This window comes from Salmonella sp. SSDFZ54 (assembly GCF_004010735.1).
Classification (GTDB): domain Bacteria; phylum Pseudomonadota; class Gammaproteobacteria; order Enterobacterales; family Enterobacteriaceae; genus Salmonella; species Salmonella enterica.
Genome location: NZ_CP034819.1, coordinates 3,109,118 through 3,166,788, shown reverse-complemented (window position 1 = coordinate 3,166,788; position 57,671 = coordinate 3,109,118). Strand labels below are relative to the sequence as shown.

Below are 57,671 nucleotides of genomic sequence, written 5' to 3'. Positions count from 1 at the left end.
GTGTCCGCTTTGCGGCTCGACGACGCACCCCGCCATCGCCGCCTATCAGGCGCTGGAACTGAGCGCGAATCAAACCCGCCGCGACGCGCTGGAAAAAGAGGTCAAAACGCTGGCGGAAGAAGGCGCGGCGCTGCGAGGACAGTTAGATGCCTTAACGCAACAATTACAGCGGGATGAAAGCGAGGCGCAGTCGTTGTTGCAGGAGGAGCAAGCGCTTACTGAGGAATGGCAAACGCTGTGCGCTACGCTGGGCGTTCAGCTCCAGCCGCAAGAAGACCTCGCGGGCTGGCTGACCGCCGCGGAAGAGCATGAGCAACAGTTGGATCAGCTCAGCCATCGTCATGCTCTACAAACGCAAATCGCGGCGCATACTGAACAGGTAGCACGCTTTACCGCGCAGATTGCGCAGCGTCAGGCGTCGCTGACGGCTGATTTGGCGCAGTATACGCTTTCCCTTCCAGCGCCAGAAGACGAGGCTTCGTGGCTGAATGAGCGCGCCGACGAAGCGAAAATATGGCAACAGCGTCAGACCGAGTTCGCGGATTTGCAAACGCAGATCGACAGGCTTGCCCCGTTGCTGGAAACGCTACCGCAAACGGATACCGCGGATTCCGACGACGACGTGCCGCTGGATAACTGGCGGCAGGCGCATGATGAGTGCGTGTCATTACAAAGCCAGTTGCAAACCCTGCAGGAACAGACGACGCAGGAGCAGCAGCGCGCCGCCGAGGCGATAGCGCACTTTGATGCGGCGTTAAAAAATAGCCCGTTTGACAGCCAGGCAACGTTCCTGGCGGCGTTGCTGGATGAAGAGACGGTGACCCGTCTGGAAAAACAACAACAAACGCTGGAAAGTCAGCTACAACAAGCGAAGGCGTTAAGCGCGCAGTCCGCGCAGGCGCTGGCTGACCATCAGCAACAGCCGCCCGCCGGTCTGGACCCAACGTGTACGGCGGAGCAGCTCGCGCAGCGGCTGGCGCAGTTGGCGCAACAACTGCGTGAAAACACGACACGCCAGGGGGAAATCCGCCAGCAAATTAAACAGGATGCAGATAATCGGCAGCGCCAACGCGCGCTGATGGCGGAAATGAAGCAAGCCTCTCAGCAAGTGGAAGACTGGGGCTATCTCAATGCGCTGATCGGCTCTAAAGAAGGTGATAAGTTCCGCAAATTCGCCCAGGGACTGACGCTGGATAATCTGGTCTGGCTGGCGAATCATCAGCTCACCCGCCTGCATGGCCGTTATTTATTGCAGCGCAAAGCCAGCGACGCGCTGGAACTGGAGGTTGTCGATACCTGGCAGGCCGACGCCGTGCGCGATACGCGAACGTTATCAGGCGGCGAAAGTTTCCTGGTCAGCCTGGCGCTGGCGCTGGCGTTATCAGATTTGGTCAGCCATAAAACGCGCATTGATTCTTTGTTCCTCGACGAAGGCTTCGGCACGCTTGATAGCGAAACGCTGGACGCCGCGCTGGATGCGCTCGACGCGCTGAATGCCAGCGGGAAGACCATCGGTGTGATTAGCCATGTGGAAGCCATGAAAGAACGTATCCCCGTACAGATAAAAGTGAAAAAAATCAATGGGCTTGGTTATAGCAAACTGGACAAAGCGTTTGCTGTGGAGTAACGCGAGTGTCATCCTGCGCACAGCATACTGTCATGACATAGCATAATAATGAATACACAAAGACGGATAAGGAATGGTATTACCTCGCGCTTATCCGCAAGCTATACGTTGATTGGCTGTGACAATTCACAGCCACAGCGCGCAACATGCGCCTTTATTTTCGGCAGGTGGTATGAAAAAAGTTATTTTTTCTTTGGCGCTGGGTACGTTCGGACTGGGGATGGCCGAGTTTGGCATTATGGGCGTGCTGACGGAGCTGGCACGCGATGTCGGGATAACGATTCCCGCCGCCGGGCATATGATCTCGTTTTACGCCTTCGGCGTCGTGCTGGGCGCGCCTGTTATGGCGCTCTTTTCCAGCCGCTTTTCGCTTAAACATATACTGCTGTTTCTGGTCACGCTGTGCGTGATGGGCAATGCCATATTTACCTTTTCCTCGTCATATCTGATGCTCGCCGTCGGCAGACTGGTTTCCGGCTTTCCGCACGGCGCCTTTTTTGGCGTCGGCGCCATTGTCCTGTCAAAGATTATCCGCCCCGGGAAAGTCACCGCCGCCGTCGCGGGTATGGTTTCAGGGATGACGGTGGCGAATCTGCTGGGCATTCCGGTCGGCACTTACCTGAGCCAGGAATTTAGCTGGCGCTACACCTTTTTATTGATCGCGGTTTTCAACATCGCCGTGCTCACCGCGATTTTCTTCTGGGTGCCGGATATTCGCGACAAAGCCCAAGGCAGCCTGCGCGAGCAGTTCCACTTCTTGCGTAGCCCCGCGCCGTGGCTCATTTTCGCCGCCACGATGTTCGGCAATGCGGGCGTTTTTGCCTGGTTCAGCTATATCAAGCCATTTATGATGTACATCTCCGGTTTTTCGGAGACGAGCATGACGTTTATTATGATGCTGGTCGGGCTGGGGATGGTGTTAGGCAATCTGTTAAGCGGCAAACTCTCCGGCAGATATACTCCGCTGCGCATCGCGGTAGTGACTGACCTCGTTATCGTGCTCTCTCTCATGGCGCTCTTTTTCTTCAGCGGATACAAAACAGCATCGCTGACTTTCGCGTTTATCTGCTGCGCTGGTCTGTTTGCGCTCTCTGCGCCGCTGCAAATCCTGCTGCTGCAAAACGCCAAAGGCGGCGAACTGCTGGGCGCGGCGGGAGGGCAAATCGCCTTTAATCTCGGTAGCGCGATTGGCGCCTGGTGCGGCGGGCTGATGCTGACGCTAGGTTTTACCTACCACTACGTGGCGCTTCCCGCCGCCCTGCTCTCGTTTTCCGCCATGTCGTCGTTGCTGGTATACGGACGTCTAAAACACAAGCAGCCATCGGTCACGCCGGTTGCCGGATGACGCGCCATCCGGCTAACAACGTTACGCCAGCGGCCACAGCCAGGCCGCGCCGCGCACGCCGCTTGAATCGCCATGCCGCGCCTTACGTACCGGCGTCTCGCACTCGCCGCCAAAAACAAACGATTTCATCAGCGACGGAACCGTCTTGTACAGGCGCTCAACATTGCTCATACCGCCGCCCAGCACAATGACATCCGGATCCAGAATATTCACGACATGAGATAATGCTTTCGCCAGCCGTAGCTCATAACGGCTTAACGCCAGTTCCGCCACGGCGTCCTGCGCGTCGACCAGACGAATAATCTCATCGCCTTTTAGCGCTTTACCGCTCAAACGCTGGTAATCCGTGGCAAATCCCGTACCGGAAATAAAGGTTTCGATACAGCCTTGTTTACCGCAATAACAGGGAATTTCTTCGCGGTAACGCAACTCATCGTCATCCATCCACGGCAACGGATTGTGACCCCATTCACCTGCCGTACCGTTGCCGCCGATGTGCGCCCGGCCATTTAGCGCTACGCCCGCGCCGCACCCGGTACCGATAATCACCGCAAATACCGTTTGCGCCCCCGCCGCCGCGCCATCTACCGCCTCTGATACCGCCAGGCAATTGGCATCGTTGGCTAACCGCACTTCACGCTTCAGACGACGGCTCACATCGCTATCGAACGGCTGGCCGTTAAGCCACGTAGAATTAGCGTTTTTTACCACGCCGGTGTAAGGCGAGAGAGAACCGGGAATGCCAATGCCAACGCTACCGGTCTGGCCGGTCGCCTGTTCCGCCATGTCGACCAGCGTAGCGATGGTTTCTATCGTTTGCTGATAATCCTCCCGCGGCGTAGGCAGACGATGGCGAAACCGCTGCTCTCCTGCATCATCAAGCGCAATGACTTCCGTTTTTGTGCCGCCTAAATCGATACCAATACGCACATACCGCTCCTCATTTTTTGGGAATATCAACAGGGTAGAATTCACCGTTCTGATTGGCAATGCAAGCCTGCCGACAATTCGTTACTATACCGCCTGGATTTAACGACAAGGCCGTGGAAATTATCATGCTGTGGTTCAAAAATTTAATGGTTTACCGTCTTAGCCGCGATATTACATTACGCGCCGAAGAGATGGAGAAACAGCTCGCCTCAATGACGTTTACCCCATGCGGTAGCCAGGATATGGCCAAAATGGGCTGGGTTCCGCCGATGGGCTCTCACAGCGATGCGTTAACGCACACCGCCAATGGCCAAATTATTATTTGCGCGCGCAAAGAAGAGAAAATCCTGCCATCGCCAGTGATCAAACAGGCTCTGGAGGCGAAAATCCAGAAACTGGAAGCCGATCAGGGACGCAAGCTGAAGAAGACGGAAAAAGATTCCCTGAAGGATGAAGTGTTGCATTCGTTGCTGCCGCGCGCGTTTAGCCGCTTCAGTCAGACAATGATGTGGATTGATACCGTTAACGGCCTGATTATGGTTGACTGCGCCAGCGCGAAAAAAGCGGAGGATATTTTAGCGCTACTGCGTAAAAGTCTTGGCTCGCTGCCGGTCGTCCCGCTGGCGCTGGAAAATCCGATTGAGCTGACGCTCACAGAGTGGGTGCGCTCCGGTACGGTCGCTCAGGGTTTCCAGTTGCTGGACGAAGCCGAATTGAAAGCGATGCTGGAAGATGGCGGCGTGATCCGCGCGAAAAAGCAGGATCTGGTCAGCGACGAGATCGCCGTTCATATTGAAGCGGGTAAAGTGGTCACGAAGCTGGCGCTCGACTGGCAGCAGCGTATTCAATTCGTCATGTGCGACGACGGCTCCATTAAGCGTCTGAAATTCTGCGATGAGCTGCGCGATCAGAACGAAGATATCGACCGGGAAGATTTTGCCCAACGTTTTGACGCGGACTTTATCCTGATGACCGGCGAACTGGCGGCGCTGATTCAAAGCCTGGTGGAAGGATTAGGCGGCGAAGCGCAGCGCTAACCAGAGGGTCCCTCTCCGCCGGAGAGGGGACTCACCGTTCCGTTACAAATAGCGGCACAGATACGAGGTGGGCTCAGCAACCTGGAGATGAAACTCGCTGTGGCCAGGCACGTTAAACACCTCACCGGCTGTATACACTTTCCATTCGACAGTTCCCGGCAACAGTACCTTCAACGCGCCGCTCACAACCGTCATCTCTTCGGGTTCGGCGGTGCCAAAGGTATACTCCCCTTCCGCCATCACACCAACGCTGGCCCGGCCGGTGCTACTGCTGGTAAATCCAATAGACTTCACTTTCCCGGAAAAGTATTCATTGCTTTGTAGCATAATCAGGCCCCGTCTCATTATTAAATTAACACCCAATATAGAGTCCTGACGTTCGGCCTGTCACGTAAAATTAGACAAGCAGTTCTGAAGCTAACCGCGCAATCAAAACGTTAGAGAGTAAAACCGGCACATCCAGCGCCTGCTGTAAAATATCCCGATGACGCTGATGAAAACCCAGACAATCCAGCATAATGACGTCCGCGCCTTGATCCAGTAGCGCCTGCCCGGCATCAATTAACTGTTGCTCAGAACCGTGAACCGGATTCGCCAGCGAATACACCGGCGGCATTTGCAATACCTGCCATTTTTTCTCCTGGGCCGCCAGAAGTTCTGCAACAGGCACAATCACGCCAACCTGATGTCCATCCACAATAGAGGCGACAAGCGGTGGAATAATACGCAGCGGTTCAAGCAAAATAGAATTACGGGCTGCCATACTTTTAATCGCCGCGGTGCTCATCAGTATAATGACATCATAACCCTGGTTATCCAGCACCTCGACAACGCTCTGTAAATCTCGCTCCACTTTCTGACGGGAAACATGGGCTATCTGGTTATCATTCAGCAACGTCAAAAGCGGATCGTCGCCAGGCTCTACAGCGTAATCCGCCATAACATCTTCCCGGCTCATTTTTCCCAGCAGGCTATGATGGGTGATGTGTTGTTCGTCGATGTATTCCGTCAGAAGCGGTAACACTTCGCTCATTGGCACAACGCCGATTGTGAGGATTGCCAACGACGCACTCATTTTTATTCCACCTTATTACTTCGTCGTAATTCCCGGGCAAATATTCACACGCTCACCGCGCTACCTGCCCTACAAATCTCAGAAAGCGTAGCAGCAGATGAGCAACGTATTGTGTAAAGATTCCAAATAACTCCAATATTGTATTGTTATCGCTTAATTTACGGTTTTAGTTGCCAGTATAAATGTTTCAAGAATGTGATGGAGATACAATTTAGGGGTACTCAGAATCCCTTCCGAGTGGTTCATGCGTCTATGATTTATCCGGATCTTCGTAACGTTTTTTCGCATCCATCGCTTCTTCTGCGGTCGGATGCTCGCTGATGAGCGAATCAGGTTTCGGATGGTCAGCCCGTAGCTGATACCACGTCACCGTCTGGCCCGGCGTGCCTTTTTCAATGGTGACGATATAAGCTTCCCGCGGATAAGGTGGTCTGGTTGGCATAGCGTTTCCTTTATTCTGGGTGAGCGTTAAGTATAGACATCTCCCTGTAACCGTTGCGTCGACGGCGGCAGCGCCGCAATAATTTCAGAAACGACCTGGGCCGGCGCTTTCGTCGCGTCAATAATGTAATGCGCCGTTTCGCGATACAACGCGTCACGCTGCTCAAGCACTTCCCGAACCTCTTCGCTCAACGGCTTGCCGGTGAGGGTCGGGCGCAGATCCGCTTCAGGTTCAGCCTCAAGCCGGTTAACCAGCGTGGATACCGGCGCGCACAGATAAATCACTACGCCAACACGGTGCATATAACGTCGGTTATACTCCGTGAGAATAATACCGCCCCCCGTCGCCACGACAGTCGAAGGCGCGCTTACCGCCTCCAGGGCCGCGGTTTCCCGGGCGCGGAACCCTCCCCAGCCTTCTTTTTCAACGATATCAGCGACGCTCATCTGCACGTGCGATTGCAGCCAGCGGTCGGTATCTGCAAACCGAAAACCGGTTGCCTGCGCCAGCGCCATACCGATGGTGGTTTTCCCACAGCCCCGCGGGCCAACAAGATAAAGAGGTTGCATCATAGCAGGCGTTCCCCCAGGAACTGCGCATACGCAGGATTTGATATCAGCAATGTTATAATCATATCATCTAACTAGTACAACGCATAAATGTAAATAATAATTTACACAAAGATACTAAAGTCACAATATTAGTACTATAGCAAGAATCAGAAATGAATAAACTGTAAATTTTTCATTACAGGATTTATTTTTTACGCTGGCTTTCCAGCCACCACTTATCCAGCTCGGCGGCAAAATGCTGACGATCGCGCGGCGAGAGAGTGTTTGGTCCCCCCGTTTGTACGCCGCTGGCGCGTAGCGTGTCCATAAAGTCACGCATCGTCAGACGTTCGCGAATCGTGGCGTCGCTATAGCGTTCTCCCCGGGGATTAAGAGCCGCAGCGCCTTTTTCCAGCACTTCAGCCGCCAGCGGAATATCCGCGGTAATCACCAGATCGCCCGCTTCGCATTGACGCACGATTTCGTTATCCGCCACGTCAAACCCGGCGGCCACGCGGAGCGTGCGGATAAAACGCGAAGGCGGCACGCGCAAGGCCTGATTGGCAACCAGAATAAGCGGCAACTGCATCCGCTCGGCGGCGCGGTACAAAATTTCTTTAATGACATTCGGACACGCATCCGCATCCACCCAGATGGTCATAATGTCTCCCGTACGGTATACAATCTTTTATTGTCTCGCGCTTTTGCCTTTCATCAAAGTGCTGTTTCTCCTTCTGCCCGTTTTCAATCCGCGTTAAGCTAACCATTCCCCATAACACACAAACATAGGGAGTGACGAGATGGAGAAGAAAATCGGTTTTATTGGCTGCGGTAATATGGGCAAGGCTATTCTCGGCGGACTGATTGCCAGCGGTCAGGTACTTCCCGGTCAGATCTGGGTCTACACCCCCTCCCCCGATAAAGTTGCCGCCCTGCATGACCAGTACGGCATTAATGCGGCGCAAAGCGCGCAGGAGGTCGCTCAGGTCGCGGATATCGTTTTCGGCGCGGTAAAACCGGGCATTATGGTGAAAGTGCTCAGTGAAATCTCCTCCAGCCTGAACAAAGACTCGCTGGTGGTCTCTATCGCCGCAGGCGTAACGCTTGATCAGCTTGCGCGCGCGCTGGGACACGACCGTAAAATCATTCGCGCTATGCCGAATACGCCGTCGCTGGTCAACGCAGGAATGACCTCCGTCACGCCCAACGCGCTGGTCACACCGGAAGATACGGCTGATGTGCTGAATATTTTCCGCTGCTTTGGCGAGGCGGAAGTGATTGCTGAGCCGATGATCCATCCGGTGGTTGGCGTGAGCGGATCTTCGCCGGCCTATGTCTTTATGTTTATCGAGGCGATGGCGGACGCAGCCGTTCTTGGCGGTATGCCTCGCGCTCAGGCTTATAAATTCGCCGCGCAGGCCGTCATGGGGTCGGCGAAAATGGTACTCGAAACCGGAAAGCATCCCGGCGAACTGAAAGATATGGTGTGCTCGCCTGGCGGAACGACAATTGAAGCCGTACGCGTTCTGGAAGAACGTGGCTTCCGCGCTGCGGTAATAGAGGCGATGACGAAGTGTATGGAAAAATCAGAGGCGCTCAGTAAATCCTGAAGCCCGGCTGGACGTCATGCCGCCACTTCGGTGCGGTTACGTCCGGCATTCTTTGCTTTATAAAGCGCCATATCCGCAGACTTTAGCCATTCCCGATAATGACCGATTTGTGGCGTTAACGGCGCCACGCCCACGCTGATACGTAACATGACCTGCGGCGCGCCCGGCAAGCGTAAGGTATTTAGCCGTTCATGCACTCGCGACATGGCGGTAATCGCGCTGTCTGCCGGCGTTCCGCACATAATCACCGCAAATTCGTCGCCGCCAAAGCGCCCGATAATATCACTCCCGCGTAGCGTTATCTGTAATTGACGCGTCAGGGCGATAATAGCCTCATCCCCGACATCATGCCCCCAGGTGTCGTTAATGCTCTTAAAATGATCGATGTCGATAATCAACAATGTCGCCTCCCGATGGTGGCGTCGGCTGTGATCGAATTCATTACGTAATAAAATTTCCCAGTGGCGTCGGTTATAGACGCCGGTCATGCCATCCCGCGAGCTCATCGCCTGCAAGCGTCGCTTATGTTCCGCTAATTTAATGGCCGTTTGATAACTTACCCAGGCGAACAGAAGCGGATACAACATAATGACGGGCAAAGAGAGCGTGACTTCCAGCGACGAGCTTCGCATAGCGACGGGTAGCCCGGTAAGCTGCAACGTCACCAGACATGACGCCAGCAAAAGGCCCATTCCGGCAGTGAATAGCCGCCGCCCGCCAGCGCCCATCAGATTCATGCTCATCATCATAAACAGCGCGGCGGCAGGCAACATATTGACGCCCATCAGCGCAATCCACATACCGGAGAGGATCGCATCCACTTTCAGGTTGTAAATTTCCTGGCGTAGCGGATCAAGGGCTTTCGCCGCCCACTGCCACGCCAGATGCGGCCAGACAAAAGACCAGCCGACCAGCAATAGCCACCAGCCGCCAAAGACAGGTTGCGACACTAACACGGCGGCCACCGGTAAAAACATCCCCCCTAATCCCACCGCGCGCGGTAGCCTGATGCGCCGGGCGAAGCGCAACCCGGAGCGCTGACGATCATCAGGAGGGTCAGGCGGCGCTACCGCCTGTTCAACCGCTTTTCGGTAAAAATTTTCATCATTCATTATTTTTGGGAACATTTAGAAACAATTTTCCCAAATTATAGAAACAGAGCGCATGGAGGAAGTATGAAATTTCGGGTGAGTGTTTTTCAGGGCTCACCCGATAGCACTACGCCGCTTTTTTCAGGCAGGCGCTCATAAACTTGCTACGGTCATCGCCTTTCAGTGATTGTTCCGTCGCCTGAACATTGCATTCACGCATTTTCTGCTGTTGCGGCGTCAGGCTTTTCTCGCCAGGGGCTGACTGGCTGTTTTTCAGGCAGTCGCTAAGGTAGGTTTTACGCGCATCGCCTTTCAACGCTTGCGCTGTCGCCTGCTGATTACAGGTCGTCATGCGCTGCTGTTGCGGCGTTAACGGTTTCTCGGTTGCGCCGACGGCGGTTAAAAAGACCAGGCCAAAAAGTAAAGTCACCAGTAATGTTATTTTCATAGCACCATCCTTTTGTCAGTGTACGCATTACACGTTGTCCCTTTGGGAAATATCCCAGGGACTTTATATAAGTCTGGCTGTTACTGGCAAAAATACCACCCGGCTGTAAAAGTATTACTTACCGTTAGCAATAGATGTTTTATTGATTGACAAACCGTAGGCTAATGTGCAATTCGATTATCCACAGTCACACTGGCAGGATGCAGAAGAACAGCGCATAACGTTACACTGTTATTACCATAGCCGCTTCGTTTTTATTTTGCTCTGTATTACCCAGAAGAAAATAAAAACGAAGCGGCTATGGTATTTCATAATAAGTAACGTTATAACAACTGTGTTGTTTTAAAATACGATTAGTGCCGGGGGTGTCTCAGCAACTTTTTTACATATTGGCGCAGCAATTCCGTATCGTGATCAGGAACGCTGGCATCCGGCTTTACGCCTTCAAGTGCCCCCTCTACCTGACGTATCAACATCTCCTGCTCGTTTTGCGCCATGTTACGTAACATTGCTGTGACGATAATCTCTAACGCTTCTACCTGAGCAACCAGTTCTTTCGACTCTTCTTCTTTTTGGGCTAGCTTAAGCAACAACTCTGCTATGAGATTTTTCATGACCATATTTCCTTATTAGTTCCAGGGTGACGTTATCACTATGAAGAACCACTGCCTAGAGGCTGAAAGTACTATTTTTATGATACAGGAAGAACTTTACACAAATAATTATCACTGTCGCCGCAGCGAAACGTTTCTCAGACCGAAAACGAGACGATAATAAACCATCAAAAAACAATAATCACGCTATATCATAATTTAAGGTTATGCCATCTATAGAAAAACTTCACGGATAAAGAATATATCTTTTAATTTAAACCATATCGTAACGGCAGAAGCGCCGTTACGATGCACCGCTATTGGCCTTTCGCTTTTTGCGCGTTACGCCGACGACGTAACGCCAGGGTCAGTTGCCCAATATTGATCAACACGATCGCCGCCGTAGCGATAAAAACCCAGCGGAAACCGGCCATCGCCGATACCGTCGCGCCCATCAACGGCCCAACCACGTTGCCCAGATACATAAATGACTGGTTGTAGCCAAAAATACGTCCGGTAATTTGGTCGCTGGAGTATTTCACCAATAACGTTTGTACGGCGGGTAACATCGCGCCATCGGCAAAGCCCAACAAGAAACGCAACAGCCCCAACTGGAACGGCGTGGTGACCCAGGACATCGCGAAGAAAAGCAGCACTGCGCAGATAAGCGTGGCCATCAGAATTCTTTCCGTGCCGATTCTGTCGCCAAGTTTTCCCAGGCGAGGCGCGGAGATAAGCGCAGAGATACCGGGCACCGAGGCAATTAACCCGCTAAGAAAGGCGATGTTATTACTGTCCGGCATCATTGATTTGATAAACAGCGCCAGGATTGGACTGATGGAACCATTACAGAGTTGAATGACCATCGTGGTAAAAAACAAACTGATCACCAGCGCAGGATAAGGTAACGACGCAAAAACGGCTTTACCGCTCAGGCGTTCGCTTTTCCTGATGACCGGACGCACGCCTTCTTTAATTAAAAATAGCGTGACCAGAAAGCTCACCACCAACAGCATGGCGGTAATCAGAAATACCGCCCGCAGCCCGATATGATCCGCGACAAAGCCGCCCATTAACGGCCCGCCGATAACGCCGCTGATCTGCGCGGTAGAAAGCGTACTGAGCGCCCAGCCGCTACGTTCGCGCGGTACCTGAGAGGCTACCAGCGCCATGGCATTGGGGATATAGCCTGACGTTAACCCCATGATTCCGCGCAACAGGAAAAGTTGCCAGACATGGGTCGCAAATGCCTGCAGTAGAATAGCTATCGCCATCCCGAGCGACGCGCGCAATAGCATCAGTTTACGCCCTTTACGATCGGCGAGACTGCCCCACATCGGCGACACAATGGCGGAAATAAGAAACGTGATGCTAAACGTTAACCCGGACCACATTGATAACGCTTCATGGGAAGAGACGCCAAGCTGGGAAATATAAAGGGGTAAGAATGGCAGGATTTGGCTGATTGCCAGCCCGGTAAAAAAACATCCAAACCAAACGGAAATTAGATTAACTTTCCAGGATTCCATAAGACTCGTAACGGTAAGTAGCTGAAAATACGCGTTAGCTTAGCAAGTTCTCTTTTTCCTGATGGTTCCAGAGGTGCGATACGTCACACTTTGCTATTTTGTCTCCCCGTTCATCATTTTTGTGAAACATGTCACATTATATAGCCGCGCAAGGCAGACGTTTATGCTTTAACGACACACGCCGTAGCCCCGCATTCCAAGATGAAAATGGTTAGCATGCGCAGCGTTATAGTCAGGCCCGAGCCCATTGCCATAATAATGGCAACTGGCATTTAACATAGCGCGTAACCAGGGCCCCGTCTCCTCACGCCCCCAGCCGCGCAGAACAGTGATTTTTCGGCCATCTGATAGCTGAAACCCGCTGACATCCAGCGCTTCTGCGCTGGCATGTTCACTGCGACGCGCATCCGGGCGGTGATAAATATTACGGCAGGCGTAGCTGCCCAGATGTTCGATGCGGGTCAGGCGGCGCTTCATCCACGTTTCTGTTAAAGGTTTTGCCTGCTGTTCGACAAACAGCGCGGAGCGCAGCGCCAACGGGCAGGAGGCTAAAAAACTGCTGCTCAGTTTGACCTGGCCAAAATCTCTGACGCGCACAACATGGGACAAGGGACATTCACCAGCGCTATCCGCAACAGGTTGTGATGAAATTAATCCCTGTTGATTGGCCGCCGTCAACAGCTCCCGGCACTGCGACGGCGTAAGGCGCTGTAGTTTGAAGGTAGTGATCCAGCCTGGCGGATCGGCAAGTTGTAGCGGAGCAAAAGGATTATAATAAGAGGGAAGATAACGATATCCCAGTCCGCCAATGCCGCCCAACAGCACAATAATCAGAAAACCCTTACCTCTCACGCGGCCTCCGTTCTCACATCCCATAAACATTATGGCAGAAGCCCGCGAAACCCGCGTTTTGTCGTGGTAATGTATACGCTTTGCATTCGATGGAATGGGTTTTTAAGATGGCGAAATTGCGGGTAGGAATAGTATTTGGCGGTAAGTCGGCGGAACATGAAGTGTCTTTGCAATCAGCGAAAAATATCGTTGATGCGATCGATAAAACCCGCTTCGACGTGGTGCTGTTAGGGATAGATAAGGCAGGACAATGGCATGTTAACGATGCGGAAAATTATTTGCAGAATGCAGACGATCCGGCACATATCGCGCTACGTCCTTCGGCAATCAGTCTGGCCCAGGTGCCTGGCAAACACCAACACCAATTGATTAACGCCCAAAACGGGCAGCCGCTACCGACGGTAGATGTTATTTTTCCTATCGTCCACGGTACGCTGGGCGAAGACGGCTCATTGCAGGGGATGCTGCGCGTCGCAAACTTACCGTTTGTCGGTTCAGACGTGCTGAGCTCCGCAGCCTGCATGGATAAAGACGTCGCCAAACGACTGCTACGCGATGCAGGACTGAATATCGCCCCGTTTATTACACTCACCCGAACGAATCGTCACGCGTTTAGTTTTGCCGAGGTTGAATCCCGTCTGGGACTGCCGCTGTTCGTTAAGCCCGCCAATCAGGGCTCTTCGGTCGGCGTTAGTAAAGTCACTAACGAAGCGCAATATCAGCAGGCGGTCGCGCTGGCTTTCGAATTCGATCATAAAGTGGTGGTGGAGCAAGGGATCAAAGGGCGCGAGATCGAATGCGCCGTATTAGGTAACGATAACCCACAGGCCAGTACCTGCGGCGAAATCGTACTGAATAGCGAATTTTACGCCTACGATACTAAGTATATTGATGATAACGGCGCACAAGTTGTCGTGCCTGCGCAGATCCCTTCCGAGGTGAATGACAAGATCCGCGCGATCGCGATCCAGGCTTATCAGACGCTGGGGTGCGCGGGTATGGCGCGTGTCGATGTCTTCTTAACGGCAGACAATGAGGTCGTGATTAACGAGATCAATACGCTGCCAGGTTTTACCAATATCAGTATGTATCCAAAACTCTGGCAGGCGAGCGGATTGGGCTATACCGATTTGATCAGCCGCCTGATTGAGCTGGCGCAGGAACGCCATACGGCGAATAACGCCTTAAAAACCACGATGTAATAGCGCACGCCCGATAGCGCAACGTTTATCGGGCGTCTTTTACCTCATCCTCTTCGCGCCGGCGAATGATGAACCCCGCCAGCCAGAAGCTGATAATCCACGTTACCAGCCCAACGCCATAGGTTTGCCATCCTTTCGCCTCAAAACCCAGCAATCCTACGACGCCATTCAAAATAAAGATAAGGCCAATAGAGAAGGCATAATAGTGCCAGTCACGACGAATTTTTACAGGCAAACGCATAACGACTCCGACGTATTAACAGCAACAAAAACGTATTTTTGCATACTTCTGGCGAGCGAGTCTGTGGGGGATACGGAATTTCTTAAATGTTAATTGATTTTGATAAAAGTGATCGTTTTGTGACAACTAACAAAAATTTACGCGATGGATACATTCCGTATGTGAAATTACCATGATTCTGATATTGACAAACACAATGACCTGTCAGACTTCACAGTAAGCCGATGGCATAACGCCAGATCGTAGCCGATCATCCTGGAGGTCTTTATGGCTGATTTCACTCTCTCAAAATCGCTGTTCAGCGGGAAGCATCGAGAAACCTCCTCTACGCCCGGAAATATTGCTTACGCCATATTTGTACTGTTTTGCTTCTGGGCCGGAGCGCAACTCTTAAACCTGCTGGTTCATGCGCCGGGCATCTATGAGCATCTGATGCAGGTACAGGATACAGGTCGACCGCGGGTAGAGATTGGGCTGGGCGTCGGGACGATTTTTGGCCTGGTGCCCTTCCTCACGGGCTGCCTCATTTTCGCCGTTATCGCCGCGTTTTTACGCTGGCGTCACCGTCACCAATAAACCTTAGCGCGCTGGAGAAAATATCCCAGCGCGAAATTTATCGCCCCATACACCGCGCCCGCCGCTCATCAACTCGTTTAGCAAACCAGGCGGTCGTCAGCTTACGCGTGATCTTCGGACTTTCCAGTTGAATACCGGGCAACATTTCCCGCGCAAGCGTCTTACCCGTTTTGGCCTCGGCCAGTTTATAGACTTTCTTGTAGAGCGCCGTTTTTTCAAACGCCAGGCTATCGCCTTTCTCCAGTTGGCTGCGAATTTCACGCTCACTCATTCCCAACTGCCCTGCCAGTTTGCGCACCGCTAACTCTGTTTTGCCCGCTTCCTTGCTGTTATAACGAATCAGATCGCCATCCAGCGCCAGTTTTACCCCACTGGCTTTACTGACGGCATTCTGGAACGCAGCGTTACGGCTGGCGTACCATCCCGCGTTGAAGTCGGCGAAGCGGAAAACAGGCGCGCTGTAGTTCGCCGGGTAATTCAGCAAATGGTAGGTTCCAAACCACAATCCGCCACGGCGCGTAAAGACCTCCTGACGTACCGTACCCGCCATCTTCCACGGATAGCCTTTCGCGTGCTGTTCGGCAAAGGCAATGCTGACCTGCATCGGGCCGCCCGTATGCACCGGGTTATATGAGCCAAATAGCGTCTGCCCCATAGGAACCATATTGATAAAATCGTCAAAAATAGCGCTAAGCTGTTTTTCGGTTTTTACCGTGTCCAGGCGTTCGCTATAGCTCTTGCCGTTGGGGGAGTTAATTTTCAGCGCGGTGTGCACCAGAAACAGCGGAATGTGTAGTCGTTCAGCGCGGCGATCAATCTCCTGCCAGGCGATTTTACTTAGCCCCGGCACGACAGGATCCGCCTGATAACCGGACTCCTGCTGGGCGACAGCCAGCACCGAACAGATATTTTCTACCGTCGGCGCCAGCCCCTGGCTCTTAAACGTTGTCGCGATATCTTTCGCCCAGGCCTCTCTGTCTTTGACAGTGGCTGGCATTTTCTGACGTACTACGCTTGCCACGTCGACAGGCTTCTCGCCCTTGCTCACCGGCTGCCCGGATTGACTACTACAGCCAGCCAATATGGCGACCGCCAGAAAAGGCAGAGGATAAAGACGGGACGCCGCCGACATAACGTTTCCTTCTGTTAGCTAAAAGAGTGGGTCACTTCCTGAACTGGCTGACCATCCAACTGGCGTTCAAAGCTACGTAAACGTTTATAAATAGACATCAGCTCCACCAGAGTCGTCCAGGAGTTAATCAAATACTGGAACGAACCGCGCACCTGGCCAAACACGTTGGTGATTTGCGTCATCAGCCCCAGCGTAATCGTACCGGCAACAATGGAAGGAAACAGCAGGAACAAACCGAAAACGTTATCGACCTGCAAATAGAGAATGCGCGCGATGTTGAAATACATATAGTGAAAGTAGAGACGGAAGTAGTTATGGCGCACCGCGCTAAACAGTTCACGGACGGTGGGCGGCGTGGCGCGGCTGGCGTCATCTTCACCGTAGACCAGCTCCTTACGATAAGCTGCTTCCACTCGCTGATTTTTAAATTCCAACCCCGGCAATTTGATCCCGACGACCGCCAGCAGGCCAGTCCCCATTAATGACCAGACTATAGCGGCAATGACCAGGCCGTAAGGGATATGTCCTACGATGGGTAAATTCGGCACATGTGCTGACAGGGTGACTAACACCGGCAGAAAGGCGATAAGCGTCATGATGGCATTGATAAAACTCACGCCCATATTCTCCAGTGTAGAGGCAAAACGCATGGTGTCTTCCTGCACACGCTGGGCGGCCCCTTCGATATGGCGCAGGTACTGCCAGTGCGCCATATAGTGCTCATTCATTGCGGTACGCCAGCGAAATACATAGTGGCTGACAAAGAAGTTGTTCAGCACGCCGATCACCACGGCGATAAGCGCAATACCGAGAAACACCCCCACTTCATGATAAAATTGACCAAGAGTGACCTTGTGCGGCGAGCTGAGCGCCGTTTGAATCAAATCATAGAACGGCGCGTACCAGGCGTTAACCGCAACGCCAACCTCCACCAAAAACCAGGTGACAAAAATAATGAGCGAGGTGCCAAGTATCGACCAGTACTGCCAGCGGTGCGGGCTATAGATGAACCAGAACGTTGCAAATAATCCCACGCAAATCAGGTAATAAGCATAAAAAATCAGATAGTCCAGCGACCAGAAGCGCGCTGCGCTGATAGGCACTTCATCGGATGCCCCTACAAGTCGCGCCACCCAATCTCCTCCTCCTGCCTGCCAGAAAATGACGGCGATCAGCGCCCAAACAAACGCCGACATGAAAAACGGCCCTGGCTTTGGGAAAAAAGATTTAAACATCATGCTCTCCTGCTAACTTCTTCTCTTTATTACGGCTGCTGTGATGACGGCAATATCACGCCATGCCCACGCAAATGAAAGGGCTAAACCAGGCATTGTGACCTACGTTGTGACGCTTAGTTCGCACTTCTGCTCAACAGAATTGTTTCGACGAGTTTCATCCTAAGCAGGCAGGCTGACGCTATCAGGTTATCACAAGCGCTCTATCACAAAAGTAAACATTCTCCATCACGAAAACCCGCCGTTACGTTTTTTCACCCACTTTTTTCTCTTTAACGTTTTGCAATGTGCCGCCGGGTAGTATAAATACGCATAACCACCGTTATTTCACTTATGGACATCACCGTTGAAACGTAGTCTGCTTTTTACTGCCATGCTGTTTGCGGCATCACTTACTTCTGTCCAGGCGGCTCAGCCGATTGCCGATCCGGTTTTTGCCTCTGATATCGTTGATCGTTATGCCGAGCATATCTTTTATGGTAGCGGCGCCACGGGCATGGCGCTGGTGGTGATCGACGGCAATCAACGCGTGTTTCGTAGTTTCGGTGACACCAGACCGGGCAATAATGTTCGTCCACAGCTTGATTCGGTCATTCGTATCGCTTCTCTCACCAAGCTCATGACCAGTGAAATGTTGGTAAAATTGCTCGATCAGGGAACGGTAAAATTAAACGATCCTCTCAGCAAATATGCGCCTCCCGGCGCGCATGTCCCGACGTATCAAGGCACGCCGATTACGTTGGTCAACTTAGCGACCCATACCAGCGCGCTTCCGCGAGAACAGCCCGGCGGCGCGGCGCATCGTCCGGTATTTGTCTGGCCAACCCGCGAACAACGCTGGAACTGGCTCTCCACAGCAACGTTAAAAGTCGCGCCAGGCTCGCAGGCGGCCTATTCCAATCTGGCGTTCGACCTGTTAGCCGACGCGCTGGCGACCGCCTCCGGCAAACCTTATACGCAACTGTTTGAAGAAAAGATTACTCGCCCGCTGGGAATGAAAGACACCACGTTTACCCCTTCTCCCGATCAGTGTAAGCGTCTGATGGTGGCAGAAAAAGGCGCAAGCCCCTGTAATAATACGCTGGCTGCCATTGGCAGCGGTGGGGTCTATTCTACGCCAGGAGATATGATGCGCTGGATGCAACAGTATCTGTCGTCAGATTTCTATCACCGTAGCCAACAGGCCGATCGTATGCAAACGTTGATTTATCAGCGCACACAGTTAAAGAAAATCATCGGGATGGACGTACCGGGTAAAGCCGACGCGCTCGGTCTGGGCTGGGTCTATATGGCGCCAAAAGACGGACGTCCTGGCATTATCCAGAAAACAGGAGGCGGCGGCGGTTTTATTACCTATATGGCGATGATCCCACAATATAATATTGGCGCTTTTGTGGTCGTAACCCGTTCCCCCCTCACGCGTTTTACCAATATGAGCGACGGGATTAACGATTTGGTTACTGAGCTAAGCGGCAATAAACCGATTGCTATTCCCGCATCCTGAGTCGTCGCGCCTCGCGCTATATCAGACGAGGCGCAACCTTTTTGTTAATATTCGGAGGGCAAACGGTTAATACTGATCAGTTTGCCTTTATTCATTTCAATGTAATTACCCTTACGCAGGGCCGCGAGAACTTCCGCCACCACCGATCGCGATACGCGCGTTCGTTGATGAATATAATTCATAACACCAATACGTGAGCGAAGTTCTTCATCCCACTCAATCATTGTCATTAACGTCGCACGAATTTGGTCGTAAGAATTATTACCAATGAGCTGCTTGTCACGAAGTTCCAGTACCTGACTTTTCCATACTATCCAACAGAAGGCTTCACGCCACAGTTGGTTCTGCTCAATGATGGCGAGAGTTTGTGATGATGAGAGGCGATAACCGATGCAACCGCTCTCCGCAATTAATTTATATTGTGCCTCTTTTTTCGCCACACCATCGGCTAAGCCGAAAATAAAGGGGGCCTGCACAATACCAATAAGAACTTTATCACCCCGAACTAACGAAACAACCCCCTCTAAAATAACAAAGGTATGGGTATTACTTTCATCAGGTGAACAGATAATCTCTTTATCATTAACAAACTCGAAACGCGTACCATGCTTAGAAAGGCATTTATCGAGTCTGTAGAATTCCTGTAGTGGCTTGCTTAAAGATAACATATGCATTCCTTGCAATAATGCCCGTCAAGTCCTTGACGGGCATTTTTCAGTTTAAATTACCTTTATTTCTCCTGAGAGAAAATGATTACCAGGTATATTTAACACCAACGTTTGCAGACCAGTCTTGATCAACATCACCGCCGCCGAGGTAGTTAGCATCGGTGTAGGCGCTGAAGTTCTTCGTGAAGCTGAACTGAGTACCCAGACCAACACGTACCGCAGAACCTTCTACGCCGTTGTCGATAGAGTCGCCGTTTACGTCAGCATCGTTGTTGGAGTCGTCGTAAACGTAAGCCAGTTTGAAGTACGGGGTCAACGCCTGATCTTCGCTGTAAGTGAAGGTATAACCTGCATCTACACCGAGTTCATAACGCATGCTGTCGTAAGACTGACCGTCAACTTTCATGTCGTTGCTCAGCTGGTAGTCGTCGCCAGACTGGAACAGACCGGATACGCTGCCGTAAGGCGTTACGTAGCCTGCATCACCCAGCTTCAGATCATAACCCAGTTTCAAGCCGAAGCCCCAGGCGTCAGAAGAGGTGTTGCCGTCAACGTAAGTACCGTCACTCATGTTAGCAGACAAATCGTTGTTGAAGTGAGAGTAGCTCAAGTTACCGTCAACAAAGATGTTGTTTGCGAAACGAGCGGAAGAGTAGATGTAGGCAGACTGGCTGTCCTGATCCACCTGACCGGTACGATCGCTCAGATCGCCTTTCGCGAAGCCTGCTGCCGCACCAACGATCCACTTAGCGTTGTTACCATCAACTTTGGTATCAACACCGACCATGATGCCATTAACATCCTGATCGTAGTTAATGGTGCCGTTGTCGCCGTTGAAGTTACCGCCGAAGTAGCTTACCCATGCGCCGCCGTTATCCGCCAGGCCATGACGAGCGTTGGTCAGACGAGTACCAACGGTGTCTTGTTCCAGGTTCCAGATATTGGTGTTCGCAGAAGGAATGCTCAGCGCCATGTTAGCGTAGTCGGTCAGTTCCATCTGTTCCAGCACGACAGTGTTGCCTTCCTGCTTAGCCTGATAGGTGTAAGCACCCAGGTCAGCTTTGTTTGCTGCAGAGAAGGTAGCGTCGGTGTTTATGTCATTGACATAAATCAGCTCGTTACCTTTGTAATCCGCAACAGAACCGGCACCAGTAGCGTTGTCGATGCGCACTTTATAGTTACCAGTGGCCGCTACAACGTTGTCAGTGGTGCTACTTGCATCAGCCTCGTCACCATTGTTGATATCGCCGTTACCATTGATAGTCAGGTGACCGTCAGAGTTCATCGCAACAACGCCGTAACCGTAGTTAGCCTGAGTAGTATCCCAGGTACGGTCGTTCACCAAATCGGCATTTAGGGTATAGTCATTGCTATGAATGTTGAGCACACCAGCATAAACATTGCCATTATTATCCGCAACGTTACTGCTAGTCAGTTCTAACGTATCAGTATCAATGACGCTATCTGCGTTTGTATTGCTGGTTTGAATATCTAACATACCACCGTGAGTTACGGTAATAGTATTAGCATACAGTGCATCATCACTCCATGCACTGCTGACATCATCAGCCAAAGTAACTGTACTGAAAGTATCAACGGTCAGGTGATCAGTATCAACGTAGCCACCTTCCCCGATGTTCATAGCTGAACCACCGTTTAGAGTAATGGTATCAGCGGTTAACTTGGAGCCATTAGCAACATCAACCTGAGAGCCGCTATTTACTGCTAAGGTATCTATTACAGATGTTTTTGTGGTATCCCACTCAGATCCATTATTCAAGCTGACGTCAAAGATACCGCTCTGGAAGGAAGCAGCACTATTAACACGTCCCCAGGCATCATAATTAGTCGAGTCTGGATCTAAGCTATTGGCATCAACATCATAGAATTGCACTGGATCCATTGACTGTGAATCATTAAACGCCGCACCAACCCATTTAGTGTTATTCAGGGTCAATGTCAGGTGATCAACGTTTTGATCATCATCTGCCCAACCACCATTCGTATAGACGGTAGTGGAATCATCGACTAAACGGCCGTCAGAATAGAAATTATAATTCCAGGAGCTCTGAAGGACGACATCCCCCAGTAACTGCGAGTCGGTAAACGTAACGTTGTTTACCATACGGTAATTTGAATAAGGATCGTCAACAAAAGCTAAAGCAACATCATCGTTATTCCAACCATTGCCATTATAATCGCTTGGTTCACTTGAATTGCCAAAATGGCCTTGTTCTTCATCTTCGGACCAAGAACCTGAAGTTACAGTTGAATTCGCTACGTTAATAGTGTTATCCCACTGATGTGCTTCGGTTGTATATGTTGAATTGCCAAGATCTTTTTGGTAAAGAGCAATACCAGCCACATGAGAATTGTTAGTAATATTAATATTACTTTCAACGTCAAGGGTTATAGCAGTGCCTAAACCAGCAGTAACCAATTTGTCATAATCGGTTTTGACTGTTTTTCCATCAGAATCGAGATAGGTATCAGTGAAGTAAAACGCCTCAAAGTCATCATCGATTGTAGAATTAGAAATGTTTAGATTAAAAGTATCATCATCAACCCAATCATGGGTCGTATAATCACTACCGTTAGTCCAAACATATTGACCGTAGCCAATCTGGTAAGAAGTAATCATACCATGAATGGTTGAGTTGGTAACATCCAATGTATTCGCAGTATCATTGGCGTAATCATGATTCAGATAAGAAGTTGAAATAACACCATTTACAGTGTCACCAGTAAATTTTGTATCAAAATAGCCGCTATCACTAGCTGGGGTGTTGTAGACATAACCACCATAAGTTAGATAGTCATGATCGTTGGTATCATCCCAGCCAAAAACAGTGGCTGCATCGTCATGGTACCCAAAAGTATCATATGTAGTAGCATTCGCCTGAGAAGTGATTGCCAGAGTGCAAGCCAATGCTAATTGTGAGACTACAAGTTTCTTTTTCCAGGAGTGCATTTGTCATCCCTCCTCAGGGACGTAATATAGTTGATCCATCAATTATCAATGCATAAAAACATACAGATGTTTAGCAAGAAGGATTATGCGGCGTCATTGCTAAAAGGTTCAATTATTCTTTATCCTCAGTCCGGATTCGGACATGAATTAAAAGGACGTAATAAAAGGAAAATTTATAATTGAAAAGCATTCTTTTTCATGGCCTTACAAGAAAATAAAAAAACAAAACACATATAAGATAAATATGGATTAAAGAAAAACAAAATAAACATGAATAATGTTGAAACCCACATTTACTTAAATGACGATGAAATAAAACTAAAAACAACGTAAAACTAATTCTTATTTAAAATGATATAGTGCCTGAGGTATTAATCTTCGGTATATAAAAGAAGCGCCATGTTCTGCCGCCGCCGGGGCTGCGCCTGCTACGTTAAGGACCGTTTTCGTAAAACATCTGCCTGCAGATTCAGGTATACTGGGCCTTCGATTCCACAAACATCAGGCAGACCATGACAGACCTTATCCATCGCCCTCGCCGCCTGCGCAAATCCGCTGCGCTGCGCGCTATGTTTGAAGAGACAACACTTAGCCTGAACGACCTGGTGTTGCCGATCTTTGTTGAAGAAGAACTCGACGATTACAAAGCTATTGATGCCATGCCCGGCGTAATGCGTATCCCGGAAAAGCAGCTGGCGCGAGAGATTGAACGTATCGCAAATGCTGGCATTCGTTCCGTTATGACCTTCGGCATTTCTCACCATACTGATGACACCGGCAGCGATACCTGGAAAGAAGACGGTCTGGTGGCAAGAATGTCCCGCATCTGTAAGCAAACCGTGCCGGAGATGATCGTCATGTCCGACACCTGCTTCTGCGAATACACCTCGCACGGCCACTGCGGCGTGTTGTGCGAACACGGTGTGGATAACGATGCGACGCTGGCCAACCTCGGCAAGCAGGCCGTTATCGCGGCGGCGGCTGGAGCAGATTTTATTGCGCCCTCCGCGGCCATGGATGGACAAGTCCAGGCTATCCGCCAGGCGCTGGATGCCGCCGGTTTTACCGATACGGCAATAATGTCCTACTCCACCAAGTTCGCCTCTTCTTTCTACGGCCCTTTCCGTGAAGCAGCGGGTACCGCGTTAAAAGGCGACCGCAAGACGTATCAAATGAATCCGATGAACCGCCGTGAAGCGATTCGCGAATCACTGCTCGACGAAGCCCAGGGCGCGGATTGCTTGATGGTGAAACCGGCCGGCGCGTATCTGGACGTGCTGCGTGAAATCCGCGAACGCACAGAGTTGCCGCTTGGCGCTTACCAGGTGAGCGGTGAATATGCCATGATTAAATTTGCTGCTATGGCTGGCGCCATCGATGAAGAAAAGGTCGTGCTGGAAAGTCTGGGCTCGATTAAACGCGCCGGCGCCGATTTGATTTTCAGTTACTTCGCGCTGGATCTGGCTGAGAAAAATATTCTGCGTTAATTCTGTTACAGGGCGGCGCGCTGCCGCCGCCCTTTCCCGACTTTACACCCCACTATTCAGTCGCTGAGTCTAACCCGTTGCCGGACGCGGCTTATCCGGCTTACGGCTATTCCTCGATCGCCTGGCGAATTTGCTGCAACGACGCGGGATCGTCAATGGTTGTCAGATCGCCCGGATCGCGGCCTTCGCAGATCGCCTGGATCGTGCGGCGAAGCATCTTTCCGGAACGCGTTTTGGGGAGCTGCGAGACAAACCAGACATGCGCCGGACGACCAAAGTGACCGATCTGGTTGTCCACCAGCGCCATAATCGCGTTTTCCTCGTCGCGCGCCGCCTCGCGATCCGCCAGCGTATCGCTCTGCTTCGGAATGACAAACGCCACCGCCACCTGCCCTTTCAGAGCGTCTTTTATCCCCACTACCGCCACTTCCGCTACGTTCGGGTAGCTGGAGATACTTTCTTCTATTTCTCGCGTCCCCAGCCGATGACCCGCAATATTAATCACATCATCGGTACGGCCCAGAATAAAGTAATACCCCTCGGCGTCGCGGATCCCCCAGTCGAAAGTGGCATAAACCTGACGGTTAAACAGCGACCAGTAAGTCTTCACAAAACGCGCATCGTCGCCCCAAATAGTCTGAATACAGCCCGGCGGCAGCGGCCCCTCGATCACCAGCATCCCCTTTTCATTTATGCCGCAGGGTTCGCCGGTGACTTCATTGAGTAGCTGGACGTTATAACCGTACATCGGCACGCCGGGACTTCCCAGACGCGGCGGCCTGTCGTCCAGCGCGCGGGCCAGCGCCATGATCGGCCAGCCTGACTCCGTCTGCCAATAATTGTCGATGACCGGTACGCCCAGCGTCTCCGTCACCCAACTGGCCGTCGGCTCGTCCAGCGGCTCACCGGCCAGATAAAGCGCCTCCAGCGAGGAGAGATCGTGATTGCGGATTTGCGCCGTCGGGAATTTTTTCAGCACGCGAATCGCGGTCGGGGCGGAAAACATCCGGTTAACCTGGTATTTCTCGACAATTTTCCACCAGACCCCGCAGTCCGGGTACGTCGGCAGTCCTTCGTAAACAATAGTCGCCATGCCTGCCAGCAGCGGCGCGTAAACGATATAGGAGTGGCCGACGACCCAGCCGATATCCGATGCGCAAAAGAATACGCCGCCCGCCTTGCCGCCAAAAATGGTGTCCATCGAGGTTGCCAGCGCCACCGCATAACCGCCGACGTCGCGCTGGACGCCTTTCGGTTTGCCGGTAGTGCCGGAGGTGTAAAGAATGCACGAGGTTTCATTGGATTCCAGCCACGCCACCGGCACGCTCGCGCCGAGATGCTGCTGGCGCAACGTGGCAAAATCCAGATCGCGCCCATCCACCCACGCCATTTTCGCCAGCCCTCTGTCCACCAGCAGAACGTGTTTCGGCTGATGCTGCGCCTGCGCAATAGCGTCATCAAGCAGCTTTTTATACGGCAGGATTTTACCGCCCCGCGCTCCGGCATCCGCCGACACAATCAGCGCCGGTCTGGCATCGTCAATGCGCGCCGCCACGCTGTGCGAGGCAAAACCGCCAAAGACCACCGAATGGATCGCGCCAATGCGCGCGCAGGCCAGCAGGGTTATCTGCGCTTCGGCAATCATCGGCATATAGACCAATACGCGATCGCCACGCTGCACGTCCAGCGACAGCAACATGGCGGCCACAGCGTTGACTTCATCATGCAACTGGCTGAAGGTAAATGTGCGCTCTTCATCGGTCTCTGATGAGACGGCAACCAGCGCCAGCGCCTCCGGCTGTTTATCCCGCCAGCGGTCAACGGCGTTATGACATAAGTTAGTGGTGCCGCCGCAAAACCAGCGGGCAAACGGTGGGCGGCTATGATCCAGCGTCTGCGTAAACGGCTGTCGCCAGTCGATACGCCGGGCCTGCTCGGCCCAGAACGCCTCCGGTTCGTTAATGGAACGCTGATAAAATTCGCTAAAAGACATCACGCTCTCCTGTTGAACTTACGCCTTACTGCTGGCTGGTTCAGATGACATATAAATCGAGGTATTCGTTAACCGGCATCTGCTCCAGGCGGGCTCTGTCCAGGGAGACATCCAGAATGCGTTGCTGCTGGCGAGTCGGGAACTGACGCGCCAGGTTAATTTTAAATTTTTCGATAAGCTTCGGAATACCGTCGGCGCGGCGACGCGCATGACCAATCGGATACTCCACGACAACCTCGCCAAAGCGTGAGCCATCAGTAAACTCCACGGTGATCGCATTGCCGATAGCACGTTTTTCCGGGTCGTGATAGTCGGCGGTAAAAGCCGGGTCCTCATAACACACGATTTTCTCGCGCAGGGCGTCAATACGCTTGTCCTGCGCCACCTCGTCTTCATAATCCGCCGCGGTTAACCGTCCGAACAGCAGCGGCACGGCGACCATATACTGGATACAGTGATCGCGGTCCGCCGGGTTATTGAGCGGGCCTTTTTTATCGATAATGCGAAGACAGGCTTCGTGGGTACGGATGGTCACTTTCTCGATATCCGCTGCCGTTTTGCCCGCGGCCTGCATCTGCTTATACAGCGTCATCGCCGCTTCGACGGCGGTTTGCGAGTGGAATTCTGCCGGGAAAGAAATTTTGAATAGCACGTTTTCCATCACGTAGGAGCCGTAAGGACGCTGGAAACGGAACGTTTCACCTTTGAATGAAACGTCGTAGAAGCCCCAGGTTTTGGCGGTGAGCGCCGAGGGATAGCCCATCTCGCCGGTTTTCGCCATCAGCGCCAGACGTACCGCGCGCGAAGTCGCATCGCCCGCCGCCCAGGATTTGCGCGTACCGGTATTCGGCGCATGACGATAAGTGCGCAACGACTGCCCATCCACCCACGCCAGCGATACCGCGTTGAGGATCTCATCGCGCGTCAGCCCCAGCATTTCAGCGACCACCGCAGTCGAGGCTACTTTCACCAGCAGCACATGGTCAAGCCCGACACGGTTGAAGGCGTTTTCCAGCGCGATGCAGCCCTGAATTTCATGGGCTTTGATCATCCCGCTCAATACCTGTTTCATGGTCAGCGGCGCTTTGCCGGCGGCGACGGCGTTGCGTGACAGCCAATCCGCAATCGCCAGAATACCGCCGAGGTTATCAGAAGGATGGCCCCACTCGGCGGCAAGCCAGGTATCGTTAAAATCGAGCCAGCGGATCATCGCGCCAATGTTAAAGGCTGCCTGTACCGGATCGAGCTGGAACTGGGTGCCCGGCACGCGTGCGCCGTTGGGCACCACCGTGCCTGGCACGATTGGCCCAAGCAATTTTTTACAGGCCGGGTATTCCAGCGCTTCCAGACCACAGCCGAGCGTGTCGAGCAGGCAATAATGCGCGGTGTCGTACGCCACCTTTGAGGTGATGTCGTAGTTCATCACGTAATCCACGATATCGACGATTTCGCGGTCAAATTCCGGGCGGATGTTCAGTTCTTGGGTAGACATAGGGTACGTTTCCTGCGTTTTATTTTTAATAAGAGTGAGTTAGCAACGATCGTCTATCGAGACAAACGGACGATCTTCCGGCCCGGTATAGTTGGCAGAGGGGCGAATAATTTTGTTGTCCTGACGCTGTTCAATAATGTGCGCCGCCCAGCCGGTAACGCGGGCGATGACAAACAGCGGAGTGAACATTTCGGTAGGGACGCCCATCATGTTGTAGGAGACCGCCGAAAACCAGTCGAGATTCGGGAACATCTTTTTGGTCTCCCACATCACCGTTTCCAGACGGTCGGCGATGTGGTACATCTTCAGCGAGCCGCCTTCTTCTGAAAGCTGTTTCGCCACCCGTTTAATCACCTGATGGCGCGGGTCGGCGATGGTGTAAACCGGATGTCCAAAGCCAATCACCACCTCTTTGTTTTCCACGCGTTTACGGATATCCGCCTCTGCCTCGTCCGGTGTTTCATAACGCTGTTGAATTTCCAGCGACACCTCATTCGCCCCGCCGTGTTTCGGGCCGCGCAGCGCGCCAATCGCGCCGATAATCGCGGAGTAGACATCCGAGCCGGTTCCGGCAATCACCCGGCTGGTAAACGTCGAGGCGTTGAACTCATGCTCGGCATACAGCACCAGCGAAATATGCATCGCCTTTTCCCAGCTTTGGGTTGGCTTTTCACCATGCAGCAGATGCAGGAAATGGCCGCCGATGGAATCATCGTCGGTTTCCGGCTGAATACGTTCGCCGTTGTGGCTGTAGTGATACCAGTAAAGAAGGATAGAGCTGAGCGAGGCCAACAGCTTATCGGCAATATCGCGCGCGCCGGAGACGGTATGTGCCTCTTTTTCCGGCAGGGTGCAGCCCAGCGCGGAAACGCCGGTACGCATCACGTCCATCGGGTGCGAGGCCGCCGGTAACGCTTCCAGAACGGTACGGACATTGGCGGGTAATCCGCGCAGCGCTTTTAACTTGCTTTTATACGCGTTCAGCTCGTCGCGGGTCGGTAATTTTCCGTGGATCAGTAAATGCGCGACTTCTTCAAATTCGCAGTGCTCCGCCAGATCGAGAATGTCGTAACCGCGATAGTGCAGATCGTTACCGCTTTTTCCCACGGTACACAGAGCGGTATTTCCGGCAGGTACGCCGGAAAGCGCGACCGATTTTTTAGGCTTAATGACATGCGTGTTGTTTTGCAGGATCGTCGTGTCTGTCATATTGTCCTCGTCATTATTGTAATGTGTAGGGTATTGAGGCGTGTAGGCCGTACCGTAGGCGGGTTAAACGTAGTGCCATCCGGCATTGCCTGATGGCGGCTTCGCCTTATCAGGCCTACAGGCTACGATTTTTTATTCCTGTACAGCGCGTCCAGCTTCTCTTCGAACTGGTAGTAATTGATGCTTTCGTACAGCTCGTTGCGGGTCTGCATGATGTCGATCACGTTCTTTTGCGTCCCTTCCTGGCGCAGCACGGTATAGACTTTTTCTGCGGCGCGGTTCATGGCGCGAAACGCCGACAGCGGATAGAGCGCCATCGCCACGTGTGCGCTGCGCAACTCGTCGGTCGTAAACAGCGGCGTCGCGCCAAACTCAGTGATGTTGGCGAGGATCGGCACCTGCGCCACGTCGGCGAACTGACGGTACATCGACAGTTCGGTGATCGCCTCCGGGAACAGCATGTCAGCCCCCGCGTCCACGTAAGCCTGCGCACGATCGAGAGCCGCCTCCAGCCCTTCCACCGCCAGCGCATCGGTACGCGCCATGATCACAAAGTTCGGATCGGTGCGCGCATCCACTGCCGCCCGAATTCGGTCTACCATCTCCTCTTTCGAGACGATCGCTTTGTTTGGACGGTGTCCACAGCGCTTAGCGCCAACCTGGTCTTCAATATGCAGCGCGGCGGCGCCCGCTTTGGCTATGGACTTTACCGTCCGCGCGACATTAAAGGCGGAGGAGCCAAAGCCAATATCCGCATCCACCAACAGCGGCAGCGGGCAAACATCCGTGATGCGCCGGATATCGGTTAACACATCATCCAGCGTAGAAATCCCCAGATCCGGCAGTCCGAGCGAGCCCGCCGCTACGCCGCCGCCAGAAAGATAGATAGCCTGATACCCGGCCCGTTGGGCCAACAGAGCATGGTTGGCATTAATAGCGCCGACAATTTGTAATGGATTCTCTTTAGCGAGCGCGGCGCGAAATGCCTGCCCCGGCGAATGTAAAGACATATCTCGTCCTCATGTTAGTAAATTGTTACTCAGAATGTATTCACCAAAGCAAAGGCTATGCCAGGCAAAGAGGCTGCGAGAAAATTAAATACAATGAGATTTAAAAACAGGTAATTACAGTCATTCCTGTTATGAATAAGCGCGATTAAGGGAAAAGAAAAACGTGTCAGCTAACGTTTCATGAAACGAATCGCCCTGTTTCATTGCAACATTTATGAAACACGTTTAAAACAAAAAATCGCCCCTTAAAGATGAACCTACTGCGATGACGACTGCCCACAGCGCTCCGCGCGATAATAGCGATAAACCGGTGATCTGGACGGTCTCCGTAACGCGTCTGTTCGAACTGTTTCGGGATATCAGCCTGGAATTCGATCATCTGGCGACCATCACGCCTATTCAACTCGGCTTTGAAAAGGCGGTGACCTACATTCGCAAAAAACTGGCGACCGAGCGCTGCGACGCGATTATCGCGGCGGGTTCGAACGGGGCCTATTTAAAAAGTCGCCTGTCAATACCGGTGATCCTCATCAAGCCCAGCGGATTCGATGTATTACAGGCGCTGGCGAAAGCGGGAAAGCTCACCTCGTCTATCGGTATCGTGACCTATCAGGAGACCATTCCGGCTTTACTTGCCTTTCAGAAAACGTTTCACCTCCGTCTTGAACAGCGAAGCTATGTCACCGAAGAGGACGCGCGCGGGCAAATTAACGAACTTAAGGCCAACGGTATTGAAGCCGTCGTCGGCGCGGGATTAATTACCGATCTGGCGGAAGAAGCGGGAATGACTGCCATCTTTATTTATTCCGCAGCGACCGTTCGTCAGGCTTTCCATGATGCGCTGGATATGACCCGTATGACACGGCGACAGCGCGTGGATTACCCATCCGGCAAGGGATTACAAACCCGGTATGAACTGGGCGATATACGCGGCCAGTCGCCGCAAATGGAGCAGCTCCGCCAGACGATTACGCTCTATGCCCGCTCCCGTGCGGCAGTGCTGATTCAGGGGGAAACAGGGACCGGAAAAGAGCTGGCGGCGCAGGCGATTCACCAGACGTTCTTTCACCGCCAGCCTCACCGTCAGAATAAGCCATCCCCTCCCTTTGTCGCCGACAATTGCGGCGCGATTACCGAGTCGTTGCTGGAAGCGGAACTGTTTGGTTATGAAGAGGGCGCGTTTACCGGTTCACGACGAGGAGGCCGGGCGGGGCTGTTTGAAATCGCACACGGCGGCACGCTGTTTCTGGATGAAATCGGCGAAATGCCCTTGCCGTTACAAACCCGACTCTTGCGCGTACTGGAGGAAAAAGCCGTCACTCGCGTCGGCGGACACCAACCGATCCCGGTGGATGTCCGGGTGATCAGCGCTACGCATTGCGATCTGGATCGGGAAATAATGCAAGGACGTTTTCGCCCCGATCTCTTTTATCGCCTGAGTATTCTGCGTCTGACGCTTCCTCCTTTGCGCGAGCGGCAGGCTGATATTTTGCCGCTGGCGGAAAACTTTTTAAAACAGTCGCTGGCGGCGATGGAAATTCCGTTTACCGAATCGATACGTCATGGATTGACACAGTGTCAGCCGCTTTTGCTGGCCTGGCGCTGGCCCGGTAATATTCGCGAACTGCGTAATATGATGGAGCGCCTGGCACTTTTTTTAAGCGTCGATCCCGCGCCAACGCTGGACAGGCAATTTATGCGGCAGTTATTACCTGAGCTTATGGTGAACACAGCAGAGCTGACGCCTTCAACCGTGGATGCGCACACGTTACAGGATGTACTGGCGCGCTTTAAGGGCGATAAGAGCGCCGCGGCGCGTTATCTGGGGATTAGCCGCACCACTCTGTGGCGTCGTTTAAAAGCTGGTGCCAAAGACCAGTCGGATAATTAAGACAAATGACAGCGTCCTGAATGCCTGATGGCGCTACGTTTACTGCAGGCCGTCATCCGGCAAAACGGATGCCGGTTGCCAGGAATAAATATACCCGCCGGAAACCCAGGCGGGTATTTTTATGATGCAACGCTTTTATTTCTTTTTATAAATATCAGCCGTACCATGAATTTTATTTTCTGTCTGCCCGGACGTCAGCACCACCACATCCGCCCCTTTTTCATCCGCCTTTTTGATTAAATCTTCTCTGGCGTCCAGCGGCGACATTTCCCCGGTGGTGGAAATCGTGCCAATTTTCGTGTATTCGGAGGCGACTTTATCAAAGTCCGTTTTTTTCATGATTTCTGCGGCATAAACGTTTGTCACGACAAACGCTAATGCGCCAAGCATAACCTTGTAGCCAGTTTTCATAGCAAAACCCTCGTTTTATTATTACGCCATCATCGCTTTATCAGAACAAAAAGGCCGTTCGGACTGATTAAATAAGTAGTGTAGATTGCTGGAAAAATCCAGTCAGCCCCCGCTCTGTCGGCGTAACAACGCGGATTAAAACGCCCCTGCTTTGTGATCTCACTCGCAATCATCTGGTTTGACTATTAATAAGATGAAGGTTATTTCTTGAGGCTAAGAGAAGAGTTGCCTATGGAGCCGTTTCATGCCGTTGTGCTTACCGTCAGTCTGTTTGTGTTAACCTTTTTTAATCCCGGCGCGAATCTGTTTGTGGTGGTGCAAACCAGCCTCGCATCAGGACGCCGGGCGGGAGTCATCACCGGCCTGGGCGTCGCCACGGGAGACGCCTTTTATTCCGGGCTGGGGCTTTTCGGTCTGGCGACGCTCATTACGCAATGCGAAGCGGTATTTTCTCTTATCAAAATTGTCGGCGGCGCCTATTTATTATGGTTCACCTGGAACAGTATTCGCCACCAGGCGACGCCGCAAATGAGCACGCTCCAGACGCCGATTGCCGCCCCGTGGACAATTTTCTTTCGCCGGGGATTAATGACCGATTTATCCAATCCGCAAACCGTACTGTTTTTTATCAGTATTTTTTCCGTAACGCTTAGCGCAGAAACGCCCACATGGGCAAGGTTAATGGCCTGGGCCGGAATTGTGCTGTCATCCGTTATCTGGCGTATTTTTCTCAGCCAGGCCTTTTCGCTCCCCGCAGTCCGCCGCGCTTATGGGCGAATACAGCGCATTGCCAGCCGTGTTATCGGCGCCATTATCGGGATGTTTGCGCTCAGACTTCTCTATGAAGGCGTGACGCACCGCTAGTTTGCCCGGTAGCCTTTGCTACCGGACGATAAGCGTTATCAAAACGCCCATGACACGCTGCCTACAATGCTACGCTCGGCGCCAAAATAACAATAAGAGAGCGAATTACAGGCAGCGACATAGCGTTTGTCCGTCAGGTTATTTACGTTGAGCTGGGCGCTCAAGCCATTTAACCCAATGCTGGATAAATCATACCCTACCACCATATCGACCAGTGTATAGGACGGCAACGTGTGGGTATTCAGGCGATCGCTGGTCACGCCGTTGACGTACCGGATGCCGGAGCCCAAAGTCAGCCCCTCTAACAGACCGCTTTTCACATCGTAGCTTAGCCAGGCGCTGGCCTGGTTCCGTGGAGCATAAACCGCGCGCTTACCCTGCTCTTGCGGGCTACTTTTCTTATAACGGATATCAGTATAGGTATACGCCGCCTGCAAACGGACGCTATCCGACAAATGGCTAATGGCCTCCAGTTCCACCCCTTTAGACTCAATTTCACCAATCGAGCGGTACGGATCGGTAGGTTCTTCTTTGGTCGCGATATTGGTTTGGTTAATACGATACACGGCGGCGCTAAACTGGCTATTCCCCCCCAGCGGTTCGTATTTTACCCCCGCCTCCCACTGCTTGCCTTTCATCGGTTCCAGCACATTGCCGTTTTCGTCGGCGAAGCTGGTCGGCGTAAACGCGGTAGAATAACTGAGATAGGGGGCGACGCCATTGTCGAACAGATAAAGCAACGCAGCACGGGTGCTGACGTTGTTTTTATCGAGATCGCTGCGTGAATCATGAAGTTTGTCGATGTTAGACACGCTGACCCGATCGTAACGACCACCCAACGTAAAACGCCAGCGATCCCATGACATCTGATCCTGTAAATAGTATCCGGTCTGCCGCAGCTTATGTTTTTCACGGCTATACAACGTAATGTAATCCGGCTGAGCGCCATAAACAGGGTTGAAAGCGTCAATCGGCGGAAACGCGCCATAATAGCCAGTAGTATGATTACTGCGATCCTGATAATCGATCCCCACCAGCAGACGATGATTAATCGCCCCGGTATCCACACTGCCGTCGAGCTGATTATCCAGCGCGATAGCCGACATTTTCTCCCCGGAGCCGGAATAGCCGCGATTCAGCGCCGTTTCATTCAACCAACCTGCGGCATAGACCTGATTCAACGTCACTTTGGTATGCAAATAGCGCAATTTTTGCCGTACCGACCAGCCGCTATCGAACAGATGCTCAATGTTATAACCCACCATATTTTCACGGCGATCGTATTTGTCGTAGTCATCTTCACCTTCAAAGAAAGTGTTAGAAATTTTTCCGCCGTTATAAGGTACAACCGTGCCTTGATAAGGCAGTCCGGAGTGGCTACCGCCTTCCGGATCACGGTGCAGATAGGCCATAAGATCAAGACGCGTCCGATCGGTAATTCGCCAGGTCAGGCTCGGCATCAGCGCATAACGTTCCTCTTTCAAGGGGGTAAACTGCGAATCGGCGTAACGTGTCATGCCGCTAAGACGCGCCGCCACACGTTCATTGTCATCCAGTGGGCCGGTCACATCAAAAGCCGCCCCGCGCTGGTTGTGATTGCCGGCAAACAGCTTCACCTCTCCCCCGGCATCAAACGCCGGTTTTCGCGACGTCAGCGCGACAATGCCGCCTGGCGATGAACGTCCATACAGAACGGACGCCGGGCCGCGTACCACCTCGATATCTTCCAGAAACCAGGGGTCAACCACCAACGAACTGTGCGAATTGGTGTCGCCCATCATTTTTAACCCGTCGAGATAGACGTTATCCAGACTACCGTCCGAAAAACCACGCAATACGATGTAATCAAAGCGGTTAGAGGCGCCTATCTGATTACTGTATACGCCTGGGGTGTAGCTGACCGCCTGACGCACGCTGGTTGCGCCCTGCTCTTCAAACTGCTGGCGGGTAATAATGGATACCGACTGCGGCGTTTCAATATCTGGCGTCGCCAGCTTGGTCGCGCCACTCTGAACGGGCGAGGAGACAATGACGGTATCATTTTTTGTGGTTTCCTGGGCAAAAAGAGGAAAAGTCGCGCCGCCGATAGCTCCGCCTATCAATAGCGCCATACGCGTTGTCGCAAACATGAACATCTCCAAAGGCATCTTTATTGTAAATAAGAATTATTACCTTTTAGAGATAACGGACCACTATGCGTAACGCCAGATTGCCTATGCGCAATGATAAAAAATCACCCAAAGCGGCAGAAAACCGGGTTAGCGGCGGATATTACCGCTCTGGCGGGGCGCGTTACGCACAGTGTCGGGACGCCGTCAGAGACGCGTCACGCAGCTCGCCGGGCGAGCTGCCATAACGCCGACGAAATGCCGTCGCAAAGTTAGTGGCATGTTGATAGCCTGACATCCAGGCGGCCTGCTGCACGCTGTATCCCTCCATCAGATAACGACGCGCACGCGCCAGGCGGCAATCGCGCAGATAATCAAACACGGTACACCCATAGGCATGGCGAAACTTGCACCGCAGGCTACTTGGACTCATTGCCGCCCGACGCGCCAGTTCGTTCAGCGTGTAAGCTTTTTCCGGCGTCTGCTCCAGTAAACGCCGAATGAGCTCCAGCCGCTGATATTCACCGGTGACGGGAAGCCCGCGTTTTTGCGTTGCGGGCTGACATAGATTTAGCGCATAGCCCAGTAATTGCAGCATGATGCCTTCCAGCATTAACTGGCGTGACGCCGCATGAGGTCCGGGCTGCTGCGCATAACGTAGCCCCGAAAGCAGAAACTCCGGCACCTGCCAGACCATCGCCGAGGCAGCGCTATTTTCCCACTCGTCTGCCAGCGAGACAGGCAAACGCTCCCGCCATCCGCCGTCCGGGTACATTCCCAGCGACAAGGTGCGCAATTTACTGTCTGCGCCGTGATGGGCGCGTATCGTCTGCTGCTCACTCAGCTGCGAGCAAAACGCCATCCCCGCGCTCAACAAAAAGGTCTGCTCATTGACAGCCAGCGCGACGTTACCTTCCAGCACCACCAGCATATACAGCGGACTGCTATGGCGAGAGGTGGTTTCATAAGGTTGTAACACGTGAACATCCGAGCGTGTAATGCAAATCCCGCCGGGAAGCGCTATCTCTTCGATATCGCCATGAAGTACGGGACTACTCTGCGTATACTGCGGTAACGCAGGGAAGCGGTAATCAATGCCATAACGCTCGCCAAACGCGATGAAGTCGCTGACGGAAAAGATCTTTTTCATCGCCGGGGCGGCGGAAGAGTGACAGGAGATCGGAGACATTATCAATACCGTTTATCTGCGTTATACCAGAGCGTTAGCCACTGTGTAACCATATCACTGCGGCCCGGGAACGACAATAAAGATGAGAATAATTATCAACCGCTATTGAGGGGGGAGATAAGGCGAGCAAAGGTGATCGATAAACGCCGATCTGTCGATAAAAACGCGCTTTCGCCAGAGACGAAAGCGCGTCCGGGGGGTATCAGTCAGGAGCGAAATCCTGCGGAGGTCATGAGCAGTCTGAACAACATTCCGACGCCCGCCAGCAGAAGCACGCTGGCGCACCATATCGCGACCATCCATACGACTCGCCGCGACCATTTTTTCACTTTAACCATCAGTGATATCCCTCTCCATGTCGCACTTTTCCACGGAAGACGTAGTAGCTCCAGAAGGTATAAGCCAGAATAATCGGGATGATTATCAGCGCCCCAACCAGCATAAAGCTTTGACTTTGCGGCGGCGCGGCGGCGGCATACAGCGAAATATCCGGTGGAATAATATTCGGCCAAATACTGATGCCTAACCCGCTGAACCCCAGAAAAATCAACCCTAGCGTGAGAATAAATGGACGCGCATGGGATTCTGGTTTTTTCACGCTGCGCCATAGCCAGACGCTAAAAGCCAACACCAGCACAGGCACCGGCAGGAAGTAGTATAAATTGGGCAGCGTGAACCAGCGCTCGGCGATGTCGTCGTGGGTGAGCGGCGTCCACACGCTGACGCCTCCCATCACCAGCAACAAGACGATCAACAACGGGCGCGACAGTGCGCACATCCGGCTATGCAGCGGATCTTCGCTTTTCATAATCAGCCAGGTAGCGCCCAGCAGCGCGTAGGTGACAACCAGACCGACGCCGCAGAACAGGTTAAACGGCGTCAGCCAGTCAAGCTGCGAACCGCTAAAGGTTCGCCCTTCCACCTGAAAACCGCTCACCACCGCGCCCACCACAACCCCCTGGGCAAAGGTCGCCAGGATTGACCCGACGATAAAGGATTTATCCCAGAACGCGCGATGCGACTCGGTGGCTTTAAAACGGAATTCAAAAGCGACGCCGCGAAAGATAAGACCAAGCAGCATAACCACCAGCGGGATAGTCAGCGCGTCGGTGATGACGGCATAGGCCAACGGGAACGCGCCAAAAAGCCCGGCCCCGCCCAGCACCAGCCAGGTTTCGTTCCCGTCCCATACCGGCGCGACCGAGTTCACCATAACATCGCGATCGTGTTTATCACGAATAAACGGAAACAGGATACCGACGCCCAGATCGAAACCATCCATCACGATATACATCAGCGTGGCGAACACGATAATAGCAAACCAGATAACCGGAAGATCGATGGTCATTCGCGTTTCTCCTGCTCAAGCGATTCTCCCACGGCAGAGATAGGACGCGCGGGTCTGCCATCGGTTTCAGCGGTCGGTGTCTCCGCCGGCTGCGGCCCTTTCTGGATAAGGCGAATCATATAAATATAGCCAACCCCAAAGACCAGGGAATAGACCACAAAGAAGGCCAGCAAACTGATGCTCATCTGCAAGGTGCTGTGCGCGGAAACCGCATCACGCGTTCGCAGCAGGCCATAGACCACCCACGGCTGACGTCCTACTTCAGTCGTCACCCATCCGGCAAGGATGGCGATAAGCCCGGACGGCCCCATCCACAGCGCAAAGTGCATAAAGGGCCGCGAATGATACAGTCGGCGTCGGTAGCGTAGCCACAGGCTGGCCAGCCCCAGGAAGATCATCAGTACGCCCATGCCCACCATCAGACGGAAAGACCAGAACACCACGGTAGAGTTGGGGCGATCCTCTTTGGGATAATCTTTTAGCGCAGGCACCTGTTTGTCCAGGCTATGCGTCAGGATCAGACTGCCCAACGCCGGGATCTCAAGCGCATAGCGGGTCCGTTCCGCCTCCATATCCGGCCAGCCTACCAGCGTAAGCGGCGTTGGCTCGCCGGGCGTATTTTCCCAGTGCCCCTCAATCGCGGCAATTTTGACCGGCTGATGCTTCAGGGTGTTAAGGCCGTGCATATCGCCAATCAATGCCTGAACGGGCGCCACCACGACCGCCATCCATAACGCCATCGAGAACATACGGCGGATAGCCGGCGTATCGTTACCTTTCAGTAAATGCCAGGCTGCGGACGCGCCGACAAACATCGCGCTACTTAAAAACGCCGCAACGGACATATGCAACAGGCGATACGGGAACGACGGGTTGAAAATCACCGCGAACCAGTCCACCGGGACCACCTGACCGTTATGAATTTCAAATCCCTGCGGGGTATGCATCCAGCTGTTAGACGCCAGAATCCAGAACGTCGACATTAACGTGCCCAACGCCACCATACAGGTAGACAAGAAATGCAGGCCCGGCCCGACTTTGTTCCAGCCAAAAAGCATCACGCCTAAGAATCCCGCTTCCAGGAAGAATGCGGTGAGCACTTCATAGGTTAATAAAGGCCCGGTGATACTGCCGGCGAACTGGGAGAAACCGCTCCAGTTCGTTCCGAACTGGTAAGCCATGACCAGACCGGAGACCACGCCCATCCCGAAGTTGACGGCAAAAATTTTGAGCCAGAACTGATAGAGCGAGCGCCAGACAGGATTACGCGTTTTTAGCCATAAACCTTCCAGTACCACCAGGTAACTGGCTAAGCCAATCGTAATCGCGGGGAAAATAATATGAAAAGAGACGGTAAAGGCAAACTGGAGTCTCGCTAAAAAGAAGGCATCAAACTCCATGTTCCCTCCCGTTTATATATAGTCACTTCGTGTAAAATATTCACTGTTCGCAACCAGGTTGAAACGAAACGGTTATTTTCCCCAAACGTAAAAACGTCGGGGAATATCCAGATAAATTACGATTTTTTTTGCGGCTGGCTGTCAGGCTTATCGCCCGACTCTGGCGCTTCGGAGGGGTCGTCTTTTTCGACAGCGAAACGGTAGTATCTATTTAGCATAACATGTCTCCCTTAGTTACATTCACTTGGCAATATCTACCTGGCCGTTATAAAAATAACGGCAAAACAAAAAAACAGCGTCTTCAAGACTATTTGCAATTTCAGCAAAATACGCTTAGCTGAAAGTTAAGAATAGACGTAAAACGATAACCTTCAAGTCAACGCGGTTTACGGGACGGGGGATTAGTACAGGGAGAATGACCGCAACGCTCGCTGCGCGGCGGCCATTTTATATGGTCTATCAAAAAGATAACCGTTAAGGTCCATTCAAACCCGTTAGTTTGCCTTCCCCTCAATCAAGCCATTGATCGTAGAAAATACCGCCGGCGCGCTGGTCGCTTCCGCAAACTCGACATTGATATTTTGCCGACGCAGCATATCGAAGAATTTACGTTGCGCATCAAGAATAACCTGATCGCCTACGCGCATATTTTCTGCTTTAGTTTCAACCAGTAAATAAACGCTGTCGGCGTCCTGACGCTCAATACGGTACACAAAATCCGGCGTAGTAGAGCCCCCCGTATATTTGGGGATCTGAATGGCCCGCTTAGGCAGTTTGCCAAACACAGAAACCTGTTGCGGATAATCGTATTTTAATAGCGGCAATTCTGGATCGACGCTGTCATAACGCAACGGCGGTATTTGATAGAGAGAACGAGGATCGTCTATCGCATTCTCATCCACATTTTTCCCCACAATTTCAGCGCTAATCTCCTCTCTGAACTGCCGTGCCGTGGAATCAAATACCGACGTTGAAGCCTGAAAATCGAGAGGCAGATAATCGTGGCGCTGCGCAAAATGCGCATTAATCCGCGTCTGTAATGCGCGGGTCATATTGTCCAACGAGATCTCGCTTAAATAGCGTGAATCTCCGTGCAAAACATCACGCAGCATCGCCATTAACACCGGATGCAGGACGTTAACCGGCAGACTGGTGCGTAATGCCAGTTGCTTAAGAAAATGGCCATATTTCATGCCCGCCATAAATTCGCTGGCGGCTAATTCGCCTTCCCGCTGCGCCACTTCAAAACGGCCATTATCTTCATTCGATACCAGCCGTTGTTGCACCTGGCTTGGCTTCTGGCGTATATACAGCGCCGGATCGCGCAGCACCTCGGCGGCAATCTGTTCCAGAGAAGCGCCGCTACGCTCGAATTGCAGCATATAACGGCGGGAAAACTGCTCCCAGATACTGCTAAGTTGTTCCCAATTCTCTTTGCGTAACCTGACTCGCAGTCGGGAGGCGGGCTTATTGTCACGAATGCGATCCGCTCGCACCCGCGCCTGCGTCAGCTCAGGGTAGAACTCCAGTAGCCACGCAAAACCACTTTTGGTTTCCCCGTTAAGCGTGACGCTGGGTTTAAACTCATTACTCCGGTTGATCAGTTTTTTATCATCCAGATCTTCCAGCAAACGAAGCTCCGTAAACGCAGGATCGACTTTTTGCCGCTCGGTGACGATGAGAGTGATCATCGCCTCATCCAGTTTCTGCTCGTTAAGCTGAACTTTGCTGTCGCGATTAATCTCATCAACCAGCATACTGGCAAACGCTTTTTCATCATAACCAATCAGAAACGACAGTCGGGACGGCCACTCTTCCTGATGAACGCGATGGCCGTTTTCATCTACCGGTAGCCGCAGGCCGCGCCCCACTTCCTGAATTTTGCTCGACTCGCTACCGGAAGAACGTAATTTAGCAATGACAAAAACATTCGGGTTATCCCAGCCTTCGCGAAGCGTCCATTTTGAAAACAGAAAGCGGCGCGTTTCCCAGTTGCCGTGATGGTCTGAAAAACTGAGCAACTTCTCTTTATTTTTCAGAATATCATCTACCTCAGCCTGGATCGCCTCATCGCCGCTTCCACGGTCTTCGCCAAAGTAACCAGCGTGGACGTTTTGGTTATCCGAGTGCAGGCTGGCGAGCGTGGCCTGCAGAAACGACAGATACTCCACTTCTCGCGGCAGGGTCTTGCGCTGATAATCGTCAATCAGTTGCGTCAGTTTCTTTTTCAGCAAACGCTCAAAAGTGACTTTCAACCAGCCTTCGTCATCACGATAGCTTTTAATACTGTCAATAAAGAAAAGGCTTAAGGTCTTAATACGCGGGGCATTATTTTCTGGCTCATTGCTGCGTAAGAAATTTGCCTGCTCGGTATCAAAATGCTTATCAATGGCGTCCTGAATAATCAGTTCCTGGTAGCTCGCGCCAAAGGTTCCTGGCACCAGCGCCATCCCTGCCTCCAGCTCCAGATCGTTCGACAACATTTTACTGCCGGCATATTCGATACTGCCTTCAAATCCTGCATCGACATCGGCGAGATTTTCGCCCACGCCAACCTCGGCAATTTTGCTCCCCCGTCGGAGGATTAATTTCTTTGCCGTGACGCTGTCAACGATATAACGATTGTTGGCCTGTTCTTCGGGGAGATTCGGGTAATAAATATCAATACCTTTCACCAAACCATCGTTAAAACTGTCCACCGCGTTGAGATCAAACTGCGGTTGCCGGCGATAGTAATCTTTACGTACACATTTATTTTTACCCTTACCTTCGACAATATCCGGGAAGGTAGCGCCAAAGCGGACGATCATTTGCGGCTGAATAGCCTGAATCGCTCGATAAAATTTGTTATCTCGCGCAAAACGATGCGGTTCATCAATAATGACCACCGGTCGCGTCATTTGCAGCCCTTTAACAGGCGACGTCAGCCCGCCCAGTAGCGTTTGATCGTAATCGTCTCGCGTCATACTGGCGGAATTGAGCATTTGCGCATTGATCAGCAAAACCTGAATCGTATGGCTATCACGACGGCTGGCATCAGTAAAACTTAATAGCTGGGCCGGAAAATTTTTACGCCCCGACTTTACTTTAAAATCACCGGCGTTAATGGTGCAAAGTTCCATCCGCGTATTTTCGTAGAACTGTGAAAAATGCTGTCTGGCGTAATCGCTGGTGATAAAGTTCCGCGCGCCTTCTTTAATGGCTGGCGTCGGCACCACCAGCACAAATTTGAAGAGGCCATACTTCTGATGCAGTTCATACATCAACCGGGTATAGACATAGGTTTTGCCCGTCCCGGTCTCCATTTTAACGTCAATATTGGCCTTATCGTCGTAACGTTCCTTAATCAGCGGATTAGCATAGTGATTATGATCGGCCTGCGCGTGATCGATACCGGTGAAACTCGCCAGAATCGCCGCTAACGCCTGTTCCTGATGGGGAAGTTCTTCCAGTAAAATATTCATCATCATCCCCTCTTAATAACGCTTCACCAGGTTCACTTTTTGATCAAGCTGTTTTAAGCCGATTTCCAGTTCACGAATGGATTCAAGGTCGAAAGAGTAGCCGTAAATGACAATAGTCTGAACCGGAAGCTGGTGCGTACCAATGTGGTTGAGAAGATCGCGGGTCTGCTCTGTTCCCCATCGTTCATCAATCAGATACAGGCGCGTATTATCAACATACCTGGCGCAATAGCCGGAAAAATCAACGGCCTGTACGTCAATATCCATTTTATAACCATCGGCGACCAGCCATGTCGTTAATAAGGTCTCTTCGCCGCTTGCGCCGCCCGGCACGCCCAATCCTCTGGCGGAAAAAGGATTGATCATGTCGGTAAATCCTGACTCGGTGAAAGCGGCCAGTTGACCGCTGGTATTGATAAAATGGCCGGTAGCAATATCGAAGCTATCCAGATCGTCCAGCGTCTGCTGTGTCGGAGTGGCAAAACGATAATGTTTAAAACCGAGATCGCTATTGGTCGCGGGATTGTTGGCGCGGATCTTCGCCGCAACGCGTGTAATTCGCTCGCGGCTGATTTCATCAATAGTGTTATAACCTGCTTTTTTCGCGATAGTGTTATTGCTTAATGCCTGATCGATAGTACACAGAATAAACGTGCGCTGCCCCCCATCTTCTTCATTCAGCGCCATTACCGCATGGGCCGTAGTACCGGAACCGGCAAAAAAGTCCAGAACGACGCCGTCTTTATCGATAGCGAGCTTGATGATTTTCTTCAATAATGCGGTCGGTTTCGGCGTATCAAAAACGTTGTCGCCGAAGAGATCCAGAATCTCCTTTTTCCCCTCTTTATTCGACGCTACGTTATCCCAGTAATTGGTCGTTGGTTGCCCTTTACTGTGATGCGCGTACATGACTCGCTGGGGAATACCGCCGTTATCTTTGCCAAAATAGACCAGATTATCGGCCACCAGTTTTTGGTAACTGGCTTCAGGATAAGCCCATAGTCTTTCGTGTACCGTACCGTTCGGCGTGGTAATTTTATAGGTATAGCCGCCGCCGCTCAGCCCTTTTGACACCGTTAACGGCACCGGGCGCCATTTCCCTTCTGGAAACTGTTCGGTCGGTTCTTTATAGGATTTCTGAATATACTCTTTAGAAAGCGGTTCTAAACGTAAAGCGCCCTGACCGGTTTTGGCGTAAACAAGAATGTATTCCCCCTGGATGGAAACGTTATCAGAGTCGTTAGAAATCTCTTTTTTGCGCTTCCACATCACATTGGTGACAAATCCGCCTTCGCCAAAAATCTCATCCATCATTAATTTAAGATTGGCGTACTCATTATCGTCGATAGAGATAAAAATAAACCCGGTATCTTTCAGGAGCTTCCTGGCCAGGAAAAGACGCGGATACATGAAAGATAACCACGCGGAGTGCGTCGATTTACCCTGAATGGATTTTAAACGTGCCAGTTCAGTATCATTAAGACCAAACATATCCTGCAACGCCCGATCGCTATATTCAAAATGATCGGGATAGACAAACCCGTCCGACCCGGTGTTATAAGGGGGATCGATATAGATCATATCGACGGTATCGGCGTAATTATTTTGCAGATGGCGTAACACATCCAGATTATCTCCGGTCAGAAAAAGATTATGGCTGTTTTTATTTTCTGCCAGAGTATTGTGTTCCACGTCAGGGACGATAACGGTAACGGATTTTTCACCCGCCTGTTTTTTTGCGTAATCTTTGCCAATAAAATCAATCTGATAACCGCTCGTCAGCTCATCAATATTACGCGCTTTCAACGCGCGCTCAAATCTGGCGAGATCAAATCCGCCTTTCGCGATCAGCTCGCCCTGCTCGTTATAGCGATCGGCGGTAAAAAATTCCGGTAATGCACGTTGTAACTCAGACAGAAAGGCGCTATTCGGGGCAACAGACTCGTTGTGTTTTTGGTTATCTTTCAACATGATATCTTCGCTCCGTTGATAATTTTAAGGTGCAGCAATCAATTTCTTATAAAGAAAAAAGTAAGCGATGATTGTAATGGTCACGAACGGCAGATGCCATCATTAACCTTTGTTGTTCGTTGAAAGGGCGTGAAAACCACGGGAGGAAGGCGTGCTCCCGGCGACAGTATGCGCCAGGAGCGTAGTGTTTACGTGCGATGACTGATGACCGACTCCGGGAGGGCGTCGCTATCTGTACCGGAGATGACGACTCCCCGGGTCTCGCGACCAAATGCCACAAATACACAGATTAAAATAGCCACCGCGCCAGCCACGATCGCCATTGCCAACCCGTAATTTCCACCATGCGTTTCCGCGATGCGGGCCTGTAACGTCGCATTAACCGACGCCAGTAAATTACCGAGTTGGTAAACAAACCCTGGCAGCACGGCGCGCGCATTCGCCGGAACCAGCTCGTTTAGCCAGGTCGGCACGACTCCCCAGGCGCCCTGCACCATAAACTGCATCAGGAACGCGCCCAGGCCAATCGTGAATGATCCGCTGGAAAATGCCCATAGCGGGAGTACCGGAAGCGCAAGAAAGGCGGCGATCATGATCGCTTTTTTACGCCCAATACGTTCCGATAGCGTACCGTAGAAAATACCGCCGAGCATGGCGGCAATGTTATAAAAAATTGCAATGATACTGATCAGATGCGGATCAAAACCATGCTGCATCTTCAGGAAGGTAGGATAGAGATCCTGCGTACCGTGACTGAAAAAGTTAAAGAACGCCATGACCAGCACCAGATACAGACACAACTTCCACTGTTTGCGCAGAACAGGAAGCAGCGCGGTATTCTCTTTACGCGCTCTGGCCGCCAGCCAGACGGGGGATTCCGGCACTTTAAACCAGATATAAGGCAGCAAGACAACAGGCAGGGCGCCAATCAGGAACATACCGCGCCAGCCTACCATACTGTAGAAGAGGCCAAAAATAACCGAGGCGAACAGATAGCCGCAGGGATAGCCCGCCTGAAAAATGCCCGACATCAGGCCACGCGAACGATCGGGAATGGTTTCCATCGCCAGTGATGACGCGACGCCCCATATCCCGCCCATCGCCACGCCGTACATGACCCGAAAAATCAGAAATGCCATGAAGGTGGGCGACCAGGCGGAAAGCAGCTCAAACACCGTAAAGAACAGAATATTGAGCATCAGTATCGGTCGACGTCCGTATTTTTCCGCCATTCGGCCAAATAGCAGCGCGCCAATGGGACGTACCGCCAGGGTCAGCATAATCGCAATGGAAACGTCCGATACGGAAGCGTGAAACCATTCGGCGAGATCGCTAAGTACAAAGACAAGGATAAAGAAATCAAACGCATCCAGCATCCAACTGGTAAAGCTGGCAAACGCCACATGTCGTTGTGTCGTCGTCCAGTTCAGGGGGGTGTACATAGGTAGTGTCCTGCATCAAAAAATAACATCAAGCTTTGAAGCGGGCGAAACGCTGGAGCGCTCCCGTCGTCAAAGCGACGTAACAAGGTAGCGTTGCGCTACTTATTTGTTATCTTTTTGTATATAGCAGGTAAAATGTTAGCAAAAATAGACAAATCATTACATATTATTAACAAGGCTTACTGACACATGATTTGTCACACTTTTTATGGGGATTATCTCATGCAAAGGAAAGCGAAGCGTGGCTAGCGTATCGCGACCGGCCTGTCGCCAGACCGATCGCCATTGACGATTACCTCTCGCGCGGCGGGAAACCGGCCTTTTGCAGGGCGGCGGCAATCTGCTCCGCGGATAGCGACGTTTCAACGTCAACCAGACGCGTCGCCGGGTCAGTTCTCACCGTCGCATTAGCATCGAGAGTCAGAATCGTCTTTTTTACCGTACTGGCGCAGCCGCCGCAGGTCATGTCATCAATATGGAACTGCATAGTGAACTCCTTTTGTGTGGGAACTGTTGCCAGTCTGGGCCTTGCCAGTGTTGGAAGGTCAAGCGTAATCTCAGGACTTACAGACGCTTTGCCAGTCCGTGGCGACGAGGACGGCGCAATACCGCTCCGGTACGCGCCTCCGGCTCGCTATCGTCAGGTTGTCCAAGCGTATGCAGAATGGGGCAATCTGGCAGCGCGTCGCCGGCGCAGCAGTGAATCAGCGCTTTGAGGGTTTGCGCCATGTGCTGCATGTTCTGGATACGTCTGTCCAGTTCATCAATGTGCGTCTGCGCCAGGCGTTTGACGTCAGCGCTTTGCCGCGACTGGTTATTCCAAAGATTCAGTAAGTCGCTGATTTCAGCAACTGAAAAGCCGAGGTCGCGCGCGCGGCGTATAAAATGCAATTGATTAACATCAGCCTGGGTATAGGCCCGATAGCCGGAATCCGTCCGACTTGCCGCGGGAATCAGACCAATCTGTTCATAGTAGCGAATCATTTTGGCCGAGACTTTCGATGCTTTAGCTGCTTTACCGATGTTCATGACGCTCCTCCTCATGTCGTGGATGTGTCGGATGGGGTTGCCATCGGCGCCCGGAAACGGCGCAGCCGCAAAGCGTTGCCCAGCACGAACACGCTCGACATCGCCATCGCCCCTGCGGCGAATACCGGGGACAATAATATGCCCCAGACCGGAAATAGCGCGCCTGCCGCGACAGGAATCAGCGCCGTATTGTAAGCAAAGGCCCAGAACAGATTCTGGTGGATATTGCGGATGGTCGCTTTAGACAGCGCGATAGCATTCGGCACGCCTTGCAGGTTGCCGGACATTAGTACTACGTCGGCGGATTCCACCGCCACATCGGTGCCGGTGCCAATCGCCAGCCCCACGTCGGACTCCGCCAGCGCTGGCGCATCGTTGATGCCATCGCCGACAAACGCCACCTGCCCATACGCCGCTTTCAGGCGCCGTATCGCCTCGACTTTCCCTTCTGGCAATACCTCGGCGACCACGTCATCAATCCCTAACTGTCTGGCGATAGCCTGTGCCGTGCGGGCATTATCGCCAGTGATCATGGCGACCTTAATGCCGAGCTGATGTAAAGCGTTAATTGCGGCGGGCGTACTGGGTTTGATCGGATCGGCCACGGCGATAATCGCTGCCAGTTGACCGTCAATAGCCGCATAGAGCGGCGATTTCCCTTCCTGTCCTAACCGTTCGGCGGTGGTGGCGAAGCCGCTAATATCCACGCCAATTTCGCGCATATAGCGATCGGCCCCCACGTCAACACGCGTACCGTCAACGGTAGCGTATACGCCCATCCCGGTCACCGATTCGAAGCCGCTCATGCCTGGTAGCGCGATCCCTTCCTCTTCTGCCGACACGACAATCGCACGGGCAATCGGATGCTCTGAACGCGATTCTACCGCCGCGACTTTCGCCAGCACCTCACGGCGCTCAAAGCCGCTGGCCACGTCGAGATCGGTCAGTACCGGGCGGCCTTCGGTAAGCGTCCCGGTTTTGTCTACGGCCACCACCTTAGCGTCTTTGAGTAGCTGTAACGCCTCCCCCTTACGGAACAGCACGCCCATTTCCGCCCCACGACCGGTTCCCACCATAATGGAGGTCGGCGTCGCCAGGCCCATCGCGCAAGGACAGGCGATAATCAGCACCGCAACGCCATTGATCAGAGCGAAAGTCAGCGCTGGCGACGGCCCAAACGCCAGCCATACCACAAAGGTCAGCGCAGCAATAAGCATTACCATCGGGACAAACCACAGCGTCACTTTATCCACGACGGCCTGAATCGGCAGTTTTGAACCCTGCGCCTGTTCCACCAGACGAATGATTTGCGCCAGCATGGTCTGTCCGCCGACGGCGGTCGCCCGCAGCGTGAGCGCGCCTTTTTGGTTTACGGTACCGCCCACCACCGCGCTTCCTGCGGATTTCTCTACCGGTATCGGTTCGCCGGTAATCATCGACTCGTCAACGAAGCTGCGGCCTTCGGTCACTTCGCCGTCAACCGGGATCCGCTCGCCTGGCCGAACCTCCACACAGTCGCCCAGCACAACCTCGTCGACAGGGATATCCACGATGCGGCCCTCGCGTAACACATGCGCGACCCGCGCCTGTAGCCCCACCAGACGTTTAATCGCTTCGGAAGTCCGCCCCTTCGCCCTTGCCTCCAGAAAGCGCCCCAGCAGAATAAGCGCGACAATCACTGCGGCGGCCTCGTAATAGACGTTTACCGTCCCTTCAGGCAACAGGTCTGGCGTAAAGGTCGCCACCAGCGAGTAGCCGAATGCCGCTGCGGTTCCTACGGCGACCAGCGAGTTCATGTCCGGCGCCAGACGCGCCAGCGCCGGGAACCCTTTAAGGTAAAAACGGCGACCGGGGATCGTCAGCACCAACAGGGTCAGTGCAAATTGCCAGTACCAGCTTTGTTGCAGGCCAATCGTTTTTATCACCCACTCGTGCATACCAGGAATAAGGTGCGAGCCCATTTCGAGCACAAAAACGGGGAGCGCCAGCACGCTGGCGAGAATCAGATCGCGCTTCAGCCTGACGCGCTCGGCCTCTTTTTTCTCTTCAGAGTCGTCTTCGCCCTGCCCCGCCGTCTCTACCGGTCGCGCCTCATACCCCGTTTTTTCAATCGCCGCGATCACCGCCTCCGCCGACGCCGTCCCGCGGACGGTGGCGCGCTCCGTCGCCAGATTCACCGTAGCGTCCGTTACGCCAGGCACAGCCTTAATACCTTTTTCAACGCGAGCGACACACGACGCGCAGGTCATACCTTCAATAAGCAAGCTTATCGTGTCGTGACGATTTTCTGACTGACTCATGACGACTTCCCCATCCTGACTATTCGGTATCAGAAAGCCTAAAGCTTGCCATTGTGGGAAGGTCAAGCGTATTCAGGCTGCACGGTTCGGCGAGAATGTGAGATGGCTCATAAAAGAGGATGATGCGAGACATTTACGCCACGATGCCGACCTACGTCCCGTAAAAACCCGCCAGGAACGCTTGACCTTTCCTTCGTTGTAACGCCTAGCCTTTGCCAAAAATTCTGCGGCAGCGTTGCGGAATGGCCGACACGCTGCGGTAAAGAGGGAAACGACATGCGTAGAACATTCAAAATTATGTTGATAGCCAGCGTCATCGCCGCCATCGGGGGCGTGATTTACATGGCCGGCGAAGCACTATGGGATAAAGACAACGCCGTCGGCCCCCCGGCCAGCGCGCCGCCTCCACCGTCGGTACCGGTTGCTAAAGCCCTTAGCCGTACACTCGCGCCTACGGCGGAATTCACCGGTTTTCTGGCCGCGCCGGAGACCGTGGAGCTGCGTTCGCGCGTGGGAGGAACCCTTGACGCCGTCAGCGTTCCGGAAGGACGTCTGGTAAGCCGCGGACAACTGCTGTTCCAGATCGATCCGCGCCCGTTCGAGGTCGCCCTCGACACCGCCGTCGCGCAATTACGTCAGGCTGAAGTACTGGCCCGCCAGGCGCAGGCGGATTTCGATCGCATTCAACGACTGGTCGCCAGCGGCGCCGTATCACGTAAAAACGCTGACGATGTCACCGCCACGCGTAATGCGCGACAGGCGCAGATGCAATCGGCCAAAGCCGCCGTCGCCGCAGCGCGCCTTGAACTCTCCTGGACCCGTATTACCGCGCCCATTGCCGGACGCGTTGACCGCATACTGGTGACCCGGGGCAATCTGGTCAGCGGCGGCGTAGCGGGTAACGCCACGCTTCTGACGACTATCGTGTCTCACAATCCCATGTATGTGTATTTCGATATTGACGAAGCCACCTGGCTGAAGGCGTTACGACATACCCGCTCCGACAAAAATCCACCGGTAGTCAACATGGGGTTAACCACCGATAACGGGCTGCCTTACCAGGGCGTACTCGACTTTATGGGCAATCAGATGAACCGCAGCACCGGCACTATCCGGGCGCGCGCCGTGATTCCTGACCCCGACGGAATGCTTTCTCCCGGCCTGTTTGCCCGAATCAGTTTGCCCATCGGCGAGCCGCGGGAAACCGTGCTGATTGACGATCTGGCGGTGAGCGCCGATCAGGGCAAAAACTATGTGCTGATCGTCGGCAAGGAGAATCAGGTGGAGTATCGTCCGGTTGAGCTGGGACAAATGGTCGATGGACTCCGCGTCGTTACACAGGGAGTACAGCCGGGAGAAAAAATCATCCTCAAGGGGCTGGTGCGTCCTGGCATGACCGTTGCGCCGCGTCTGGTGCCGATGCGGCAGAATGTGACCGACAAACAGACCGCGACATTGACTAAAGCGGACGGCGACAGTGCGTCGAAGGCGGTGCGCCAATGAAATTCACCCACTTTTTCATCGCACGGCCCATCTTCGCCATCGTCCTGTCGCTGTTAATGCTGCTGGCTGGCGCTATCGCCTTTTTAAAACTGCCGCTGAGTGAATATCCGGCCGTTACGCCGCCCACGGTACAGGTTAGCGCCAGCTACCCCGGCGCTAACCCGCAAGTGATTGCCGATACGGTAGCCGCGCCGCTGGAACAGGTGATCAACGGCGTTGACGGCATGTTGTATATGAATACCCAGATGGCCATTGATGGTCGCATGGTTATCTCTATCGCCTTCGAACAGGGAACCGATCCTGATATGGCGCAAATTCAGGTGCAAAACCGGGTATCCCGCGCGCTGCCCCGCCTGCCCGAAGAAGTCCAGCGAATTGGCGTTGTAACGGAGAAAACGTCACCCGATATGTTGATGGTGGTCCATCTTGTCTCGCCGCAAAAACGCTATGACTCGCTTTACCTGTCTAACTTCGCCATCCGGCAGGTTCGCGACGAACTGGCCCGTTTACCCGGCGTCGGCGATGTTCTCGTCTGGGGCGCGGGCGAGTACGCCATGCGCGTCTGGCTGGACCCGGCGAAAATCGCCAACCGCGGTCTTACCGCCAGTGATATCGTTACGGCGTTGCGGGAACAAAACGTACAGGTCGCCGCCGGTTCCGTCGGGCAGCAGCCGGAGGCCTCCGCCGCTTTTCAGATGACGGTAAACACGCTGGGCCGCCTGACCAGCGAAGAACAGTTCGGCGAGATTGTGGTAAAAATCGGCGCTGACGGCGAGGTGACGCGTCTGCGTGATGTCGCCCGCGTCACGCTGGGCGCAGATGCCTATACGCTGCGCAGTTTACTGAATGGCGAAGCGGCGCCAGCGTTACAGATTATTCAAAGTCCGGGCGCCAATGCGATTGACGTTTCTAACGCGATTCGCGGCAAAATGGATGAGTTGCAGCAAAACTTCCCGCAGGATATCGAATACCGGATTGCCTATGATCCTACGGTCTTCGTGCGCGCATCGCTACAATCGGTGGCGATTACGTTGCTGGAAGCCCTCGTGCTGGTCGTCCTTGTCGTGGTGCTGTTCCTGCAAACCTGGCGGGCGTCCATTATTCCTCTGGTGGCGGTTCCCGTTTCGCTGGTCGGCACCTTTGCCTTGATGCACCTGTTTGGCTTTTCGCTGAATACGCTTTCGCTGTTTGGTTTGGTCCTGTCGATAGGTATCGTTGTCGATGACGCCATCGTTGTGGTCGAAAACGTGGAACGGCATATCTCGCAGGGCAAAAGTCCCAGAGAGGCGGCAAAGAAGGCGATGGATGAAGTCACTGGTCCCATTCTTTCTATTACCTCGGTGCTAACGGCGGTCTTTATCCCTTCCGCATTCCTGGCGGGCCTGCAGGGTGAGTTTTATCGTCAGTTCGCGTTGACCATCGCTATTTCGACCATCCTTTCGGCCATTAACTCGCTGACGCTCTCCCCTGCGCTGGCCGCCATTTTGCTAAGACCGCACCACGATACTGCGAAGGCTGACTGGCTAACGCGGTTGATGGGCACGGTCACTGGCGGTTTTTTCCATCGCTTTAACCGTTTCTTCGACAGCGCGTCGAACCGCTATGTTAGCGCCGTCCGTCGGGCCGTGCGCGGCAGCGTCATTGTGATGGTGCTCTATGCTGGCTTTGTGGGGCTGACCTGGCTTGGCTTCCATCAGGTGCCGAACGGGTTTGTGCCTGCGCAGGATAAATACTATCTCGTCGGCATCGCCCAGCTCCCAAGCGGCGCATCGTTGGATCGCACAGAGGCGGTCGTAAAACAGATGTCCGCTATCGCGCTGGCGGAACCCGGCGTTGAAAGCGTCGTCGTCTTCCCCGGTCTGTCGGTTAACGGCCCGGTAAATGTGCCAAATTCGGCGCTGATGTTCGCCATGCTGAAACCCTTTGACGAGCGTGAAGATCCTTCGCTTTCCGCTAACGCTATCGCCGGAAAGCTAATGCACAAATTTAGCCACATTCCCGACGGGTTTATTGGCATCTTCCCGCCGCCGCCGGTTCCAGGGCTTGGCGCGACGGGCGGCTTTAAATTGCAGATTGAAGATCGTGCGGAACTGGGGTTTGAAGCGATGACAAAGGTGCAAAGCGAGATTATGTCTAAGGCGATGCAGACGCCCGAACTGGCCAATATGCTGGCCAGTTTCCAGACGAACGCCCCGCAATTACAGGTGGATATCGACCGGGTAAAGGCGAAATCAATGGGGGTATCGCTCACCGACATCTTTGAAACGTTGCAAATTAACCTCGGCTCGCTTTACGTCAACGATTTCAACCGATTTGGCCGTACCTGGCGGGTGATGGCGCAGGCCGATGCGCCATTCCGTATGCAACAAGAGGATATCGGCCTGCTTAAAGTCCGCAATGCGAAGGGCGAGATGATCCCGCTTAGCGCTTTCGTCACGATTATGCGCCAGTCGGGGCCGGACAGAATCATCCATTACAACGGCTTCCCCTCGGTAGATATTAGCGGTGGACCGGCTCCGGGCTTCTCCTCCGGACAGGCGACGGACGCGATTGAAAAGATCGTGCGTGAAACGTTGCCGGAAGGGATGGTCTTCGAATGGACCGATCTGGTTTATCAGGAAAAACAGGCCGGCAACTCCGCGCTTGCTATCTTTGCGCTGGCAGTGCTGTTGGCCTTCCTGATCCTGGCGGCACAGTACAACAGTTGGTCGCTGCCCTTTGCCGTCCTGCTTATTGCGCCTATGTCATTACTCTCAGCCATTGTCGGCGTGTGGGTATCTGGCGGAGATAACAATATCTTTACGCAGATTGGTTTCGTGGTACTGGTCGGCCTGGCGGCCAAGAACGCCATTTTGATTGTCGAGTTTGCCCGCGCCAAAGAACACGACGGCGCAGACCCGCTGACCGCCGTGCTGGAAGCGTCCCGCCTGCGTCTGCGTCCTATCCTGATGACCTCATTCGCCTTTATCGCAGGCGTAGTACCGCTGGTACTCGCGACGGGTGCCGGCGCGGAAATGCGACATGCGATGGGTATCGCCGTGTTTGCCGGCATGTTGGGCGTCACGCTCTTCGGCCTGTTATTGACGCCTGTATTTTACGTGGTGGTTCGCAGGATGGCATTAAAGCGTGAGAACCGCATTGATTCGCATGATCAGCAAGCATAATGATGGGAATGGCATAATGAAGATCACTTTTACAGGCTATCGGCAGACCGCCACGCTGGCGACGCTTGCTTTCGTCACCACGCTTGCTGGCTGTACGATGGCGCCGAAGCACGAACGCCCCGCATCGCCGACTGCGATGGTCTATCCCTACGCAACGTCAACCGTTTCTGGCGCGCCGGATGCCGCTGACATTGGCTGGCGTGATTTCTTCCACGATCCGCTTCTACAGGAACTGATCGCGATCGCGTTACGCAATAATCGGGATTTACGCAAGGCAGGGCTCAATGTTGAAGCCGCCCGGGCGTTATACCGTATTCAGCGCGCGGAGATGCTGCCGACGCTCGGCATCGCCACCGCCATGGACGCCGGTCGCACTCCCGCCGATCTCAGCGTCACGGACGAGCCTGAGATTAACCGACGCTACGAGATGGCTGGGGCGACGACGGCCTGGGAACTGGATCTCTGGGGGCGAGTGCGAAACCTTAGCGACCAGGCATTAGCCGCCTATATGGCGCTTGATGAGACGTACATTGCGGCGCGAATGAGCCTGGTTTCCGAAGTCGCCAGCGCCTGGCTGACGCTACGGGCTGACCGGGAGCTGCTGCGCTTAACCGAAGATACGCTGGCCGCGCAAAAAAGTTCATACACATTGACAACCCAGCTTGCCCGGACAGGCAACGCCACACAGCTCGATCTGCGTATGGCGGAGATCGCGCTGCGTTCTGCGGAAATCAATCGCGCGGCGTATACGCGACAGTTGGCGCGGGATCGTAACGCGCTGGAATTGCTGTTGGGCCAGCCGCTCACGCCTGAACTGTCGCGTCGACTAAACGAAGCGGTCACGCTTACGGAAGGCGCGATCCCGACCACTCTGCCAGGCGGATTACCGTCAGATCTGCTGGTACGCCGCCCGGATATTCGCGCCGCCGAGTACAGGCTGCGTGGCGCAAACGCCAGAATAGGCGCAGCGCGCGCCGCCTTCTTCCCGACCATCAGCCTGACAGGCACGGCGGGAACGGCCAGCGCGTCTCTTAGCGGACTCTTTGAACCGGGATCGGGAAGCTGGCGTTTTCTACCGCAAATCACCTTGCCTCTCTTTCACGGCGGCGCATTACGCGCTGACCTGGATAGGGCGCATGTCCAAAAACAGATTGAAATCGCCAGGTATGAAAACGTTATTCAGCAAGCCTTTCGCGACGTGGCGGATGGTCTGGCGGGACAGCGTACGCTGAATGACCAGGTGCAATCAGAACAACGCGCGGTTGAAGCCAGTCAAATCGCCTATGAGCTGGCCGGACTCCGTTTTCAGGAAGGCGTCGATGACTACCTTACGCTGCTTGATACCCATCGTATGCTTTATGGCGCGCAGCAGCGTCTGGTGCGCACACGGCTCATGCAACAGCTGAATATCATTAATCTGTATAAAGCATTAGGCGGCGGTTGGCGGGAATACAGCGAGAAAAAGCAAGGTTAGCCCAAATAGCGCCCGCGTCGCCAGTGCGGCGCGCGCGCTAAACAGGCATATATTGCCTGCAAAATAAGGTTAACGAGGGCAACGATAAACGTTCCCGCTTAACGTGACATTCGTTTGTTTGCTTGAGCCCGAACCGTGCCATGAACTTCCTGTCTGGCCTGCACGCTGGGTTAACAGGACTACCGTATTTCCGCCCATTTTATAAGCTTTGTTTTTCAGATCGTTACGGGCACCCGTTTCCAGGTTACTGTTGGAAGTCCAGCCACCGGTAAAGAAATTCCCCTGGCTGCCCGTGATATCCCCTAAGTAGCTGCATTCCTTACCTGGCTCGCTGGTCATCACCCGTACCTGTTCAGCGCCATAATTCAGCGAATTAGCACTACATGCGGTTAAAGCCAAGCCGACGAAACATACTAAGATCTTTTTCATACTAATACCTGGTCTATTAATCATTAAATAATAACGCGTTCTTGCTTCTGAACGCCGTCAAGGAACTATATTTAAGATGTAACGAATGTCTTTCATTTGCTGAAGAAAAGTCTCTGTCATGATGCTATCATGTATGCTTGAGGTTATTTCTTGTTCAGTTTTTTCAATATGCTCTCTGAGCCTTATTTTTGTTTTTTCGTCAAGCGCCGAGATAAGTATCTTTATGGCAAGCAGCAAAGTAGGATTGATGCTTTCACACTCTCTCATCGTTAACTTTTTCATCTTGTTTACTTCAAGCCTGATCGGCGTTTTTGTCTACACGGCAAATTTTAGATGCGAAGATATGGCGACTTCTTTGGTAAATAAATAGCAAATGGAAAAAGCGTTTGAAGCCATATTTACGACAGATACGCAATCTATGAATGTACAAAGTCTTACGACTAATGCCATAGCTACTGGCGATCTGACTCATCGACTTTTTATATAAAAAGTGCCATAACAACTCCTCCTCCTTTTTTGTCAACGGCGCAAGTTCACCGACCGCTACATCGTTTGCACAAGCGTATTTAATGAAATGCTCAATAAAAACAGGCTTTGCCAAATCGGGATCGATATCAGGATCTCTATCGCAGCCATGTGGATAAAGTTTTCCAATATCTCTGCGCGTGAGCCAGATTCGACGAGCATGTGGATAATGCTGCATGAGCGCCTTAAAACCTTTCCAGACCCCCTGAATCAAAACTCGTCCATCAATAATAATTATGATATCTTCGCTAGCTGATATCTGACACGAATTATATTCTCCATTGAGTGGGAACATAAAGCACTTCCCATCCTCAAAGAGTGAAGCGATGCCTAAATAAGTATAATAATCATCCGTTAAAACTATACCTATCGTTTTTAACGGAAGTTGTTCCGATAGTGAATTTATCATAATTTCATCAATAGAATAACGCTACGGTGAGTGTTTTATCTTCCTCTTAAGATTACCTGAGCGCTCATAACCATCCCTATTCTGTAGCAGCGCCATATTATTTTTAATTCCTTGCCATAAACGTAACGCTTATACTTTTAATATCAGAAGCGATAACCTACGCTGACACCAAATGTATTGGTATCCACAGCGAAGAAACGACTGGCTTCCCATGATGCATCGATAGATATACTCTTAACTGGATTAAATATTACGCCAGCGCCGTAGGCAAAGGAGTCTTCTTTTGAGTGTTTATTAAATTTCATCGTCGCTATACCCGCATTGCCGTACAGGCTCACATAGTCATTAAAACGATATGTTGGTCCAAACATCAAAGAACCATAGTCTACAGAATCGGAACCATTTTTATGCAATTTCCCCTCTTTCCAGGTGTAATTCTCCATTTCATTGCGCGTCGCGGTGAATGAGCCTAACATCCCCCAGGTCTCATTAAACTCGTAACGATATTTAAAATTAAAGCCTCGCAGATCTTTGCTATCGCTATTTTTCAATGAACTGAGATGAGTTTGTGCATAACCAAACGATACGGTGTGCTGATCGTTAGCCAAAGCTAAAGGTGACGCTAATAATAAACCTAAAAAAACAAGGAACGAAGACCGTCTTTTCATTAAAACCACTCCATTTTTGATATATAATTAAGGCGGTACCGGAACTTATGGCACACAAATAGCATTTAGATTAAGAGCACCTAATGCGCTTATTACCAGTCATGCCAACTGCGGAGGTAATATAACCTGATATATTCGATAATGGATATGAAATCAGTCTTACAGAGTTCTTACTTTTTTATTAATGGCGGATTCATAGTTGCTTCAGACCCGATCCTGGCATCGCATCCGT

General features: G+C 52.6%; 50 protein-coding genes and 1 pseudogene (1 of these 51 cut by a window edge). 13 read left to right on the top strand and 38 right to left on the bottom strand.

Annotation, left to right across the window (positions count from 1 at the left end):
• Positions 1-1,627, top strand: partial view of an exonuclease subunit SbcC gene (sbcC, locus tag EOS97_RS15625; RefSeq protein ID WP_001805043.1) — the 3' portion only. 1,514 nt of this gene lie to the left of the window's left edge; only the last 1,627 of its 3,141 coding nucleotides appear in the window; its start codon lies beyond the left edge, outside the window; it ends in the stop codon at positions 1,625-1,627.
• A 172-nt stretch (positions 1,628-1,799) separates the two neighbouring features.
• Positions 1,800-2,972, top strand: a complete 1,173-nt coding sequence (araJ, locus tag EOS97_RS15620) for an MFS transporter AraJ (RefSeq protein WP_000755624.1) — start codon at positions 1,800-1,802, stop codon at positions 2,970-2,972.
• A gap of 21 nt (positions 2,973-2,993) precedes the next feature.
• Here the strand turns inward: araJ and mak are convergent, their stop codons facing one another.
• On the bottom strand, positions 2,994-3,902 hold the full coding sequence (mak, locus tag EOS97_RS15615) for a fructokinase (protein WP_001219270.1): 909 nt from the start codon (positions 3,900-3,902) through the stop codon (positions 2,994-2,996).
• A 125-nt stretch (positions 3,903-4,027) separates the two neighbouring features.
• Between mak and rdgC the strand changes: the two genes are divergently transcribed.
• Positions 4,028-4,939: a recombination-associated protein RdgC gene (gene rdgC / locus EOS97_RS15610; protein WP_000964302.1), complete on the top strand. Its 912-nt coding sequence runs from the start codon at positions 4,028-4,030 to the stop codon at positions 4,937-4,939.
• 42 nt (positions 4,940-4,981) lie between these two features.
• Here the strand turns inward: rdgC and ppnP are convergent, their stop codons facing one another.
• The 5 genes from ppnP to EOS97_RS15585 form a co-directional block, all read right to left on the bottom strand.
• Complete coding sequence (gene ppnP / locus EOS97_RS15605) at positions 4,982-5,266, bottom strand: pyrimidine/purine nucleoside phosphorylase (protein ID WP_000941953.1); 285 nt, start codon at positions 5,264-5,266, stop codon at positions 4,982-4,984.
• 70 nt (positions 5,267-5,336) lie between these two features.
• The gene (locus EOS97_RS15600; protein ID WP_001276437.1) at positions 5,337-6,014 is read right to left on the bottom strand and encodes an AroM family protein; all 678 of its coding nucleotides are present in this window, start codon (positions 6,012-6,014) and stop codon (positions 5,337-5,339) included.
• Between the two features lie 250 nt (positions 6,015-6,264).
• A complete protein-coding gene (gene yaiA / locus EOS97_RS15595; protein WP_001143161.1) occupies positions 6,265-6,456 on the bottom strand; it encodes a protein YaiA in 192 nt (63 codons plus the stop codon).
• Between the two features lie 26 nt (positions 6,457-6,482).
• Positions 6,483-7,028, bottom strand: coding sequence for a shikimate kinase AroL (aroL, locus tag EOS97_RS15590; RefSeq protein WP_000983569.1), 546 nt, complete (start codon positions 7,026-7,028; stop codon positions 6,483-6,485).
• Between the two features lie 184 nt (positions 7,029-7,212).
• Positions 7,213-7,668: a YaiI/YqxD family protein gene (locus EOS97_RS15585; protein WP_000158137.1), complete on the bottom strand. Its 456-nt coding sequence runs from the start codon at positions 7,666-7,668 to the stop codon at positions 7,213-7,215.
• Positions 7,669-7,807: 139 nt separating this feature from the next.
• Between EOS97_RS15585 and proC the strand changes: the two genes are divergently transcribed.
• The gene (proC, locus tag EOS97_RS15580) at positions 7,808-8,617 is read left to right on the top strand and encodes a pyrroline-5-carboxylate reductase (protein ID WP_000412193.1); all 810 of its coding nucleotides are present in this window, start codon (positions 7,808-7,810) and stop codon (positions 8,615-8,617) included.
• 14 nt (positions 8,618-8,631) lie between these two features.
• Here proC and adrA read toward each other — a convergent pair whose 3' ends face one another.
• From adrA to EOS97_RS15550, 5 genes are all read right to left on the bottom strand, one after another.
• A complete protein-coding gene (adrA, locus tag EOS97_RS15575) occupies positions 8,632-9,744 on the bottom strand; it encodes a diguanylate cyclase AdrA (protein WP_000484081.1) in 1,113 nt (370 codons plus the stop codon).
• Positions 9,745-9,835: 91 nt separating this feature from the next.
• Complete coding sequence (gene psiF, locus EOS97_RS15570; RefSeq protein WP_000705165.1) at positions 9,836-10,156, bottom strand: phosphate starvation-inducible protein PsiF; 321 nt, start codon at positions 10,154-10,156, stop codon at positions 9,836-9,838.
• A gap of 353 nt (positions 10,157-10,509) precedes the next feature.
• Positions 10,510-10,770 (bottom strand): anti-adapter protein IraP, encoded by a 261-nt coding sequence (gene iraP, locus EOS97_RS15560; protein WP_001518423.1) that lies wholly within the window; start codon positions 10,768-10,770, stop codon positions 10,510-10,512.
• Between the two features lie 296 nt (positions 10,771-11,066).
• Positions 11,067-12,278 carry a multidrug efflux MFS transporter gene (locus EOS97_RS15555; protein ID WP_000446772.1) on the bottom strand — a complete coding sequence of 404 codons (1,212 nt, stop codon included), beginning with the start codon at positions 12,276-12,278 and terminating at the stop codon, positions 11,067-11,069.
• Positions 12,279-12,446: 168 nt separating this feature from the next.
• Positions 12,447-13,160 (bottom strand): extensin family protein, encoded by a 714-nt coding sequence (locus EOS97_RS15550; protein ID WP_000480792.1) that lies wholly within the window; start codon positions 13,158-13,160, stop codon positions 12,447-12,449.
• Between the two features lie 77 nt (positions 13,161-13,237).
• Between EOS97_RS15550 and ddlA the strand changes: the two genes are divergently transcribed.
• Positions 13,238-14,332: a D-alanine--D-alanine ligase gene (ddlA, locus tag EOS97_RS15545; RefSeq protein WP_001096597.1), complete on the top strand. Its 1,095-nt coding sequence runs from the start codon at positions 13,238-13,240 to the stop codon at positions 14,330-14,332.
• Positions 14,333-14,357: 25 nt separating this feature from the next.
• Here ddlA and EOS97_RS15540 read toward each other — a convergent pair whose 3' ends face one another.
• Entirely contained in the window at positions 14,358-14,573 is a 216-nt protein-coding gene (locus tag EOS97_RS15540; RefSeq protein ID WP_001239243.1) for a DUF2754 family protein, read from the bottom strand.
• A 267-nt stretch (positions 14,574-14,840) separates the two neighbouring features.
• On the opposite strand from EOS97_RS15540, the gene EOS97_RS15535 reads away from it, so the two are divergent.
• Positions 14,841-15,149, top strand: coding sequence for a YaiY family protein (locus tag EOS97_RS15535; protein WP_000763139.1), 309 nt, complete (start codon positions 14,841-14,843; stop codon positions 15,147-15,149).
• A 37-nt stretch (positions 15,150-15,186) separates the two neighbouring features.
• Here the strand turns inward: EOS97_RS15535 and yaiW are convergent, their stop codons facing one another.
• Together yaiW and sbmA are read right to left on the bottom strand one after the other, a co-directional pair.
• A complete protein-coding gene (gene yaiW, locus EOS97_RS15530) occupies positions 15,187-16,281 on the bottom strand; it encodes a surface-exposed outer membrane lipoprotein YaiW (RefSeq protein WP_001271427.1) in 1,095 nt (364 codons plus the stop codon).
• A 14-nt stretch (positions 16,282-16,295) separates the two neighbouring features.
• Positions 16,296-17,516 (bottom strand): peptide antibiotic transporter SbmA, encoded by a 1,221-nt coding sequence (gene sbmA / locus EOS97_RS15525; RefSeq protein WP_000477024.1) that lies wholly within the window; start codon positions 17,514-17,516, stop codon positions 16,296-16,298.
• Positions 17,517-17,862: 346 nt separating this feature from the next.
• Here sbmA and ampH point away from each other — a divergent pair, with 346 nt between their 5' ends.
• On the top strand, positions 17,863-19,020 hold the full coding sequence (ampH, locus tag EOS97_RS15515; protein ID WP_000830777.1) for a D-alanyl-D-alanine-carboxypeptidase/endopeptidase AmpH: 1,158 nt from the start codon (positions 17,863-17,865) through the stop codon (positions 19,018-19,020).
• Positions 19,021-19,064: 44 nt separating this feature from the next.
• Here ampH and iprA read toward each other — a convergent pair whose 3' ends face one another.
• Together iprA and EOS97_RS15505 are read right to left on the bottom strand one after the other, a co-directional pair.
• Positions 19,065-19,688, bottom strand: a complete 624-nt coding sequence (gene iprA / locus EOS97_RS15510; RefSeq protein WP_000950242.1) for a hydrogen peroxide resistance inhibitor IprA — start codon at positions 19,686-19,688, stop codon at positions 19,065-19,067.
• 85 nt (positions 19,689-19,773) lie between these two features.
• Positions 19,774-22,659: an autotransporter outer membrane beta-barrel domain-containing protein gene (locus EOS97_RS15505; protein WP_127836170.1), complete on the bottom strand. Its 2,886-nt coding sequence runs from the start codon at positions 22,657-22,659 to the stop codon at positions 19,774-19,776.
• A gap of 512 nt (positions 22,660-23,171) precedes the next feature.
• Here EOS97_RS15505 and hemB point away from each other — a divergent pair.
• Positions 23,172-24,146: a porphobilinogen synthase gene (gene hemB, locus EOS97_RS15500; protein WP_000130724.1), complete on the top strand. Its 975-nt coding sequence runs from the start codon at positions 23,172-23,174 to the stop codon at positions 24,144-24,146.
• Between the two features lie 106 nt (positions 24,147-24,252).
• Here the strand turns inward: hemB and prpE are convergent, their stop codons facing one another.
• The 4 genes from prpE to prpB form a co-directional block, all read right to left on the bottom strand.
• Complete coding sequence (prpE, locus tag EOS97_RS15495; RefSeq protein WP_127836169.1) at positions 24,253-26,139, bottom strand: propionate--CoA ligase; 1,887 nt, start codon at positions 26,137-26,139, stop codon at positions 24,253-24,255.
• Positions 26,140-26,179: 40 nt separating this feature from the next.
• Positions 26,180-27,631, bottom strand: coding sequence for a bifunctional 2-methylcitrate dehydratase/aconitate hydratase (locus EOS97_RS15490; protein WP_000107077.1), 1,452 nt, complete (start codon positions 27,629-27,631; stop codon positions 26,180-26,182).
• A 39-nt stretch (positions 27,632-27,670) separates the two neighbouring features.
• Positions 27,671-28,840 carry a 2-methylcitrate synthase gene (gene prpC / locus EOS97_RS15485; RefSeq protein WP_000132746.1) on the bottom strand — a complete coding sequence of 390 codons (1,170 nt, stop codon included), beginning with the start codon at positions 28,838-28,840 and terminating at the stop codon, positions 27,671-27,673.
• Positions 28,841-28,962: 122 nt separating this feature from the next.
• On the bottom strand, positions 28,963-29,850 hold the full coding sequence (gene prpB, locus EOS97_RS15480; protein ID WP_000052221.1) for a methylisocitrate lyase: 888 nt from the start codon (positions 29,848-29,850) through the stop codon (positions 28,963-28,965).
• A 265-nt stretch (positions 29,851-30,115) separates the two neighbouring features.
• On the opposite strand from prpB, the gene prpR reads away from it, so the two are divergent.
• Entirely contained in the window at positions 30,116-31,741 is a 1,626-nt protein-coding gene (gene prpR, locus EOS97_RS15475) for a propionate catabolism operon regulatory protein PrpR (protein WP_127836168.1), read from the top strand.
• A 135-nt stretch (positions 31,742-31,876) separates the two neighbouring features.
• Here the strand turns inward: prpR and yahO are convergent, their stop codons facing one another.
• Positions 31,877-32,152 (bottom strand): DUF1471 family periplasmic protein YahO, encoded by a 276-nt coding sequence (gene yahO, locus EOS97_RS15470; RefSeq protein ID WP_000848026.1) that lies wholly within the window; start codon positions 32,150-32,152, stop codon positions 31,877-31,879.
• 231 nt (positions 32,153-32,383) lie between these two features.
• On the opposite strand from yahO, the gene EOS97_RS15465 reads away from it, so the two are divergent.
• Complete coding sequence (locus EOS97_RS15465) at positions 32,384-33,016, top strand: LysE family transporter (RefSeq protein ID WP_127836167.1); 633 nt, start codon at positions 32,384-32,386, stop codon at positions 33,014-33,016.
• 38 nt (positions 33,017-33,054) lie between these two features.
• Here the strand turns inward: EOS97_RS15465 and foxA are convergent, their stop codons facing one another.
• The 13 genes and pseudogenes from foxA to golT form a co-directional block, all read right to left on the bottom strand.
• On the bottom strand, positions 33,055-35,163 hold the full coding sequence (gene foxA / locus EOS97_RS15460; RefSeq protein ID WP_001127713.1) for a ferrioxamine B receptor FoxA: 2,109 nt from the start codon (positions 35,161-35,163) through the stop codon (positions 33,055-33,057).
• Positions 35,164-35,308: 145 nt separating this feature from the next.
• Positions 35,309-36,313: a ferrioxamine uptake transcriptional regulator FoxR gene (gene foxR / locus EOS97_RS15455; RefSeq protein WP_000074600.1), complete on the bottom strand. Its 1,005-nt coding sequence runs from the start codon at positions 36,311-36,313 to the stop codon at positions 35,309-35,311.
• Positions 36,314-36,408: 95 nt separating this feature from the next.
• A pseudogene (locus EOS97_RS27510) lies at positions 36,409-36,601 on the bottom strand (hypothetical protein).
• Entirely contained in the window at positions 36,520-36,705 is a 186-nt protein-coding gene (locus EOS97_RS15450; protein ID WP_305954967.1) for a DUF2474 domain-containing protein, read from the bottom strand. The pseudogene EOS97_RS27510 and the gene EOS97_RS15450 overlap by 82 nt, the downstream one beginning before the upstream one ends.
• Positions 36,651-37,661, bottom strand: a complete 1,011-nt coding sequence (gene cydB / locus EOS97_RS15445) for a cytochrome d ubiquinol oxidase subunit II (RefSeq protein WP_000151047.1) — start codon at positions 37,659-37,661, stop codon at positions 36,651-36,653. The genes EOS97_RS15450 and cydB overlap by 55 nt, the downstream gene beginning before the upstream one ends.
• Entirely contained in the window at positions 37,658-39,061 is a 1,404-nt protein-coding gene (locus EOS97_RS15440) for a cytochrome ubiquinol oxidase subunit I (protein WP_000393711.1), read from the bottom strand. Before EOS97_RS15440 ends, cydB begins: the two co-directional genes overlap by 4 nt.
• A gap of 116 nt (positions 39,062-39,177) precedes the next feature.
• Entirely contained in the window at positions 39,178-39,279 is a 102-nt protein-coding gene (ssaA, locus tag EOS97_RS15435; protein WP_000934834.1) for a small effector SsaA, read from the bottom strand.
• 276 nt (positions 39,280-39,555) lie between these two features.
• Positions 39,556-42,528, bottom strand: coding sequence for a type III restriction-modification system endonuclease (locus tag EOS97_RS15430; RefSeq protein WP_001651666.1), 2,973 nt, complete (start codon positions 42,526-42,528; stop codon positions 39,556-39,558).
• Between the two features lie 9 nt (positions 42,529-42,537).
• Positions 42,538-44,496, bottom strand: coding sequence for a site-specific DNA-methyltransferase (locus EOS97_RS15425; protein ID WP_000910369.1), 1,959 nt, complete (start codon positions 44,494-44,496; stop codon positions 42,538-42,540).
• Between the two features lie 188 nt (positions 44,497-44,684).
• Positions 44,685-45,938 (bottom strand): MFS transporter, encoded by a 1,254-nt coding sequence (locus tag EOS97_RS15420; protein WP_000288505.1) that lies wholly within the window; start codon positions 45,936-45,938, stop codon positions 44,685-44,687.
• A gap of 292 nt (positions 45,939-46,230) precedes the next feature.
• Positions 46,231-46,425: a gold resistance metallochaperone GolB gene (gene golB, locus EOS97_RS15415; RefSeq protein ID WP_001159470.1), complete on the bottom strand. Its 195-nt coding sequence runs from the start codon at positions 46,423-46,425 to the stop codon at positions 46,231-46,233.
• Positions 46,426-46,502: 77 nt separating this feature from the next.
• On the bottom strand, positions 46,503-46,967 hold the full coding sequence (gene golS / locus EOS97_RS15410) for an Au(I) sensor transcriptional regulator GolS (protein WP_001020583.1): 465 nt from the start codon (positions 46,965-46,967) through the stop codon (positions 46,503-46,505).
• 11 nt (positions 46,968-46,978) lie between these two features.
• A complete protein-coding gene (golT, locus tag EOS97_RS15405) occupies positions 46,979-49,267 on the bottom strand; it encodes a gold/copper-translocating P-type ATPase GolT (protein WP_000083312.1) in 2,289 nt (762 codons plus the stop codon).
• Positions 49,268-49,543: 276 nt separating this feature from the next.
• Here golT and mdsA point away from each other — a divergent pair, with 276 nt between their 5' ends.
• From mdsA to mdsC, 3 genes are read left to right on the top strand one after another with little or no spacing between them, the layout of a single operon-like run.
• A complete protein-coding gene (gene mdsA / locus EOS97_RS15400; RefSeq protein WP_001254865.1) occupies positions 49,544-50,770 on the top strand; it encodes a multidrug efflux RND transporter periplasmic adaptor subunit MdsA in 1,227 nt (408 codons plus the stop codon).
• Positions 50,767-53,934: a multidrug efflux RND transporter permease subunit MdsB gene (gene mdsB / locus EOS97_RS15395; protein ID WP_000673159.1), complete on the top strand. Its 3,168-nt coding sequence runs from the start codon at positions 50,767-50,769 to the stop codon at positions 53,932-53,934. The genes mdsA and mdsB overlap by 4 nt, the downstream gene beginning before the upstream one ends.
• Positions 53,935-53,950: 16 nt before the next feature.
• Entirely contained in the window at positions 53,951-55,408 is a 1,458-nt protein-coding gene (gene mdsC, locus EOS97_RS15390; protein ID WP_023165962.1) for a multidrug efflux transporter outer membrane subunit MdsC, read from the top strand.
• A gap of 69 nt (positions 55,409-55,477) precedes the next feature.
• On the opposite strand, the gene EOS97_RS15385 is transcribed toward mdsC, so the two are convergent.
• The 4 genes from EOS97_RS15385 to EOS97_RS15370 all read right to left on the bottom strand — a co-directional run bounded on the left by EOS97_RS15385 (position 55,478) and on the right by EOS97_RS15370 (position 57,439).
• Positions 55,478-55,837: a DUF4156 domain-containing protein gene (locus tag EOS97_RS15385; protein WP_000722978.1), complete on the bottom strand. Its 360-nt coding sequence runs from the start codon at positions 55,835-55,837 to the stop codon at positions 55,478-55,480.
• Between the two features lie 57 nt (positions 55,838-55,894).
• The gene (locus tag EOS97_RS15380) at positions 55,895-56,119 is read right to left on the bottom strand and encodes a membrane protein (RefSeq protein ID WP_000737125.1); all 225 of its coding nucleotides are present in this window, start codon (positions 56,117-56,119) and stop codon (positions 55,895-55,897) included.
• A 10-nt stretch (positions 56,120-56,129) separates the two neighbouring features.
• Positions 56,130-56,771: a helix-turn-helix transcriptional regulator gene (locus tag EOS97_RS15375; protein ID WP_000610822.1), complete on the bottom strand. Its 642-nt coding sequence runs from the start codon at positions 56,769-56,771 to the stop codon at positions 56,130-56,132.
• A gap of 143 nt (positions 56,772-56,914) precedes the next feature.
• The gene (locus tag EOS97_RS15370) at positions 56,915-57,439 is read right to left on the bottom strand and encodes an Ail/Lom family outer membrane beta-barrel protein (RefSeq protein ID WP_000830237.1); all 525 of its coding nucleotides are present in this window, start codon (positions 57,437-57,439) and stop codon (positions 56,915-56,917) included.
• Between the last annotated feature and the right edge of the window lie 232 nt (positions 57,440-57,671).

Excerpts from the sequence above, each read along its gene's own strand:
- iprA (WP_000950242.1), bottom strand. The coding sequence starts at position 19,688 with ATGTTATCTTTAAGCAAGCCACTACAGGAATTCTACAGACTCGATAAA.
- EOS97_RS15555 (WP_000446772.1), bottom strand. The coding sequence starts at position 12,278 with ATGGAATCCTGGAAAGTTAATCTAATTTCCGTTTGGTTTGGATGTTTT.
- prpR (WP_127836168.1), top strand. The coding sequence starts at position 30,116 with ATGACGACTGCCCACAGCGCTCCGCGCGATAATAGCGATAAACCGGTG.
- rdgC (WP_000964302.1), top strand. The coding sequence starts at position 4,028 with ATGCTGTGGTTCAAAAATTTAATGGTTTACCGTCTTAGCCGCGATATT.
- foxA (WP_001127713.1), bottom strand. The coding sequence starts at position 35,163 with ATGCCTTTGGAGATGTTCATGTTTGCGACAACGCGTATGGCGCTATTG.
- EOS97_RS15585 (WP_000158137.1), bottom strand. The coding sequence starts at position 7,668 with ATGACCATCTGGGTGGATGCGGATGCGTGTCCGAATGTCATTAAAGAA.
- proC (WP_000412193.1), top strand. The coding sequence starts at position 7,808 with ATGGAGAAGAAAATCGGTTTTATTGGCTGCGGTAATATGGGCAAGGCT.
- yaiW (WP_001271427.1), bottom strand. The coding sequence starts at position 16,281 with ATGTCGGCGGCGTCCCGTCTTTATCCTCTGCCTTTTCTGGCGGTCGCC.
- EOS97_RS15535 (WP_000763139.1), top strand. The coding sequence starts at position 14,841 with ATGGCTGATTTCACTCTCTCAAAATCGCTGTTCAGCGGGAAGCATCGA.
- yahO (WP_000848026.1), bottom strand. The coding sequence starts at position 32,152 with ATGAAAACTGGCTACAAGGTTATGCTTGGCGCATTAGCGTTTGTCGTG.
- golT (WP_000083312.1), bottom strand. The coding sequence starts at position 49,267 with ATGAGTCAGTCAGAAAATCGTCACGACACGATAAGCTTGCTTATTGAA.
- EOS97_RS15375 (WP_000610822.1), bottom strand. The coding sequence starts at position 56,771 with ATGATAAATTCACTATCGGAACAACTTCCGTTAAAAACGATAGGTATA.
- EOS97_RS15420 (WP_000288505.1), bottom strand. The coding sequence starts at position 45,938 with ATGTACACCCCCCTGAACTGGACGACGACACAACGACATGTGGCGTTT.
- EOS97_RS15430 (WP_001651666.1), bottom strand. The coding sequence starts at position 42,528 with ATGATGAATATTTTACTGGAAGAACTTCCCCATCAGGAACAGGCGTTA.
- EOS97_RS15380 (WP_000737125.1), bottom strand. The coding sequence starts at position 56,119 with ATGAAAAAGTTAACGATGAGAGAGTGTGAAAGCATCAATCCTACTTTG.
- EOS97_RS15370 (WP_000830237.1), bottom strand. The coding sequence starts at position 57,439 with ATGAAAAGACGGTCTTCGTTCCTTGTTTTTTTAGGTTTATTATTAGCG.
- prpC (WP_000132746.1), bottom strand. The coding sequence starts at position 28,840 with ATGACAGACACGACGATCCTGCAAAACAACACGCATGTCATTAAGCCT.
- cydB (WP_000151047.1), bottom strand. The coding sequence starts at position 37,661 with ATGACCATCGATCTTCCGGTTATCTGGTTTGCTATTATCGTGTTCGCC.
- mdsC (WP_023165962.1), top strand. The coding sequence starts at position 53,951 with ATGAAGATCACTTTTACAGGCTATCGGCAGACCGCCACGCTGGCGACG.
- EOS97_RS15440 (WP_000393711.1), bottom strand. The coding sequence starts at position 39,061 with ATGGAGTTTGATGCCTTCTTTTTAGCGAGACTCCAGTTTGCCTTTACC.
- sbmA (WP_000477024.1), bottom strand. The coding sequence starts at position 17,516 with ATGTTTAAATCTTTTTTCCCAAAGCCAGGGCCGTTTTTCATGTCGGCG.
- EOS97_RS15465 (WP_127836167.1), top strand. The coding sequence starts at position 32,384 with ATGGAGCCGTTTCATGCCGTTGTGCTTACCGTCAGTCTGTTTGTGTTA.
- EOS97_RS15600 (WP_001276437.1), bottom strand. The coding sequence starts at position 6,014 with ATGAGTGCGTCGTTGGCAATCCTCACAATCGGCGTTGTGCCAATGAGC.
- yaiA (WP_001143161.1), bottom strand. The coding sequence starts at position 6,456 with ATGCCAACCAGACCACCTTATCCGCGGGAAGCTTATATCGTCACCATT.
- psiF (WP_000705165.1), bottom strand. The coding sequence starts at position 10,156 with ATGAAAATAACATTACTGGTGACTTTACTTTTTGGCCTGGTCTTTTTA.
- golB (WP_001159470.1), bottom strand. The coding sequence starts at position 46,425 with ATGCAGTTCCATATTGATGACATGACCTGCGGCGGCTGCGCCAGTACG.
- golS (WP_001020583.1), bottom strand. The coding sequence starts at position 46,967 with ATGAACATCGGTAAAGCAGCTAAAGCATCGAAAGTCTCGGCCAAAATG.
- EOS97_RS15425 (WP_000910369.1), bottom strand. The coding sequence starts at position 44,496 with ATGTTGAAAGATAACCAAAAACACAACGAGTCTGTTGCCCCGAATAGC.
- hemB (WP_000130724.1), top strand. The coding sequence starts at position 23,172 with ATGACAGACCTTATCCATCGCCCTCGCCGCCTGCGCAAATCCGCTGCG.
- adrA (WP_000484081.1), bottom strand. The coding sequence starts at position 9,744 with ATGTTCCCAAAAATAATGAATGATGAAAATTTTTACCGAAAAGCGGTT.
- EOS97_RS15505 (WP_127836170.1), bottom strand. The coding sequence starts at position 22,659 with ATGCACTCCTGGAAAAAGAAACTTGTAGTCTCACAATTAGCATTGGCT.
- ppnP (WP_000941953.1), bottom strand. The coding sequence starts at position 5,266 with ATGCTACAAAGCAATGAATACTTTTCCGGGAAAGTGAAGTCTATTGGA.
- EOS97_RS15385 (WP_000722978.1), bottom strand. The coding sequence starts at position 55,837 with ATGAAAAAGATCTTAGTATGTTTCGTCGGCTTGGCTTTAACCGCATGT.
- araJ (WP_000755624.1), top strand. The coding sequence starts at position 1,800 with ATGAAAAAAGTTATTTTTTCTTTGGCGCTGGGTACGTTCGGACTGGGG.
- prpE (WP_127836169.1), bottom strand. The coding sequence starts at position 26,139 with ATGTCTTTTAGCGAATTTTATCAGCGTTCCATTAACGAACCGGAGGCG.
- ssaA (WP_000934834.1), bottom strand. The coding sequence starts at position 39,279 with ATGCTAAATAGATACTACCGTTTCGCTGTCGAAAAAGACGACCCCTCC.
- foxR (WP_000074600.1), bottom strand. The coding sequence starts at position 36,313 with ATGTCTCCGATCTCCTGTCACTCTTCCGCCGCCCCGGCGATGAAAAAG.
- prpB (WP_000052221.1), bottom strand. The coding sequence starts at position 29,850 with ATGTCTTTACATTCGCCGGGGCAGGCATTTCGCGCCGCGCTCGCTAAA.
- mdsA (WP_001254865.1), top strand. The coding sequence starts at position 49,544 with ATGCGTAGAACATTCAAAATTATGTTGATAGCCAGCGTCATCGCCGCC.
- ddlA (WP_001096597.1), top strand. The coding sequence starts at position 13,238 with ATGGCGAAATTGCGGGTAGGAATAGTATTTGGCGGTAAGTCGGCGGAA.
- mdsB (WP_000673159.1), top strand. The coding sequence starts at position 50,767 with ATGAAATTCACCCACTTTTTCATCGCACGGCCCATCTTCGCCATCGTC.
- EOS97_RS15540 (WP_001239243.1), bottom strand. The coding sequence starts at position 14,573 with ATGCGTTTGCCTGTAAAAATTCGTCGTGACTGGCACTATTATGCCTTC.
- EOS97_RS15490 (WP_000107077.1), bottom strand. The coding sequence starts at position 27,631 with ATGTCTACCCAAGAACTGAACATCCGCCCGGAATTTGACCGCGAAATC.
- aroL (WP_000983569.1), bottom strand. The coding sequence starts at position 7,028 with ATGATGCAACCTCTTTATCTTGTTGGCCCGCGGGGCTGTGGGAAAACC.
- iraP (WP_001518423.1), bottom strand. The coding sequence starts at position 10,770 with ATGAAAAATCTCATAGCAGAGTTGTTGCTTAAGCTAGCCCAAAAAGAA.
- EOS97_RS15550 (WP_000480792.1), bottom strand. The coding sequence starts at position 13,160 with ATGTTTATGGGATGTGAGAACGGAGGCCGCGTGAGAGGTAAGGGTTTT.